Genomic DNA, 56,832 nt, shown 5'->3' on the forward strand with positions numbered 1-56,832 from the left:
AGCGTCGCCAGCTCGATGTTCTGCGCGGCGAAAGCGATACCATCGGCGCGCGGTTGCAACACGATCTGGCAGCGATGCGCCCATTCCCGGCCGCGCCTTTCGAGGCCTGTGATCAGGACAATGGGCGAGTCTCGTCCCAATCTCTGGTGCGCTACAAGACTAATGACTACTCGGTGCCGGTCGCCTTCGGACATCAGGATGTCTGGATCCGGGCCTATGTCGACACGGTGGTCATCGGTTGCCGTGGGGAAGTGATCGCCCGCCATCCCCGGTGCTGGGATCGTGACGAGATCGTCTTCGACCCGATCCATTACCTGCCGCTGCTGGAACAGAAGATCAATGCGCTTGAGCAGGCAGCGCCGCTTCAGGGCTGGGACCTTCCCGAAGAGTTCGCGACACTGCGCCGGCTGATGGAGGCCCGCATGAACCGGCATGGCCGCCGCGAATACGTCCAGGTTTTACGGCTGCTGGAAACCTTCGATCTGGCCGATCTCCAGGTCGCCGTGAAGCAGGCGCTCCACATGGGTGCAATCGGCTTCGACGCTGTGAAGCATCTCCTGTTGTGCCGGGTGGAACGCCGACCGCCCAGGCTGGACCTGGACTGTTATCCCTATCTGCCCAAGGCAACGGTCGAGAAGACCGAGGCGCGTTCCTATATGCGGCTGCTGGCGGGAGATATGGCATGAGCGACGCTCCGGAAATCCTGCTCGCCCATCATCTCAAGGCACTCAAGCTGCCCACGTTCCTGCGCGAGCATCAGAAGCTGGCCCAGCAATGTGCGGCGGAAGGCGTGGACCATGTCCGCTATCTGGCCCGGCTGGTCGAACTGGAACTCATCGACCGGGAAAGGCGGATGGTCGAGCGGCGCATCAAGGCCGCCAAATTCCCAGCGGTCAAAAGCTTGGACAGCTTCGACTTCGCCGCCATTCCCAAGCTCAACAAGATGCAGGTGCTGGAACTGGCACGCTGCGAATGGATCGGCAGGCGTGAAAACGTCATCGCCCTCGGACCATCGGGCACTGGGAAAACCCATGTTGCCCTCGGCATCGGGTTGGCCGCCTGCCAGAAGGGTCTTTCCGTCGGCTTCACCACCGCCGCAGCCCTGGTCAGTGAGATGATGGAAGCCCGTGATGAGCGCCGTTTGCTCCGCCTTCAGAAGCAGATGGCCGGAGACAAGCTTCTCATCATCGACGAACTCGGCTTCGTGCCCTTGTCGAAAACCGGCGCCGAGCTCCTGTTCGAGCTGATCTCGCAACGCTACGAGCGTGGATCGACCCTGATCACCAGCAATTTGCCTTTTGACGAATGGACCGAGACATTCGGCTCCGAACGCCTCACCGGCGCACTTCTCGACAGGCTGACCCACCACGTCAGCATTCTCGAAATGAATGGCCAGAGCTATCGTCTGGTCCAAAGCCGCGCCCGAAAGGCCGGCTGACCCCTTTCAAAAAATGCCAACGGCACAAGCACGGAACTCTGGTCGGGCTACGCCCTCCCGACGTTTCGTGCTTGTGCCGCCAACTGGCAGACTTTTGCGCCGCCGCGTGGCCGGGTTTTACTCCGCCGTTGACACTGGCGCGAAAAGCAGGTTATCGACGCCTTTATCTTGGAACTGGAGGCAAGACTTGCTTCCGATGGCGATCAAAGTATCGGCGAGAAAACAACATCTCAATGGCTGAGTTGGGCAAAGGAGCGCGCTGCCAAACTTGATCCGTTCGCGGAAGGACTGATTGGCTTGTTTCACCATGTCGGACAGCCCTGATGCTGAGCAATAGTTATGCCAACTAGCATGATCGCCGTTCTTCTTCGATCAATATCAATCGTTTACCTGCGGCTCTATTTAGGAGAGGGATGGAGGGCTATAGCGTAAACGTAGTGATCATCATTATCGGTTGCGGCCCGCCATTTCGGCTATTTTAACAAATAATATCGTGCAGTTAATATGGAATCCAGGTGGATATCCTTCATAGCATCCGCCCATGTGAAAAATGCCTGAAATGATGAACCTACCTGCTCCGATCTAAAAGCGGGCTAGGCCTGAGGTTGCAACGGGCGGTCATGCTGCCTGCCCCAGCTATCACCGGAACGATCACAGCGACGTGGCAGGTCTCGGCATCGATTCTTCGCAAACAAAGAGGGAACATTGATCCTCGGCGAATCTGTGTTGAGGCTGCAATGGTAAATTGGACATGCAAGCGCACGAATTTCGGTGATGGTCCAGTGACCGGAGTTCTCGTCCGCCTGCGACCTGACCTGTTCGGTCAGTTGGGCCCGACGCCTTCACGGCATGAGATGATCTGTATATTTCTTGCGGAGCGTCAGAGGAGGGTTATTGTCAGGGGCGAATGAAATAGCTTTCGCTATTTCTCTACAACGGTGATGGGTATGAGAAAATTGGTTGCAGTCTTGGCGTTTACTCTGATTGGCGTTGCTGCCGGTGCAGATACATCGTCTGACCTGAAGTCATGGGGCTTAAAAATCCGTGCATCACTCCGTGACGTGCTGTCAGAACAAGATAAAACAAAGCACAACACCAATGACGTTAACTCGTATAAAGCGGTTGTCGGAGTTAAACTGCGGCCGAATGGCGAAGTGCTGGATGTGGCGGTGTTCGACAGCTCAAGGAAAAAATATGATCATGAAGTGATCAGGCGTATCCGCGAAGCTTCCCCGCTTCCATCGGCGCCAGGGAAAATGAATAAAGACAGTTATGCGTTTAGCCTGCCAATAAATGCTGTGTGGAGAGGGCCCGTCGGGCCATTTGATTGACGTCGTTGACCGCATAAAAAAGCCCGCGCCAAATTTATAGCGCGGGCAGGTCCAACAGGGAGGTCGGTCCTATGGACCACCTTCAACCTGAAGGTTGCACCGGATGCTTTCAAGGGGGACTTGAGTGGCAGGATGGGCTCCACACAAGGTCCAGCCGATTTCGGAACGGGTAAGGTCGGCATGATTGAGCATGATTGGCTCGAAGCTTTAATTTCGTTGATTTATGCCATATGTTTCAATACCTTCTGCGTATGGATGTTCAAAAATCGAAAGCCGAACGTCAAAGGATTGGATGCTTATCTGGTTGCCTGGCACTACAGATATGACCTACATCGTTTCGGTTTTTCGTTGAAACACCCCAGCGATGTAAGTTTTTTTACGCATTTCCGGACGCAAAACCGGTATCCACTTTTGCTGGAAACGCTTTAACTTCGATACTGCTTTTCCTACCATTTTTCTTTGGCTGCGCAGTCCTCGTGATTGTCTTGGGGTAGAGATGGCAACGCGAGAGTCAGGCTGCGAAAGAACGGTTTAGGCAATGAGCATAATTAAGCAGGCAATGCGGTGGTTGGTTAGAGCTATCGATTTCGCGATTTTTGGCCTGCCAGGCGAGGGCATTGGTGGGACTATCGTTCTCGCGATGGTAGCGATCATGCTTTGGGCGGCATGGTATTTCGCATAGGTGGCTGTGCCGAAACCGGGTGCGTAGCCCGCTCTGCGCTGATTCGACCTATCGGACGGTCCCGGCAACGATGAAAGCATAAGCCCCCGCATTGCGCGGGACGATCACATGTTTACAGTGGAGGTAACGTGGAGACTTCTTCAGGCAGCTTTACTGATGACCCAATCGAGCAGCTAGGTCGCTTTCAGCACATTTCGCGAAAAGCGACTTGAACACATATTTATAGCATGGCTACTGTGGGGTGGCATTTCAGCTCGCCCTAGAAGCTTGAATATAGATAAAAGATTGCATGGGCACAAACGAGGGAAACATAATGAAACTGAAAACTGTCATAAGCATTCCAGTCATCGCGTTGCTTGCAGCCTGCGGCACTTCAGCATCCAATAATCCGAACAGCTTTAGGGTCGATCTCGACGACAATAAGCTGACGGGCAAGTACAATGCTTCTGGCTTTTCATCCAATGAGGTGAAAGAGGTTCTCGCCCTTGAATGTAAGGGCAGCAGCTTGTCCGGTTATGGTGAACAGGCAAGTGCGGATGGCTTGGTTGCTTTCACTGCTACCTGCGCGGGCGGTAACCTGCATAGCGCAGGTGGGATGACGGTAGAGCGCACAGAAAACAACGAGATACTTGTCGAAATAACAGGTGCCGACGAATCGGGAGACCTAGTGTACACCCGATACACAAACGGGGTTCGTGAAGTCGCACAGGGCCTCTAACGACATTGCGTGAAACCAACGGGATGGGTTAGCCTGTCCCGTTCGATTACAAGCGCAATTGCGATTGCTGCGGCACCTCGACCAAGCCACGGCCAAACGTTTCCCGGATGAACGTTCTGACGATCTGGTCTGCGGCAAACCGAAGGCTGCTATTGTGGCGTGTGGCCTCTCCGGATACATTGGCCACTGAGATATTCCTTATGTTCCCTGTCGCGGGCGCTTGGGATTGAGAGACCGGGGAGGACGCGCCCCGGCCTTTTGTCATCTTGCGGCTTCGATTGCATCAACCCATTTATCCGCGATCAAAACACCCCGCAGGTCATCGGAACCGATGGTTGCCTGTATAGCGATCTCGATCATTGCGCGGTTTGCCTCGATCCATTCGGTATCCTGACCGGGCATCAGGTGAAACGTTCGATATAGCTCACGATCATCAACTGTTCTGATGGCTGCGTTGATCCACGGCCTGTCTGGCTCATATTCCAGCCCTGTGCTTTCCATGTCATCGGCTTTCTTCAATTGCGGCCTGTGCATCTTCGTCGGCAGGATCAGGCCGCACATCAGGCTGAGGCATCAGCAGCAGGTCCAATGCTATTTCGAGCCTGTCCAGGCGGCCGTTGATGGCTCCAAAAACAACCTCGGGACCAGCGCCATTTCAGGCTGTGCCGGCCAGTTCCGTTTTTACGTCTCGGGGTTGTCGTCGATATCTTCTAGGAAACCAATCCGGTAGGGCTCCTGCTTGATCGGCCTGACCGCGACCAGCATGAAATTCAGCTGATCGATATGCTGGATCAGGGTGATCTTGTTACCCTTTGGATCCAACCCGTGGAACTCGATCAGATTGGGATTCTGATAGGATATCGCGCGGATATGCAGCTGTGCCGCAAGGCCGAAATTGGCCAGTTGCAGGCCGATCTCCTCGTCCTCGCCCAGCTCCGCCTCGAATTGCTCGATCCGCTTGCGCAGGTGATTGAAGATGAGGGCCGCCTCATGAAGCTCGAAATTATCCTCGGTGATTTCGGTCTGAGGAGCGGCCTGCGCCCGCTGCCTCCAAAGCTGCTGGCGCTGTTCAGCCACCATCTTTTGTACCACGATTTCCGAGAAATCCACATCGTCGGGCCGATCGTCGGTATCCGCCATTTTTTGCCTCGTTCTTTGGCCGCAATATGGCGGTCCTTCTGCGGAAAACTTATCAGCCTGTGGACCGGGAGCAATAGACCCCACCGGTCGGACGCGACATATCCCAAGGCGCGACCGGCAGCCGGGATGCCGGCAGCGCATGTAACAGATCCATCCTGATCGCATTGATGAGAGGTTTCAGCATATCAGTTTTGATATGCAAGTTACGCAAACTGTAATTTTACTAATATGCGAACGGATTGCTAGATCTTGCAGGAGTTGTTGGGGACCGGCGATCATGCGGACGCAGAGCGCAAAGCCGTTGCCGCTGACGAGGGAGGGGAGGATGAAGGTCGTAACTGTCGTCATCGGGAACGGCATCTTGGCGGCAGTCTTTTAGAACCGCAACAAGCGTTTTGCCTGCCGCAGGGGACGGCGGGAGTTTTGCCGGACATGCGAGATCCGCAACATTGTCCCGTCGGGTGATCGGAATCCGGCGGATAAGCTTATTTTCAGAAGGAAACGCGATGAGCTTTGCACCGCATGGCGAGCGTTTGATCGCAGGCGAATGGATCGGGGCGGAGCACTGTTTCCCCTCGGTGCCCGTGCATTGTCCGGCGTATGATTTCAGTTCCGGAACCGTCGATCCGGTGAACCGCACCGATGCGATCACGGGGATCAAGACACGGAAAACCGGCCTGCCCGAGACGTTGCCTCCGGAAAAGCAACGGGGCTGAAGGAAACGGTTTCGCGAGAATTTCAAAACCTGGAGGGAGGGAAAGATGAAGACCAGGACTTTACTAGGAACGACCGCTGCGCTGATGATTTCGACGACGGCGGCGATGGCCGAAGGAGAAACGGTGGGGTTCGCCCAGATCGGTTCGGAATCGGGCTGGCGGGCAGCGGAAACCGCGCTGACCAAGCAGCAGGCCGAAGAGCGCGGCATCGATCTGCGCTTCTCGGATGCGCAGCAAAAGCAAGAGAACCAGATCGCCGCGATCAGATCCTTTATCGCGCAGGGCATTGACGCGATCCTGTTGGCTCCGGTCGTGGCCACGGGCTGGGACTCGGTTCTGGAAGAGGCGCAGGAGGCCGAGATCCCGGTGGTCCTGTTGGACCGGCAGGTGGACAGCTCTGATGAACTGTATCTGACCGCCGTGGGTTCGAACCTTGTTCACGAGGGCGAAGTCGCCGGGGAATGGTTGGTGAACGCGGTTGGCGACCAGGAATGCCGTATCGTCGAGTTGCAGGGAACGACAGGATCGACCCCGGCCATCGACCGCAAGACCGGTTTCGAGAATGTCATCGCGGGCCATGACAATATGGAGATCGTCCGCAGCCAGACCGGCGATTTCACCCGCGCCCAGGGCAAGGAGGTGATGGAGAGCTTTCTGCAAGCCGAGAATGGCGGCAAGGATATCTGCGCGCTTTACGCCCATAACGACGATATGGCGGTGGGCGCCATCCAGGCGATCAGAGAGGCAGGGCTGGCGCCGGGCAAGGATATCCTGATCGTGTCGATCGACGGTGTGCCGGATATCTTCAAGGCCATGGCGGATGGCGAGGCCAATGCCACCGTCGAGTTGACGCCCAACATGGCGGGTCCGGCATTTGACGCGCTGGAGGCTTATTGGGCCGACGGCACCGCGCCCGAGAAATTCATCCAGACCGAATCCAGGCTGTTCACGCAGGACGACGATCCGATGGGCGAATACGAGACCCGCAAGGGGCTGGGTTATTGATGGCAATGGCCGGACCGCGCCTGTCGCGGCCCGGCCATTCCGGCAGGGAAAGACATCATGCTGCTCTCCATTCGCTCGCTGACCAAGACATTTCCAGGCACGCTTGCGCTCGACGGGGTTGATTTCGACCTGGCCACGGGCGAAGTCCATGCGCTGCTGGGCGAGAATGGCGCGGGCAAATCGACGCTGATCAAATGCCTGACCGGCGCATATCACCGCGATGGCGGGACGGTGGCGCTGGACGGGGCGGAGATCGCCCCCCGCTCTACCGTCGAGGCGCAGGAACTGGGCATCGGAACGGTCTACCAGGAAGTGAACCTGCTGCCCAATCTGACCGTGGCGCAGAACCTGATGTTCGGGCGCGAGCCGCGCCGTTTCGGCCTGATCAATACCCGCGCCATGCGGGCCGAGGCGCGCGAGATGCTGCGCCAATACGGGCTGGAACTCGATGTCGACCGCGACCTCGGCAATTATTCCGTCGCTATCCAGCAGATCATCGCCATCGCCCGCGCGGTTGCCTTGTCGGGCAAGGTGCTGATCCTGGACGAACCCACCGCCAGCCTCGATGCCCGCGAGGTCGAGATGGTTTTCGATGTCGTGCGCGGATTGCGCGAGCGTGGGCTGGGGATCGTTTTCGTGTCGCATTTCCTCGATCAGGTGTTCGAGCTGACCGACCGTGTCACCGTACTGCGCAACGGCCGCAAGATCGTGACCGAGCGTACCGCTGATCTGGACCGTATGAGCCTGATCGAGCATATGCTGGGCCGCGCGCTGGAGGAGGAGGTCGAGCAGCAAGGTGCCGGAAAGGCCGCAGCGACCCATCCGGACTTGCTGCATTTCGAGGGTGTCGGCCGCCATGGGGTGATCGAGCCTTTCGATCTGACCATCGGGCAGGGTGAGGTCGTGGGCCTCGCCGGACTGTTGGGCTCGGGCCGCACCGAAAGCGCGGAGCTGATCTTCGGTGTTCGCCCCGCCCAGACCGGCTCTGCGCGCGATGAAAAGGGCGCACTGGACCTGAAAAGCCCACGCGCCGCCATTGCAGCAGGGTTCGGCTTTGCTCCCGAGGATCGCAAGACCGACGGTATCGTTGCCGATCTGTCCATCCGCGAGAATATCGTCCTTGGCCTGCAGGCGCAGCGCGGATGGGCCCGGCCCATCCCCCGGGCCGAGCAGAACCGGCTGGCCGAGGATTATATCAGGCGCCTCGATATTCGCACTTCGGGACGTGAAAAACCGGTCGGAGATCTGTCCGGCGGCAATCAGCAAAAGGTCGTTCTGGCTCGCTGGCTGGCAATGAACCCGCGGTTCCTGATCCTGGACGAGCCGACGCGCGGCATCGATGTAGGCGCGCATGCCGAGATCCTGCGGCTGATACACGACCTGACCGGCGCGGGCATGTCGGTGCTGGTCATCAGCTCCGAGATAGAGGAACTGGTGGCCGTGTCCGATCGGGTCATCGTTCTGCGCGACCGCCGCCATGTCGCCGAGCTGAGGGGCGAGAGGGTTGCCCCCGATGCCATCATGCGGGCCATCGCCAGGGATGGCACCGGGGATGGGGAGACCGCCCGATGCTGCTGAAACGGATCGCTCCACAACTGATTGCGCTTGCTGCACTGGTGCTGCTGGTAACGCTGGTCTATCCCGGCTTTCTCGATATTTCCTTCAATGATGGCCGCCTTGTCGGGCCGGTGGTCGACGTGCTGAAACGCGGCGCGCCGGTGGCCCTGCTGGCAGTGGGCATGACGCTGGTGATCGCCACGCGCGGCATAGATCTGTCGGTCGGCACCACCATGGCGATCTGCGGTGCGGTGGCGGCATGGGCCATCGCCTCTGGCTGGGGACTCGCGCCGGCGCTGTTGCTTGCGCTCGCGGCAGGCGGGATAGCGGGATTGTGGAACGGTTTGCTGGTCGCGGTGGTCGGGATCCAGCCTTTCGTTGCCACGCTGATCCTGATGACCATGGGGCGTGGCATCGCCCAGCTGATCACCGAAGGGCGTATTCTGACCTTCAACCATCCGGGCTTTGCCTTCTTCGGATCGGGCACGATTCTTGGCCTGCCGGTTCCGGCATGGCTATGGCTGCTGACCGGGGCGGGCGTGGCGCTGCTGATGCGACGCAGCGCTCTTGGCATGCTGATCGAGGCCACGGGCATCAACCGGCGGGCCAGTGCCCTGGCTGGTGTCAACGCGACCGTGCTGCTGATAGCGGTTTACGTGGCATCGGGACTATGCGCGGCACTGGCCGGGATCGTCGTGACCGCCGATATTCGCGGGGCGGATGCCAATAATTCCGGTTTGTGGCTGGAACTGGACGCGATCCTCGCGGTGGTGATCGGCGGTAATTCCCTGCTGGGAGGGCGGTTTTCGATCCTCGCGGCGCTTTTGGGAGCGCTGATCATCCAGACCATCGACACAGGGATCCTGCTGGCCGGGTTCCCCTCGGAATACAATCTCGTCATCAAGGCGGCGCTGGTTCTGGTGATCCTCGTGCTGCAATCGCCCCGCATCGCCGCCGAATGGCGCATATGGCGCAAAAGCCAGCGCGCCAGCCGTGAAGCGCTGGCCGAAAGGAGCCGGACATGAATACCCGCGCCCTGCCGCTTTACGCCACCATCGTGATCTTCCTGCTGGCCTATGCGATCTGCTGGCTGCAGTTCCCGGCGATGCTGTCCACCCGTGTGATCGGCAACCTGCTAACCGACAATGCCTATCTGGGCATAGTCGCGGTCGGCATGACGCTGGTGATCCTGTCGGGCGGGATCGACCTGTCGGTGGGCTCGGTCATCGCCTTCTCGGGCGTGTTCATCGCGGTGCTGCTGCGCGACAGCTCGCTGCATCCGCTGGTGGTTTTCGCGATGCTCCTGGCGTTGACCACGGCTTTCGGCGCGGCGATGGGATTCCTGATCCACCGATTGGCGATGCCCGCCTTCATCGTCACGCTGGCCGGGATGTTCCTGGCGCGCGGGGCGGCCTATATGCTGTCCATCGACTCGGTCCCGATCACGCATCCGTTCTATGAGACGATACAGGACGCCTATTGGCTGATGCCCGGCAAGGGCCGGTTGCGGCTGATCGGCATACTGATGCTGCTGATCGTGCTGGCCGGCATGATCATCGCCCACAAGACCCGTTTCGGCGCCAGCGTCTACGCGCTTGGCGGAGGAGAGGCCACCGCGCGGCTGATGGGGGTGCGGCAGGGGCGCACGACGATCCTCGTCTATGCCTTTTCGGGATGCATGGCGGGCCTGTCGGGGATCGTCTTCTCGATCTATACCGGCTCGGGCTATTCATTGGCGACAGTGGGCACCGAACTGACCGCCATCGCCGCGGTGGTGATCGGGGGCACGCTGCTGACCGGAGGGGCGGGCTACATGTTCGGCACGCTGATCGGTGTGCTGACCATGGGGCTGATCCAGACCTATATCGTCTTCGACGGCACGCTTTCCAGCTGGTGGACCAGGATCGTGATCGGAATCCTGCTGCTGGTCTTTATCCTGTTGCAGAAGGGACTGTTGAAGCTGTCGCAATCCCGCCTGATCGAGGCGGCGGCGGACCGGTAAGAACCCGCAATCCTGCTTTGGCCGGTTCCGTTCGCTGTGCGAATTGCCTTCTTGGCCGAAACGGACCGGTTATCAAACTCCCCTGCCCCGTCCAACCAGCAAGGCCGCGCCCGTCACATAGCTTTCATTTGACCTTTCGCCTGATCGCGGTAGACCTTGTGGCGTCGTCAACACGGCGACTTACAATAGCAACAAAGGATCATGAACATGGCAGCCAATGAAGACAGAAAGCGCCTTCGCCAACTGAACCAGCGTATCAGGGTGAAAAAAGAGGATCTCGGACGTCTGCGCGAGGAACTGTCCGCGCTTAACGCTGAGCGCAAGACGATCAAGGAAAAACTGGCCGGTGAAGTTGCTGAGGCAGCTGCCTCGGAAAGTTAATCGAAGCACGCGCCTGCGCCTGAGTAACGGTGCGGGCGCGTCATCTGATGCCGTCGGTTGCCCGGATATACCCGAGTTGAATCTGCTTTGCAGATGCGTCCGGACAGGAACCCCGGATCGGTTCGGAAAGGGTGATATACCTTCTAGGCGTTCACCGCCTCCCCGGCCGGAATCCCTCCGCTTTCCTCGACCCGGTGGCAGGCAACGACGGCGCCGTCATCACAGCTTATCAGACCTGGTTTTTCCTGTTTGCACCGATCGTCGGCAAATGGGCAACGCGGATGAAAACTGCAGCCCGAAGGCGGGTTCAGCGGGCTTGGCACCTCGCCGCCGCGCAGGGGGCGGTCACGATGCGGATTGCGGACATCCGGGATCGTGTCCAGCAGCAGCTGCGTATAGGGATGCCGGGTTCTTGCGAACAGCACCTCGGTCGGCGCCTCCTCGACGATCCGGCCCAGATACATGACCGCGATCCGGTCGGACATGTGCCGCACCACCGACAGGTCATGGCTGATGAACAGGTAAGTCAGCCCCAACTCGTCCTGCAGGGAGCGCATAAGGTTCAGGATCTGCGCCTGGACCGACACGTCCAGCGCCGATGTCGGCTCGTCGCAGACCAGGAACTCCGGCTCCGAGGCCAATGCCCGCGCGATGGATATCCGCTGCCGTTGCCCGCCCGAGAATTCATGCGGGTATTTCGCCCCGTCCGCCGGGGAAAGCCCGACGACTTCCAGCAATTCGTTCACCCGGTCGCGGATCGCCTGCTTGCCGCTGCGCAGCTTCAATTCGCGCAGAGGTTCGGCGATGACGTCGAAAACCTTCCAGCGCGCATTCAGGCTCGCGTAAGGATCCTGAAAGATCATCTGCGCGGTCATCGGCTGGCCCGACTTTCCCGGCGCAAAGCGCATCTCGCCCCGCTCGGGCCGGTGCAGGCCGGTGACGATACGGGCGACCGTTGATTTCCCGCAGCCGGATTCGCCGACCAGCGACAGGCAGCCGCCGCGCGGCACATCGAAATCGATATCGTCCACGGCACGCAGGATCTGCCGCTCGCGCCGCTCGATCACGCGGTTCAGCCACGGGGCCGAGACATCGAAGCTCTTGCAAAGTCCCCGGACCTTGAGCGCGGGAGCCGCGGCCCTGTCCTTGATATCGGCGCTCATGCCGTGCCTCCTTCCAATAGCCAGCAGGCCGCCTTCTCGGCCCCTGCCGTGAAAAGTTCCGGCCTTTCGCGGCGGCATCTGGGCCCGGCCTGCGGGCAGCGCGGATTGAAGGCGCAGCCCGGCGGAATCGCGTTAAGCCGGGGCATGGAGCCGTCGATCTGTTCCAGCCGCGGCACCCTTGCCCCAAGCGCCGGGATCGAGCCCATCAGCCCCTGCGTATAGGGATGCTGCGGGTCACGGGTGACCTGCGCGACCTCGCCGATCTCGATCAGGCGCCCGGCATACATCACCGCCACCCGGTCCGCCGTTTCGGCGATGACGCCCATGTCATGGGTGACCAGCATCACCGCCGAGCCATGTTCCGCGCAAAGCCGCCGCAGCAGCGCCGTGATCTGCGCCTGGATCGACACGTCCAGTGCCGTGGTCGGCTCGTCGGCGATGATCAGGCTGGGGCGCGCCGCAAGAGCCAGCGCGATCACCACGCGCTGCCGCATCCCGCCCGAGAACTGGTGCGGATAATGATCGACACGTTCCGAGGGCGCGGGGATGCCGACCTCGGCCAGCAATTCGACGGCACGGGCACGGGCAGCCGATGCCGACATCGGCAGATGCTGACGGATGGTCTCGACCAGCTGCGCGCCCACGGTGAATAGTGGGTTCAGCGAGGTCAGCGGGTCCTGGAAGATCGCGCCGATCTCGCGGCCCCGGATACGCGTCATCTCGCGGTCGGACAGTGTGTCGATGCGCCTGCCGTTCAGCGTCACCGAGCCCGAGGCGATCCGGCCCGGAGGCTCCAGCAACCCTTGCACGGCCAACCCGGTCATGGATTTGCCGGCGCCGGATTCTCCTACGACGCCCAGGATTTCGCCGGGGCGGATCGACAGGCTGACATTGTCCAGCGCGGTCAGGACGCCGCGATGGGTCGGAAACTCTACCCGCAGATCGCGGACTTCCAGCACATTCATGACGACTCCAGCGGATAGGATGGTGGAAACAGATCCGACAGTGGCGGGTGCTGCCAGCTTCGTTCGGGATATTTGGCGACCAGACCGTCGAACTGCGCCTGTGCACGCGCCTGCGCATCAGGCAGGTCCAGCCCCGCCACCTCGGCCTGCCCGGCAATCCGGCGCATCGACAGGCGGCCATCGACAAAGACCGCGCGGGTGACCTTGCCCGAGCCTCCCGCGACAAGCGTGGTGATCGGGTCGATGGCGGGGGTCATGATCGCGTCATCCAGCGCGAACACCGCGATATCGGCGGGTCCGCCTGCCCGCAGCCGCCCCAGGTCAGGACGCCCGAGCGCATCGCCTCCGCCGATGGTGGCGGCATCCCACAGGTCGCGGGTCGGGGTCTGGTGCTGCGGCCCCTTCACATGCGCCCCGATCAACCCGACCAGAAGGTTCAGCAGCATGTCGGGCGGAGCGGTATCCGTGCCCATGGCGATATTGATCCCCATGCCGCGCAGCTCTCCAAAGCTGTTCAGCATCGCGCCGTGACGCCCCGAAACCAGCGGGCAATGCACGATGCTGACGCCGTTTTCTGCATAAAGCGCCAGATCCTCGGTTGTCGCGCAGGTGGCATGCGGAGCGATCAGGCGTGGCCCCAGCAGCCCCATCCCCGCCAGCCAATGCGGGGCAGTGCAGCCATGCAGGGCGCGGACGGTATCCAGTTCCATCTGGCCCTGCGCCATATGCAGGCGAACCGGGCAATCGAGTTCTTCTGCCGCAGCAAATGTCCTGCGCAGCAATTCCCCGGTGCAGGTCTCGACACGATCCGGCGCCAGCAAACCGCGCACCAGCCCGCCCTGGCTGCCGTCATGGCGGCGAATGAAGGCGACCGCATCCTCCAGCCCCTGCAGGCCCCGCGCCTCGTCAAAGACCGGGCGCATCTCGCCCGGGGCCTCCAGAACCATGCCGCCCGCCCTGTATGCCGGGCTCAGATAGATCCGCAGCCCAAGATCGGCGGCGGCATCCACGGCGGCATCGAATTCGGCGACACTCTCTCCCCATTGCCGATAGAACAGGCTGGCGATGGGGGCGGCGGTGGTGATCCCGCTTTGCAGCAATTGCGCGAATGCGAAACGCTTCTGGAAGGCGAGTTCCCCGGGCGAATACATCTCGTATGGGCCACGCTCGACATAGGAGCGCGGCCAGACCCGGCCCTTGGCCCAGCCCGGCTGATGGTCGATGCCGAGGATGGTGGTGTCCAGATCCGACAATGCGTCCAGGTCGATCAGGCCGGGCGAGATCAGGCTCATGCCCAGATCAACGCGACGGGCGACCTCGCCGGGATAATCGCGCCCGACGAAACTGACCTGCCCGTCGGTGATAACAACCTCGCCATGCTCGATCAGCCGGCGGCCCTGCGGGCTGTCATGGATCACCCAACGCGCGCTCAGCAGAAGCGGCCCATCCGCCCGCTGGCCAAGCGCCAGTTGCCCGAGTCCGGTTGCCTCGCCCGTCACGGCATGTCCTTTCCGATCACGGTCCCGTCGCGCGCCGTCACCCGCCCGGCCTTGACGACCAGCGGCCGTGGCAGGCGCTGCACCAGCGCATGCGACAATGTCTGCCCCTGCAGCAGGGTCAGATCGCCTGCCCCGCCGGTCTCGATCCGGTAGTCGTCGCGGCCCATCGCCTGCGCCGCCCCGCCCGAGCAGATATGCAGGGCGTGCTCCAGCTCGAAATCGCAGCGCAGCCCGTTGCGCATGCCGATCACCTCGGCGCGGTGCAGCATGTCGGGCAGCCCCCACGGCCCCCATGTGTCGCGGATCCCGTCGCAGCCGCCGCCCATGCGGATCCCGGCTTCTTTCAGTCGCATGATCGCAGGCACCTCGGCCGAGGGAGCCCCAGTGGTGAAGATCGGAATATCCAGCGCGGCGATCTCGTCGATCAGGGCCTGCGTGCGCAGCCAGTCGGGCGCACCAAGCGCGAATGCGTGGCTGATCCCCACTTTGCCCTGCATGCCGAGCGCGCGGGTGCGCTCGAAGATCAATTCCATGCTGAAGGCGCCAAGTTCGCCGCGCTCGTGCAGGTGGATATCGATGGGCTTGCCATGTTTCTGCGCAAGCCCGAAGATCGCGTCCAGCGCACCTTTCGGATCCCGCTCGAAGCCGCAGGGATCGATGCCCCCCACGACCTCCGCCCCCTGCGTCAGCGCCTCGTCCAGCAGCTCCACGGTGCCCTTGCGTTCCATCATTCCCGATTGCGGAAAAGCCACGATCTCGATTTCGACATGATCGCGCAACGCCTCGCGCGTGGCCGCCACGCCCTCGAACATCGCCAGGCCGTGACGCGTGTCGATATCGACATGGCTGCGGATCAGCGTCGCGCCATTGGCGATCAGGCCAAGGGCGTGGCGCATCGATTGCCGCGCCGGGTCGATGCCGATCTCCAGCCGCTGTTCGCGCTCGTAATCGATCCGGCCACGCAGGGTTTTTACCTGGTCATTCGCATGCCAGTCCATGTCCCATGTGGTCTTGTCCAGATGGGTATGGGCGTCGACCAGACCCGGAATGACCAGATGCCCCCTACCCTCCTCCACCGGAACGCCCTCGGCCTCCAGCCCAACGCCCATTTCGGCGATTCTTCCGTCGCGGATCAGGATATCGGCGGGCTCGCCTCCCATGGGGCGGATATTTCGGATCAGAAGATCGGCCATTGTCTTACCTCAGTTTCGGGTTGAGCGCATCGCGCAGCCAGTCACCGATCATGTTGACGGTCACGACCAGAAGCGACAACTGCATCACCGGAAAGACCACGATCCACCAGCTTCCCGAGAACAGGTAATCGTTGCCAAGGCGGATCAGCGTCCCAAGGCTGGGCTGGCCCGGAGGCATGCCGATACCCAGGAAGGACAGCGTCGCCTCGGTCAGGATCGCCATGCCGAAATTCAGAGTCGCGGCGACAAAGATCGGGGTAAGCGTGTTGGGCAGGATATGGCCCAGCATGATCCGGCGGCCCGGCACATGCAGCACGCGGGCGGCAAGGACATATTCCTTCTCGCGCTCGACCGAGGCCTGCGCGCGGACGGTGCGGGCATATTGCACCCATGACGACAGCACGATGGCCAGCACCAGCACTCCCGCCGCGCCGACATCGCGCAGCGAGGCGGGCAGTGCCTGCCGGACCAGCGAGCTGACGAGGATCGCGACCAGGATCGTCGGGATCGACAGAAGGACATCGCCAAGCCGCATCAGCAGCGTATCGATAACCCCCCCGTAGAACCCGGCCAGCAGGCCGAAGGTGATCCCGACGACCAGCGACAGCGCCACCGCAGCGATACCGATGACGATCGACACGCGCGAGCCGTAAAGGATCGCCGACAGCACGTCGCGCCCCTGTGAATCGGTGCCCAGGATGAAGGGCCATTGGCCATCCGCCTGCCAGATTGGCGGAATCTCGGCATTCAGCAGATCAAGCTGGGCCGGGTCATAGGGGTTCTGCGGCACGTAAAGTGGCGACAGGAAGGCCGTGACGACCAGAAACAGCAGCAGGACCGAGGCCGCGACCGTCGCGGGACGCCTGCGAAAGGATCGATAGATCTCGCTCTCGCGCCATTTCACGCGCCTGCCGGTTTCCTGCGAAGGGGTTCTGGCATCGGCGGCCGGGGTCATGGCTGGAGTCTGATATTGCCGGGACATGATAGCCTTACCTTGCGCTGCGCAGGCGCGGATCGATGATCGCATAGCTGATATCGACCATCGTGTTCAGCACTACGAAAATGAAGGATATGATGACCAGATAGGCGGCCATCACGGGGAAATCGAGGAAGGTCACCGCCTGGATGAACAGCATGCCCATGCCCGGCCACTGGAACACCGTCTCGGTGATCAGCGCAAAGGCGATCAGTGCCCCCACATTCATCGCCGTCATGGTGACGACCGGCATCAGGCAGTTGCGCAGCGCATGGCGGAACCAGATCCGGTGACGCGGTATCCCCCGCGCCCGCGCGAATTTGATGAAATCGGTGCGCAGCACCTCGAGCATCTCGGCCCGGACCAGGCGCATGATCAGCGTGATCTGGTAAAGCGACAGCGATATCGCCGGCAGCACCAGCGCGGCGCGTCCCGAGGGGGTCAGCAATCCGGTGCTCCACCATCCGAAATCGACCACCTCGCCACGCCCGAACGAGGGCGACCAGCCAAGGATGACCGAAAAGACGAGGATGAGCATGATGCCGACGACGAAGCTCGGCAGCGAAACCCCGATGATCGAAAGGAATTGCAGCCCCTCTGCATACCATCGCCCGCGCCCGATCGCCGTCAGGATCCCCAACGGGATACCCACCACAAGCGAAATCAGCGTGGCGACCAGCACCAGTTCCATGGTCGCCGGAAAGCGCTCTGCGATCAGTCCGATCACGTCCTGATTGTTGCGATAGGACATGCCGAAATCGCCCTGCATGGCATTGCCGACAAAGCGCATGAACTGCACCGGCATGGGATCATTGAGCCCCATTCGGTCGCGCAGGGCGTCGCGGTCGACCTGCGACATCTGTTCATTGGCCAGCATCTCGACCGGATCGCCCGCGACCTGAAAGATCGCGAAGGCCAGGAACGCCACGGCCATCATGACGAAAACCGCATTGACGAGACGCTTTAGGATGAAGACCAGCATCAGTGCCTACTCGTGTCCGGGATATTGCGGACCGGAGCATTCCGGTCCGACGGGTTTCGCGGCATGTGCCCCAAGGGATCATGCCGCCCGACAAGTCACTCGGCCAGCCTGGTCAGCCAGTGACGGGCCTTGTTGTCCGGCTTCTGCATCACCGACTCGACCTCTTCAGACATGGCCCAGGCCATGGGCTGCTGGTAAAGCGGCAGCATCACCAACTCGTCCTTGGCCATCTGCAGCGCCTCTGTCTCGAGCGCCAGCCGCTTGTCGCGGTCCATTTCCGTCGAAGCCTGTTCGATCAGCTTGTCGATCTCGGGATAGGACCACTCGCCCCAGTTGAACACCCCCCAGATCTCGCTCTTGGTATGGATGATCTGCTGCAGAAGGGAATAGGCATCCATCATCGGCAGGGTCGCCCAACCGATGATATAGACATCCGCCTTGCCACCGGCGCGCTTGGGGGTTTGCAGCGCCTGCGGCGCCGAATCCAGTGTCGGGTTGAAACCCGCACGGCTGAGCATCGACACCACAGCGCGGCACAATTCCTCGTCATTCACATAGGCGTCATTGGTGCAGACAAGGCTGAATTCCAGCCCCTCATGCCCAGCCTCGGCCAACAGGGCGCGGGCCTTTTCGGGATCGGCGGCGGGATAGGCGTCCAGCGCCTCGGCATAGCCCGGGATCTCGGGCGCGACCATCGAACCCGAGGCGCGCGACTTGCCACGGAACACGCGCTTGGCCAGCAGGTCCCGATCTATCGCGACATCGAAGGCTTGCCGCACGCGCAGGTCGTTGAATGGATTGTCACGGCCATCCTCGAGCTTCGGCTTGCGGTTGAAGCCGAACATGATCGTCCGCAGGCTTGGTGTTTCCATCAATGTCACGCCGGGTGCCGCTGCCAGGCGCTCCAGATCCTGGACCGGCGCTTCCTCGGTGAAATTGATCTCGCCCGACAGCAGCGCCGCCACGCGCGTCGGGGCCGAGGTGATGGGCGTGAACTCGATCCGGTCGATATTATGGCGCGGCTCGTCCCACCACCCATCGTTGCGCACCAGGACGGTCTTGGCGTCCGGCGTGCGGCTTTCGACACTGAAAGGTCCGGTTCCGTTGGCATTGTTGGTTGCGTAATTCTCGACACCGGCCGCAGCATCGCTCGGCTTCTCGGCATTGTTGTCCTTCAGCCAGCCCGCATCGAAGATCAGGATATTGGTCAGGTCGTTCAGCAACAGCGGATATGGGCCGGTCAATTCGATATCGACCGTGTAATCATCGACCTTGGTCGCGGATTTATAGGCCGGCAGATTGCCCTTCAGCGGCGAGGCCGGATCGCTGACACGGGTCAGCGAGGCGATGACGTCATCGGCGGTGAACTCGGCGCCATCCTGGAACTTGACCCCTTCGCGCAAATGGAAGCGCCAGACCGAGGGAGAAACGGTTTCCCATTCCGTCGCCAGCGCGCCCTCGATCTCCAGATTCTCGTCATAGCGGACCAGTGCCTCGTAGACATGGTTCATGAAGGCGATGGTATAGCTGTCGCCATAGGAATACGGGTCCAGCGAATATATGTCCCGCGCCGATCCCCAACGCAGTGTTTCCGCCTGCGCCGAGACGGCTGTCATCAACGCTGCCGTGGCCAGCAATCCGGCTTGTATCGGTTTCATCTGTCAACTCCCATGTTGAACTGTTTCAGGCGTCCTGCTTCTCCGGAAGGATCGCCCGGTCTCGTCTTTTCACCCGTCACTCGGCAAGGCGCGTCATCTGCCCACCCTCCGATTCAGCGTCTCCAGAATGAAGCGATCAGAGGTATTGTCAATCTTTTTGTTCACAATTTATGTTGGCAGTGAAGAGAATTGCATGCTCGGAACAACCCGGATCTTCGTGATTTCTATTTATATAATTGAATTTTAAAGAATAAAATTACAATCCGGAATTACGCGGAGATGACAGCCATCAAGGGTGATATGATTTTTCTTGATTGTTCACAATTATTGTTGTCAATGAAGTGACTCGAGGAGCCACGCATGAAACTGGTTGTCATTAATCCCAACTCCACCCAATCGATGACAGACAAGATCATCGCCTCGGCCAGGGCCGTGGCGGGACATGGCATCGAGATCGAGGGCCGCACGGCTCACGGCGCCCCAGCCAGTATCGAGGGGCATTTCGACGAGGTGATGTGTGCCGCCCATCTGCTGCGCGAGGTCCGGGAGGCCGAGACAGCCGGTGCGGACGCTATCGTGGTCGCCTGTTTCGACGACCCTGCCATCGGCGCCTGCCGCGAGATCGCGACCGGTCCGGTTCTGGGGATCTGCGAGGCGGGGATAAAGGCGGCCAGCATGATCGCCACCTCATTCTCCATCGTGACCACCCTGCCCCGCTCGGTGCCCATCATCGAGGCGCTGGTGCGTGAATACGGTCTTGCGCATCTTTGCCGCCGCGTGCGTTCGGCAGAGATCCCGGTGCTGGCCCTGGAAGAGCACGGCTCGAATACCCGCCGCCTCGTTCGCGACGAAATCCGCCGCGCCGTCGAGGAAGACGGCTGCGAGGCGGTGGTATTGGGCTGCGCAGGCATGTCCGACCTGACGGAATGGCTTAGCCGGGAAACCGGGGTTCCGGTCATCGACGGCGTCACCGTTGCCACGAAATTCGCCGAAGCGCTGGTGGGGTCCGGACTGGGCACCAGCAAGTTCGGCGCCTATGCGACGCCCAACCGGAAATAAGACCGCTTCAGCCGGACATATCCGGCCGCGAACCGCATATCAGGCATATCGCCCGCGCGACCGCGATCGCCCGGAATCCTAACGACCGACCTCCACCAGCCAGCCATTGCTGGCGGCAACAAGGCCCGCGCAGAAGCCGGGATCGTTGTAGGGAATGCGATCCAGCATCTGTTCGACCGCGGAATCCGCGCCCGCCTCTGCCGAAGCGATAAGCGCATATGCCTCGGGAGCGGCGCTGGCTTTCAGGGACCACCACAACTCATCGATCTTGGCATCCGCCGCGGGATTTGTCGCGACTCCATCGCATTTATAGGCAGCAGCCCGATAGACGCCGTGCTCCGCAAACGCCTCGGCTGCATTCTGCATGTCAAACCGCGAAGCAACGAACGCTGTGGCCGGGGGAACGGCCAGGGCGAGGGTAGCAGCGGTGGCAGCCAGGATTGTAGAATACATCATGGGACAGACCTCCACTTCATGTACCATTCTCATGGCTATCAGATGGGGGTCGGCAGGGCCTTGTTTAAGAAGGCAAGTTGACCCGAAGGTCAGGCACCCGCCGTGCGATCACCGGCCAGCATGGGTTATCCGCGCTCATTTCCAATGTTCGTAAATCGCCTTCAACCGCTCGATCTCTTCGTCCGACCAGCCCTTTGGCGCCGTTACCGCCACCCAGGCATCGATATAGTTCTCGGGCGCATAGCGGTGGCCGTAGCCAAGGGGAACCTTCACCGCCGCCGCCATATCGACAGTCAGTTGAAAGAGCGTCACGATCGGATACCAGCGCAACTCGTGCGAGACATCGGGACCGCGCGGATAATCCATCCATGCGGGCTCGCGGTAGAGCGCCTCGGGATCGAAGAAAGTCACGGGATCGCTGGCATATTGCAGGTAGACATAGCGAATAGGTCCCCAATGGGCATCCGGCAGATCCAGCGTATTCCACTGGTTCATGAAGCGTATGACGGAACCCTCCCTGAAAATCGGCAGCCATGCCGGAGAGGTCGGCTTGCGGTTCATGGTGATGTTTTGCCACCGCTCGCTGGCAAAAGGCGTCCCGGCCCACAAGGCGCCTTGGAACGGATCTCCGACGACGTCGTAGATATCCGCCGATAGCTGGGAGTTCAGCGCCCCGAGGCTCAGGCCATAGAGGTAAAGCTTCGGGCGGTCATCCTTGGGCAATTCAGTCCAGTAGGTATAGATCTTGTCGAACAGTATCTGGGCGGTTTCCTTGCCGTAATCGGGCTCCACCAGCAGCGACAGCCAACTTGCGAGATAGGAATACTGGACCGCGACCGTCGCGACATCGCCGCGGTGAAGATATTCGAGCGGATTGATCGCCGCCTCATCGACCATCCCGGTCCCGGTCGGCGTGGCGATGACGAGAACCGAACGCTCGAATGCCCCCACGCGCCTGAGTTCCTGCAGCGCCAGTTCCGCACGCTCCTCGACCGTGTCGGCGGAATTCAGTCCGACATAGACCCGTATCGGGTCAAGCGTCTCCTCGCCGCTGAAAAACGTGCTCAGATTCGCGCGTCTCGGCCCCCAGGAAACGAATTGCCGGCCGGCCCTTCCCAACTCGTCCCAATCGAGCAGGGATTCCGCGCTTCCGGTTCGGACCGGATTGACCGGTGCGCTTACATTGCTTTCCACCAATGCATCGAATTTCTGATAGGACGCGTTCGCCAGCCGCATCCCGTATTTGACCAGGACGCCATTGATCAGCGACCAGAAAATAGCAACGGCCAGCATCAGGCCGATCAGGTTCGAGATCCGTCTCGGGATACGGCGCTTGAGCCAGTTGGACGAAACATGGATCGTCAGCCGAAACAACACGCCAAACGCGTGCAGGATCATGAAAACCGCGATGGCGACCGCGCCGACCGCAAAGGGGCGCGCATTGTTGACCGGCTCCATCTCCATCATGATCCGGATGGAATCCTGCCATTCCGAGGCGCGCGCCAGAAAAACCAGGGCAATGATTGCACATATCACCGTGGCGACCAGTGTGATGACCGCCTCGACAAGCTGGCGGGGCTCGGGGAGTTCGAGATAGGCCCAGAGCCATTGCCCCAGGACCCCCGCCGCGTAGCCGACGGATAACGAGACACCCGAAAGAACCCCCTGCATCAGATATGTGCGGGGAATCAGGCTGGGGGTCAGCGAAGCCGCAAAGAAAAGCGTGGCCGTCAGGAGCCCTGGCGTCGAGAACAGCTTTTCCAGCCTGAGAAGCCAGGTCAGGGGGATCTTGCCATATCTGACCATATTCCCATGTGGATAATCATGTTTCATGACCGGACCTGCTCAAACAGGCAAATACCTCCTGCTATCTACCGTGGACCGTGCCGGATCATTGTCAACCCTTGCCGCATTTAATGGCGGATTGAGGATCTTTCCCGCCGGTCCCGGTCAGCGCCACCAGCGCCCGGTCAGCGCCAGCCACGCCAATGATGCACGGCGCTGAAATGGCGTTATTTCAATGTTATGGCTGAAACAATTAATCTTTCCATCCGCAGCCAGGGTCAGAAACATCGCCGCGCGGGGGCCAGGATAGAGTGCCGCCGCCGCCGATCTAGTGATGACACGGCGACTGCGTGCGGCCCGGCGCAACGCGTCGCGGCCCAGCCCGGCCAGTTCCCGCGCATCACTTTCTTGCGCCCCGGCGAGACCCAGCCCCAACGATTGCAATTGCGGCAGCGCCCGCAGCCATGCGGCCAATCCCGCCCCGAGCGCCTGATCCGCCACGACCTCGCGCGCGCTTTCCGGGACCCCGAGTCTCAAGGCCGCTTGCCACATCAATGCCCCCGCCGTCTCTTGGACATAGCTGACGACCTGCGCCGGCGACGAGAATGCCTGCCGCTCGCAATCCCGCCGCCGCGCCTCGGCCAATGCTGCCAGATCACCGGCCCGCGCGCCCCACGCATCCCAAAGCGGTGTCAACACGTCATGCAGGGGCGGAGCGGTGCCGTCCCCCATCTCGGCCAGCCGGTCGATCCACCATTGCAGGCGCATCTCCGCCAGCATGGGCTCGGCGGATTGGAACGGCGTCCGGGCAATTTCGAGATTCAGCGCATAAAGCGTGATCAGCGCCGGACGATCTTCCGGAGCGGCCGTCAGCACCGCCCCGAAACGGTCGGGATCGTGCTCGCGCAGGGCCTCGGTGCAGGCTTGCAGTGTCACGCGCCGACCGAGCGGGCAAGCTCGGACAGTTTCGCCGCGTCATAACCCGCCGTCAGCGACCATTCCGCGCCCTGCGCCGTATCCTTGACCTCGACTCCCGCCGCCTTGAAGCCGTCGCGGATCGCATCGGCCCGCCCGAAATCGCGCGCCTTGCGGGCCTCGGCCCGCGCGGCCAGCAGCGCCTCGATCAGCATGGCCGCATCCTCGCCCGCCTCGGCCCATGCCCCCATCTGCGGCAGCAACAGCCCCAACATATAGGCCGAGGCCAACAGGGCAGACGCATCTCCCTGCCCGGCCAACTCGTGCAGCACCGCGATGGCGCCTGCCGTGTTCAGATCGTCGGCAAGCGCATCGATAACGGCGGGCGCGGGGCTTGATGCGGGCTCGATACCCGCGACAAGCCCGCGCCAGCGCCGAAGCACCGCTTCGGCCTCTTGCGCCTTGGTTTCCGTCCAGTCCATCGGCTTGCGGTAATGGGTCGAGAGCATGACGAAGCGGATCACCTCGCCCGGCACGCCGCGATCCAGCAGATCGCGCACGGTAAAGAAATTGCCCAGGGATTTGGACATCTTCTTGCCCTCGACCTGCAGCATCTCGTTATGCAGCCAGACACGCGCGAAATCGCCATCGGGATGGGCGCAGCAGCTTTGCGCGACCTCGTTTTCGTGATGCGGGAATTGCAGGTCGATGCCGCCGCCATGGATGTCGAATGACGGCCCCAGCAGCGCCGCCGACATGGCCGAGCACTCGATATGCCAGCCCGGACGCCCGCGACCCCAGGGACTGTCCCAACCCGGCGTATCGGCATCCGACGGTTTCCACAGCACGAAATCCATCGAGTCGCGTTTGAACGGCGCCACCTCGACCCGCGCACCAGCGATCATGTCATCGACAGAGCGCCCGGACAGCCGCCCGTATTCCGGAAAGGAGCGCACGTCGAACAGCACATGCCCCTCGGCCACATAGGCGTGGCGGCGCGCGATCAGGGTTTCGATCATCGCCACCATCTGCGTGATGTAATCGGTCGCGCGGGGCTCGTGATCCGGACGGTCAGCGCCAAGCGCATCCATGTCGTCGTGATACCACTGAATCGTCTCTTCGGTGATGTCGCGGATCGTCCGGCCGGTTTCCGCGGCACGGTCGTTGATCTTGTCCTCGACATCGGTGAAGTTGCGCACATAGGTCACATGGCCTGCGCCATAGACATGCCGCAGCAGCCGCACCAGCACGTCGAACACCAGCACCGGCCGCGCATTGCCCAGATGCGCCCGGTCATAAACCGTCGGCCCACAGAGATAGAGGCGGATATTCCGGTCATCCAGCGGCGTGAAGATTTCCTTCTTCCGCGTGCGGGTATTCGTCAACCTGATCTCGACCATGATTTGCCTCATCTGCCAGCCGGCAGGGTTTAGCGCATCGGATCAAAGCTTTCCACCCACTCGATTTGCCGGGGCAAGCTTTGAAGCTGCAGATCATAGCCATCGCGGATGGTCTGCCGGGCCGCGCGGCGCAGGGCTTCGCCCTCCGGATCGCCCTCCAGACCGCGGACCAGGGCCGAAGACAGCGCCGGCACGTCAAAGAACGGCACCAGCCGCCCGTTCTCGCCGTCGCGGATCAGTTCGCGCACCGGGTCGGTATCCGAGGCGACGATATAGGCCCCGGCGGACATCGCCTCGGTCAGCGACCAGGACAGGACGAACGGATAGGTCAGATAGCAATGCACGCGGGCAAGCTGGATCAGCGACATATATTGCCCGTAAGGCAGCCGCCCGACAAAATGCACCCGGTCAGGGTCGAGCCGGTCGCCCAGTTCGGCCAGCATGACCTCTTTCCAGCTTCGTCCGTCACCCGGTGCCTTGCCATAGCTGACCCCGTCGCCGCCCACCAGCACCACCTGCGCCTCAGGGCGGGCGGCCAGCACGTCGGGCAATGCGCGCATGAAGACGTGAAAACCGCGATAGGGTTCCAGCGAGCGCGAGACAAAGCTGAGCACCTCGTCCCCGGCCTTCAGTTCCCTGCCATTGGGCAATGTCAGGCTTGCGTCAGGATCGGGGCGGGCACGCTGCGTGTTGATGCCGTCATGGATCACGGTGATCTTCTGCCGCAATTCGGGCGGAAAGCTGTCGGCCTGGTAATGCGTGGGCGCAATGGCCGCATCCGCCTGCACGATCCCCTGGATCAGATGCGCCGAACGCGCCACGGTCATGAAGCGGGCCTCCAGACTGTCCGGCGCGAATTCGGGATCGAAACCGACATCCGCCCCTTCGGTGCGATACATCAGTTCGGCATAGATGAGCAGTTTCGCCTCGGGCCAGATCTCGCGCAGGAACAGCGTCTCGCCCCAGCCCGAATGCCCGATGATGACATCCGGCGTGAAGCCATGATCGTCGCGCAGTGCCCGCGCCCCGCGCGCGGCCATCAGCCCGCGTTCGGCATGGGTCGAATAGCTGCGCCCGAGGATGCCATCGCTCTCGATCTTCTTCGGCTTCCTGTAGCGGACCGTGTTGACCGGTGAAGGATTCTTGTTGTCCGCATCGGTCAGCGCCAGGACCTCATGTCCGCGACTGGCCAGCGCGGGGGCAAGGTGGGGGAACTGACCGGGAAAATTCTGGTGTATGAAGAGTATCTTCATCAATCGCGATCCGGGAAGGCGGCTTTCAGCAAGGTCCGGGTATAGTCGCTTTTCGGGCGCTCGAAAATATCGCTGGCGGCACCTTGTTCGACCACCTCTCCGGCGCGCATCACCATGATCTGGTGCGACATGGCGCGAACCACGCGCAGGTCGTGGCTGATGAACAGGAAGGCAAGCCCGTATTTCCGCTGCAACTCACGCAGCAGATCCACGATCTGAACCTGCACCGTCATGTCCAGCGCCGATGTCGGCTCGTCCAGAACGACCACCTTGGGCCGCAGGATCATGGCCCGGGCGATGGCAATGCGTTGCCGCTGCCCACCGCTGAACTCATGGGGATACCGGTGCATCATGTCAGGGTTCAACCCCACCTCGACCATGATTTCGGCGACCATTTCGCGGCGGTCCCGGCCCGGCTCCACCCCGTGCACGCCCAATCCCTCGGCGATGATCTGCTCGATCGTCATCCGCGGCGAGAGGCTGCCATAGGGATCCTGGAAGACGATCTGCATGTCGCGCCGCAAAGGCCGGAGGCGCCTGCCGTCCCAAGCCGCGATATCCTGCCCCATGAACAGGATCGGGCCATCGCTTTCGATCAGCCGCATGATGGCCAGCGCCAGCGTTGTCTTGCCGCTGCCCGATTCTCCGACCACGCCCAGGGTCTCGCCCGAGCGGACCGTCAGCGTCGCGCCGTTCACGGCCTTTACATGCCCCACCGTGCGGCGCAGCAGCCCGCGCTGGATCGGGAACCAGACCTTCAGGTCCTTTGCCTCGACCATCACTTGCGCATCGCTTGCGACCGGACCGGCGACACCGGCGGGCTCGGCTGCCAGCAGCTTTCTGGTATAGTCATGCTGCGGATCGGCAAAGATCGACTCGACCGGTCCCTGCTCGACGATCTCGCCATCCTTCATGACGCAGACCCGGTCGGCGATACGGCGCACGATGCCAAGGTCATGGCTGATGAAAAGCAGGCTCAACCCCTCGGCCTGTTTCAGCTCCGCCAGCAGGTCGAGGATCTGCGCCTGGATCGTCACGTCCAGCGCCGTCGTCGGCTCGTCAGCGATAAGCAGTTCCGGTCCGTTGGCCAGTGCCATGGCGATCATCACCCGCTGCCGCTGCCCGCCCGAAAGCTGGTGCGGGTAATCGGCCAGGCGCGACTCGGGGTCACGGATGCCGACGCGGTTAAGCAGCTCCACCACCCGCGCCCGCGCCTTGGCTCCGGTCAGTCCCTGGTGCAGCCTGACGCTTTCGGAAAGCTGTTTTTCCAGCGTGTGCAACGGGTTCAGCGAGGTCATCGGCTCCTGGAAGATGAAGCTGATATCGTTGCCCCGGATATCTCGCAGAACCTTGTCCGGAGCATTGATCAACTCGCGCCCCTCATAGTGAACCGAGCCACCGACCTCTGCGGCATCCCCCAGAAGCCGCACCGTGGACAGCGCCGTCACCGACTTGCCCGAACCGGATTCGCCGACCAGAGCCACGGTTTCGCCCCGCTTGATGTGAAAGCTGACGCCCTTCACGGCGGGCACAAGTTGCCCCTCCTGCCGAAAGCCGATGCGCAGATCACGCACGCTCAGCACCGCGTCGGACGGATGCGCCGTGGATTGCGCAGGGGACATGAGGGTTTCCGTGGCAGCACTCATTTGAAGGTCTTCCGGGGGTCGAACGCATCCCGCACGCCCTCGAAGATGAAGACGAGGAGCGACAGCATGACGGTAAAGGTGAAAAAGGCGGTAAAGGCCAGCCATGGTGCCTGCAGGTTCTGCTTGGCCTGCAGAGCCAGTTCCCCGAGCGAGGGGGCCGAGGCGGGCAGCCCGTAGCCGAGATAGTCCAGCGCGGCAAGGCCGCTGATCGTGCCGGTCACGACGAAGGGCAGCATGGTCAGCGTGGCGACCATGGCATTGGGCAGGATATGGCGGAACATGATCTTGCGGTCGGAAACGCCAAGCGCGCGCGCCGCGCGGACATATTCGAAGTTCCGCGCCCGCAGGAATTCTGCCCGCACAACACCGACCAGCGCGGGCCAGCCGAAGATGATGGTGACAAAGACCAGCAGCCAGAAACTTCGCCCGAGGATCGCGAACAGGATGATGATGACGTAAAGCCCCGGCGTCGAGGCCCATATCTCCAGCAACCGTTGAAAGATCAGGTCGGTGCGGCCGCCGAAATAGCCCTGTATGGCTCCGGCCGCGATGCCGAGGCTTGAAGCGATCACCGTCACGATCAGCGTGAACAGGATCGAGGTCCGGAAGCCATAGATCACCCGCGCCAGAACATCACGGGAAGTGTCATCGGTTCCCAGCAGATGGTTGCCGTCCGGCGCGCTCGGCACGGTGCCGACATCGTTGATCGTCCTGTAGTGATAGGGAATCGGCGGCCAGATCATCCAGCCCTGCTCGGCCTCGGGAATATCGCTGCTACCCGATTTCACCGCCGCGATCATGCCTTCGGGATCGTCCCAGCAGGCCTCGCGCCCACCGGTCACGATCAGGCATTGCACCGCCGGATCGCTATAGATCGCCTCGGTCTGGAAATCGCTGCCGAAGGTGCTTTCGGGATAGAATTGCGTCACCGGCCAATACAGTTCGCCCCGGTAGCTCACCACGATGGGCCGGTCATTGGCAACGAACTCGGCGCACATCGCCACGACGAACAGCACCGAAAAGATCACCAGTGACCAGAAGGCCCGGCCATTGCGGCGGAAATTGCGCAGCCGGCGGCGGTTCAGTTCCGACAATGCCATCAGCCATCCCTCGATTCGAAGTCGATCCGAGGATCGACCAGGACATAGGTCAGGTCGGACAGGATGCCGACGATCAGGCTAAGCAGGCCGAACACGTAAAGCGTGCCGAATATGAGCGGGTAGTCGCGTTTGACCGCCGCCTCGAAACCAAGCAGCCCGAGCCCGTCCAGCGTGAAGATATTCTCGATCAGGATCGAGGAACCGAAAAACGCCCCCAGGAAAGTCGCCGGAAATCCGGCGATCACGATCAACATCGCGTTGCGAAAGACGTGCCCGTAAAGCACCCGCCGCTCGGTCAGGCCCTTGGCACGGGCGGTCATGGCATATTGCTTGTTGATCTCGTCCAGAAAGCTGTTCTTGGTCAGGAGCGTCAGTGTCGCGAAGGCCGAGATCGAGGTCGCGATCACCGGCAAGGCCGCATGCCATGCATAGTCCTTGATCTTGCCCCAGGTGGACAGATCGGCGAAATTCTCGCTGGTCAGAAAGCGCAGTGGGAAGATCTTCCAGTAACTGCCGCCGGCGAACAGCACGATCAGCAGGACCGCAAACAGGAAAGCCGGGATCGCATAGCCCATGATGATCACGCCCGAGGTCCAGCTGTCGAAACGTGATCCGTCCCTGATCGCCTTGCGTATCCCGAGTGGAATCGAGATCAGATAACCCAGCAATGTGGACCAAAGGCCAAGCGTGATTGAAACCGGCAATTTGTCCAGGACAAGATCGATCACGCTGGTGCCGTAGAACCAGCTTTCCCCGAAATCGAAGCGCAGGTAATTGCCCATCATCATCAGGAAGCGCTCGACTGGAGGCCTGTCGAAACCGAATTCCTTTTCAAGCTGTTCTATGAACTCGGGAGGCAGGCCATAAGCCCCCTTGTAGAGTTCCTCGGAACCGCCACCGGCCTCGGAGCCACCGCCGGAGATATTGGCAAAAACATCGCCCTCGCCCTGCACCTGTGCCGCAATCTGTTCAATCGGGCCGCCGGGCACGAATTGCGTCAGCGTGAAATTGACCAGCATGATGCCGATCAGCGTGGGGATGATCAGCAGCAAACGCCGCAGGATATAGGCACCCATCAGCCTGTCCTTCTGCCCGCCCCTTGGGACATTGCGGACCTTGGCGGTCCTGTTCGGTTGTCACGTCTTCTGGGCAATCCCGCGCCGGAAATCAAGCGATTTGCCCGTCAGCGCAGCACGCCCGCCTTACGCAGTTTCTCGGCCTTCTCCTTGTCGTACCACCAGAAATCCAGCTCTCCCAGATCATATGGCGGCAAGGTTTCGGGACGCCCATACTGGTCGTAATAGGCGACCAGGTGGCTGGCGTTATACCATTGCGGGATCCAGAAATGGAGGCTGCGAAGCGCCCGGTCCAGAGCATGGGTGCGCGTGGTAAGTACGTCTTGCGTATCGGCACGCTCGACCTGCTTGATCAAAGCATCAATGGCCGGGTTGGCCAGCCCCATCACGTTAAACACATCTCCGACATTGGCAGAGCCGAAATATTGTTGCAGGCCAGCGCCGGGTATCGCACTTTGCCCCAGATGGTCCGAGATCATGTCGAAATCATGGCTGCGCTTACGGTTCTCGTATTGGGCATTGTCCACCCGGACATTGCGCGCATCGATCCCCAAGGCACGCAGATTCTGCACGAAAGGATTGATGACGCGGTCGAAAGTCTGGCTGTCGTTCAATATTTCCAGCGTCAGGGGCTCGCCCTCGCTGTTGCGCCGGATCCCGTCTTCGCCGACCGTCCAGCCCGCCTCGTTCAGCAATGCCGCAGCTTCGCGCATGTTGCGACGGTCAAGCTGACGCTCGCCGCTGACCGATGGCATTGCCACCTCATCGGTCAGGATCCCTTGCGGTAGATCCTTGACCAGCGGCTCCAGCAGTTCCAACTCGCCTTCCGAAGGCGTTCCCGTCGCAGCTAGATCGCTGTTCTCCCAGAAACTGTTAATGCGGCTGTACAACCCGTAAAACAAAGCGTCATTCGACCACTCGAAGTTGAACATCAACCCGATCGCCTTGCGCACGCGAATATCCTGCCAGTTCTTGCGGCGTAGGTTCAGTACCCATGTCTGCCCATTGGCGATATTCCCGTCTGGCAGTGTTTCCTTGACGACCGAGCCATTCTCCAGCGTCGGGAAATTATAGCGCGTAGCCCAGATGATGCTGCTTACCTCGCGCCGGAAGGTATATTCGCCAGCCTTGAATGCCTCGAACGCTGCATCGTAATCCGAGAAATACTCAAAGCGGATACGGTCGAAATTATGGCGCCCTATGTTGATTGGCAGGTCTTTGCCCCAGTAATCGGGATTGCGGCGGTAGGTGACATTGCGGCCAAGATTGGCACTGTCGAACATGTAGGGACCCGACCCGATGAAAGCTTTGCTCATCGGCTGCTCCAGATCACGCTTGTTATCGGAGAAATCCTTACGGCTGAACACCGGCAGCCCGCCAACCGACTGGATGACGTCGCGGCGCGGATAGTCCGGGGTGAAGATGAACTTGATCCGGTGGTCATCCAACACTTCGGCCTTCGCGACCTGCTGCTTTATGACAACCCGAAAGGATGACAGTCCCTTGTCGCGCAATGTCTCATAGCTGAACAGCACGTCATGCGCGGTCAGCGGGGTGCCGTCGCTGAACTTTACCTCGGGCCGCAGGTTGAAGATCACCCAATCGCGACTTTCGGGATATTCAAGGCTTTCGCAAAGCAGGCAATAGGCAGCACCGACCTCATCCGCAGTGCCGGTCAGGATCGGTTCCAGCATTACGGAGGACAAAACCGCCCCACGTCCCCGAAAGGTGAACGGATTATAGTTGTCGAATCCCGAGGCATTCGGGATTGCTTCAGAGATCTCCCCGCCTTTCGGCGCGTCGGGGCTTACATATGGCAGATGCTTGAAATCCGCAGGCAGATTCAATTCGTCGAAAACTCCGATCCCATGCGACCTGATGATCTTTTCGTCGCCCTTGCCCGACTCCTGCGCCAAAACCGGGGATGTCACGTTTCCCAATGCAAGGGCGGCGATCAGGACGAAATGGCGCATCGGCGGACTCCAGCAGTGAATGGTTGAGCGTCACGCTAGGCGAGTAGCCGCCCGGGGATCAAGCCGCGTTTTCGTGAACACACCCTGCGGGCGCAACAAAAAAGGCGCGGGCAATGCCGCGCCTTGAACAGTAAAAGCGTGATGATCCTACTGAACGCTTTGCAGATAGGCGATCAGATCGGCCCGGTCCTCGGGCTTTTTCAGGCCGGCAAAGGACATCTTGGTGCCGCTGACAACGCCTTTCGGATCGGCCAGGAATTCCTGCAGCGCCTCGGGCGTCCATTGCGGCGCCTCTCCGGCATGGGCGATCATCGCGTCCGAATAGGCAAAGCCGCCGACCGAGGCCACATCGCGCCCCACCACGCCGTTCAGATGCGGGCCGACGCCGTCGCTGCCGTCAAGCTTGTGGCAGGCCTTGCACTTGCCGAATGCCTTTTCCCCGGCGGCGGGATCGGCAGCCTCCATCAATGCGGCAAAATCGATCTGCTCTTCCTCGCCGCCGCCTTCGCCACCCTCTTCGCTTTCGGGCACGGGGATGGAATAGGCCTGCGCGTGTTCTTCCCCTTCCCCGCCGTGACCGGCGGAGCCGACGTGATAAAGGCTGCTAGCCGCCCAGTTTGCCAGAAGCAGAAACAGAAGTGCGCCGATCAGCGCGCCGGCTGCCTTCGTCACGGTCATGGTATCGAACATCGCGTGCGGTCCCCGATTGGTAAGCTCGTCAATTCCGGCTTTGTCTATCCGCTTTCGCTTTCCGGGATCAAGGTATAGTTACCCCGCCAATAGCTAAAATTCGAATATCGGAGCGCCGACATGACGACCAACCGCATCGCATTCCAGGGCGAACCCGGCGCCTACAGCCACGAGGCCTGCCGCAAGGCCCGCCCTGATATGGAGCCCCTGCCCTGCCGGACCTTCGAGGACGTGATCGAGGCGGTGCGCGCCGGAGAGGCCGAGCTGGCCATGCTCCCGGTCGAGAATTCGACCTATGGCCGGGTCGCGGACATCCATCATTTGCTACCCGAATCCGGCCTGCATATCATCGACGAGGCATTCGTGCGGGTTCATATCAGCCTGCTCGCCCTGCCCGGCACGCCGCTATCCGAGATCCGCGAGGCGATGAGCCACACCGTCTTGCTGGGGCAGTGCCGTGGTTTTCTGCGCGAGCACGGGATTCGCGGGATCACCGGCGCGGACACCGCCGGATCGGCAAAGGAAGTGGCCGCCCGCGACAATCGGTCGCTGGCAGCGCTTGCCGCCCCGCTGGCCGGTGAAATCTACGGGCTGGATCGGCTGGCCGATCAAATCGAGGACCGGCAGAACAACACCACCCGCTTTCTGCTCATGTCGCGCGAACCCGATCACAGCCGCCGCGCCGAGGAAATGCTGACCAGCTTCGTTTTCCGGGTCCGCAACATCCCCGCCGCGCTCTACAAGGCGATGGGGGGATTTGCTACAAATGGCGTCAACATGACCAAGCTGGAAAGCTACATGGTCGATGGCGTCTTCACCGCGACGCAGTTCTATGCCGATATCCAGGGACATCCCGACGATCCGGGCGTCCAGCGCGCCTTGGATGAGCTGCGCTATTTCACCTCGATGCTGAATATCCTGGGCGTCTATCCTGCCGATCCGTTGAGGAAAACACAGGAATCATGAGCCGGGAACGGGAATTTCCCCCAACTCGCCCACAAGTTCCCTGATCCTCTTGTCAAAGCGCCGGTCCAGCCGCGCCTTGCCCAGCTTGGCCGTTTGCAGCATCAGCCGCGCGCGCATGTTGCGCGGGCGGATATCGGCTTCGTAGACCAGCCGCGAGCGTGTCTGGCTCAGCGCGATGACGGTGGTATCGATCGTCAGTTCCAGCGCCTCGGATTCGCCCGACATGGTGACACGCTCCGGACGGTCGAACCGCAGCACTTCCAAACGCAGTGCCCGTTCTTTCCCGCGCCAGTCGAACGCGATGTCCCAGCCTATCCCGGTGCCGGGTTCCTTGGCGGGATCGATCCGCGATACGCTGGCGCCGCGCTGGATCAGAGACTGTTCGAGCCGATTGAAGTCACTAACCCTGTCAAACAATTGCGGAGCCGGCATGTCCGCATCAATTCGTGTTGAAAATTTCATAAAGGACCGTCCAGATCGTCTACCGGAATGCAGGAGCCTATGTGCCACCTCCGGCTGCTGATAGTCCATCCCCGGCGAACTGTTCAACCATGTCGTCAGCATTGCCGTCATCCATCATGTGTCAATATTGTGTTTATAATCCGTTTTTGATCTGTTGAGAGCCTCTCCATTATCACAAGTTTTAGTATAATCCGTCGTAATCGCGGGTTCTTGCTCGGCTGCTTTCCGCCGATGCCGCGTAAATGGACATGTCTGACCATCCGCAGCCCCATGACCGGGCAGGGTTGCATCATCGGCCGTTGATGCTTAGACAGGTGGTGAGAGGTTGGCGCGGGCAGGCGCCTCGCCAACCCGGTCAGGTCCGGAAGGAAGCAGCCGTAACGAGTCCCGCTTGGGTCGTTGTCCAGCCTCTCACTTTCACCTCACTTGAACCTTTTACTCCGTAAAATCCCTTTTCGCAGGGATTCCGGCTGCCGCGGCCTTCGCGGAGTTCAACTTATCGGTGCTTGATCTGCCTGCAATTCCCGCCTAGGCAACCCCTGCCGAAACATGGGGGCAACATGTCCGACAAGGATTTCGAAGCGCGCCATCTCGAGACGCTCGACCGCGATCTCGGCAGGTTCTCGAATCTCGAACGGGCTGCGGCCTATACCGGCCGACCGCTGGTCGGTCCCGGTATCGCGCTTGTCTTCATCGTGCTGGCCGGCCTGGCCGCGTCGCTGTTTCTGGGACAGGGCAACAATGCGCTCATCGTCACCATGGCGGCGGGATTCGGCGCCTATATGGCGCTGAATATCGGCGCCAATGACGTCGCCAACAACATGGGCCCGGCGGTGGGTGCCAATGCCCTGACCATGGGTGGCGCCATCGCCATAGCGGCCATCTTCGAAAGCGCCGGGGCACTGATCGCCGGAGGCGACGTCGTCTCGACCATCTCCAAGGGGATCATCGCGCCCGCGAGCATGGCCGACAGCGCTGTGTTCATCTGGGCAATGATGGCGGCGCTGTTATCCTCGGCTCTCTGGGTCAACCTGGCGACCTGGATCGGCGCGCCGGTCTCGACCACCCATTCGGTCGTCGGCGGTGTCATGGGCGCGGGCATCACGGCAGCAGGACTTGGCGCTGTCAGTTGGGGCACGATGGGTGCCATCGCCGCAAGCTGGGTGATCTCGCCCGCGCTTGGCGGTCTCTGCGCCGCAGGGTTCCTGTGGTTCATCAAGGCGCGGATCATCTACCGCGACGACAAGATCGCCGCCGCACGGATCTGGGTGCCGGTGCTGGTGGGGATCATGGCAGGGGCCTTTGCCGCCTATCTCGCGCTCAAGGGGCTCAAGCACGTGATCTCGGTCTCGATGGGGCTGGCATTGCTCATCGGGCTGGTGCTGGGCGTGGCGACATGGCTGACGATGATCCCGGTCATCCGCCATCAGTCACAAGGACTGGAGAACCGCAACAAGTCGCTCAAGGTGCTGTTCGGCATTCCGCTCGTCGTCTCCGCCGCGCTGCTCAGCTTTGCCCATGGCGCGAATGACGTTGCAAACGCGGTCGGCCCGCTGGCCGCAATCGTCGCGGCCTCGCAGACCGGCAGCTTTGCCGAGGCCGTCACCATCCCCTTCTGGGTGATGCTGATCGGCGCCTTCGGGATCTCCTTCGGGCTGTTCCTGTTCGGGCCAAAGCTGATCCGCATGGTCGGCAGCCAGATCACCAAGCTGAACCCGATGCGCGCCTATTGCGTGGCGCTGTCGGCGGCGATCACGGTCATTGTCGCAAGCTGGCTTGGCCTGCCGGTCAGTTCCACCCATATCGCGGTCGGCGCGGTTTTCGGCGTCGGCTTCTTCCGCGAATGGGATTCCGAGCGCCGTTTGCGCCGCGCCCATATGGCCATCCCCGACCGCCCCCGCATCGGCCCCGAGGAGCGCCGCCGCCGCAAGCTGGTGCGCCGTTCGCATGTGCTGACCATCGTGGCCGCATGGATCGTCACCGTTCCCGCCGCCGCGATCCTGTCCGCCGCGATCTTTACCGGTATCCGTATTCTGGCGATGTGACCCCGGTTGCCGCCATCGAAACAAGAGAGCCTCGGCAAATGCAGCGCGTGATGATCCTGGGTCAACCCGGAGCGGGAAAATCGACACTCGCGCTGGCAATGGGTGAAATCACCGGACTTCCGGTTGTTCACATCGACCATATACATTGGGAATCAGGCTGGAAGGAAAGATCGAGATCGGAAAAAACCCGTCTTTGCGCGGAAGTTCATGCCCGGGATCGCTGGATCTTCGAGGGCGGCCATTCCGTGACCTGGCCCGAGCGGCTGGACCGATGCGACAGCCTCATATGGCTGGATATACCGTTCACCCTGAGAATCCGGCGCGTAATGCTCAGGTCGTTTCGATATTGGGGAAGGACGCGCCCGGACTTGCCCACGGGCTGCCCGGAACAGTTTTCATGGGAGTTCTACCGCTGGATCTGGAATACCCGCAAATCCGGCAGGTCCAATATCGAGGCTTTCGTCGATACGGCCCCGGGGACAAAGGCCATTTATATATTGCGGACCCTGGCCGAGACAGATGTGTTCCTGGCAAAGCTGCGGCGCGAACATCCGGCCCCTGCCCGGTTGCCGCCGCCCGACCCCAAGGCTAGAGTGGCAGGACCGCCGAGGTGAGGATGAGCGAAGACAAACCCGCATATCAGGTGCTGGCCCGCAAATACCGGCCCGAGACATTCGCCGATCTTGTCGGGCAGGATGCGATGGTGCGCACGCTGAAGAACGCCTTCGCCGCCGACCGGATCGCGCAGGCCTTCATCATGACCGGCATCCGCGGCACCGGGAAAACCACCACCGCGCGGATCATCTCCAAGGGCATGAACTGCGTCGGTCCCGATGGCCAGGGCGGCCCCACGACCGAGCCCTGCGGACAATGCGAGCATTGCGTGGCGATCAGCGAGGGCCGCCATGTCGATGTGCTGGAAATGGACGCGGCCTCGCGCACCGGTGTCGGCGATATCCGCGAGATCATCGAATCGGTGCATTACCGGGCAGCCTCGGCCCGCTACAAGATCTATATCATCGACGAGGTGCACATGCTCTCGACCAGCGCCTTCAACGCGCTGCTCAAGACGCTGGAGGAACCGCCTCCGCATGTGAAGTTCATCTTCGCCACGACCGAGATCCGCAAGGTCCCCGTCACAGTCCTGTCGCGCTGCCAGCGCTTTGATTTGCGCCGGATCGAGCCCGAGGTGATGATCGCGCTCCTGCGCCGCATCGCCGACGCGGAGGGGGCGCAGATCACCGATGAGGCGCTGGCCCTGATCACCCGCGCCGCCGAGGGCTCGGCCCGCGACGCGACCAGCCTGCTGGATCAGGCGATCAGCCATGGCGCCGGCGAAACCGGAGCCGAGCAGATCCGGGCCATGCTGGGGCTGGCCGATCGGGGCCGGGTGATCGACCTGTTCGAGATGATCCTGCGCGGCGACGCCACCAGCGCCCTGACCGAACTGCAATCGCAATATGCCGATGGCGCCGATCCGATGGCGGTGCTGCGCGACCTGGCCGAGATCACGCATTGGATCTCGGTGGTCAAGATCACGCCCGAGGCGATGGAAGACCCCACCATCTCGCCCGACGAACGCAGGCGCGGGCAGGATCTGGCCGGACGTCTGGCAATGCGGGTGCTGACCCGGATGTGGCAGATGCTGCTCAAGGCGCTGGAAGAGGTCTCGGCCGCGCCCAACGCGATGATGGCGGCGGAAATGGCTGTGATCCGGCTGACCCATGTCGCCGACCTGCCCGACCCCGAGGCGCTGATCCGCAAGGTGCAGCAGGCGCAGGCGGCGGGCGATTTCACGCGCGGACCCGCCGCGCCCGCCGCCCCGAACGGGCAGGCCCCGCGCGCCGCCCGCCCCGCGCCGCCGGTCGCGATGCAATCCGGCACCGTGCAACCCTCGGGCGCGGCCACGGCGCTGGCCGTCTTGCCCGACGCTTTCGCGGCCTATCCCGATTTCGCCTCGGTCATGGAGCTGATCCGGCGCATGGGCGACATGCTTTTGCTGGTGCAGGTCGAGCGCCATGTCGCGCTGGTCCGCTACAGCCCCGGCCGGATCGAGTTCGAACCCCGCGCCAACCCGCCCGCCGACCTGGCGCAGCGGCTGGCCGAACGGCTGCGCGGCTGGTGCGGCGGGCAGCGTTGGGTGGTGACCGTCTCGAATGGCGGCGGCGCCCCCACTATCGCCGAGACCCGCGAGGCCGATATGAAGGCGGCGCGCGAACGGGCCCTGCAACTGCCCATCGTGCAGCAGGTGCTGGCCACCTTCCCGGGGGCGGAGCTGAAAAACGTCTCCCGGATCGCGCCGGAACCGCTACAGACCGACGAGACCGCCGCCGAGGGCGCGGCGAACCCGCATGACATGACACAGGGTCCCGTTGCCGAAGTCGAGGAATGGGATCCGTTCGAGGATGAGGATTAGGGAATGTTCAAGGGATTGGGCGGCATTGGCGACATGTCGAAGATGATGAAGGCCGCCAAGGACATGCAGGACCGCATGCAGCAGATGCAGGCGGATATGGACAAGATCACCGTCACCGGCGAATCCGGCGCCGGGCTGGTCAAGGCCACCGCCACCGCCAAGGGAGAGTTGACGGCGCTGGATATCGACCCGTCGATCTTCCAGCCAAGCGAGAAGGAGGTGGTCGAGGACCTGATCCTCGCCGCCATCAAGGACGCGCAGCGCAAGGCGCAGGACAGGATGCAGTCCGAGATGTCCCGCATCACCCAGGAACTCGGCCTGCCCACTGACATGAAACTGCCGTTCTGACGCGATGGCCGAGGGCAGCGACGACATCCAGGCGCTGATCGCCCTGATGGCCCGGTTGCCCGGCCTCGGCCCCCGCTCGGCCCGGCGTATCGTGCTGCACCTGATCCGCAAGCGCAACGGGCAGATGACCCAGCTTGCCCAGCTTATGGACAATGTCGCCCGGAATTCGCGCGAATGCCTGACCTGCGGCAATATCACCGACCGCGAGCAATGCGCGATCTGCACCGATCCGGCCCGCGCCAATGGCGAGATCTGCGTGGTCGAGGATGTCGCCGATCTCTGGGCGCTTGAACGCGGCCGCGCCTTTCGCGGCCGCTACCATGTGCTTGGCGGCACGCTTTCGGCGCTGGACGAGATCGGCCCCGAGGATCTGGGCATCCCGGCCCTGATCGACCGCATCGGGAAAGAGGGCGTCCGCGAGGTCATTCTCGCCCTCAACGCAACCGTGGAAGGCCAGACCACCGCCCATTACATCGCCGACGCGCTGGCGGATAGCGATGTCTCGATCACCGGCCTCGCGCAGGGCGTGCCCATCGGCGGCGAACTGGACTATCTCGATGACGGCACCATCAGCGCGGCCCTGCGGGCGCGGCGCAGCTTCTAGCGCGGTTTGCGCTTATTCGAATCCACCTCGCCCCCCTTTTTCCTAATGCAAATATCCCCGGGAGCCGCCGGATGATGCGCCACCGGTTCGAGAGACCTACCGGCGACGGGCAGCGCCCCCGGCCATCGCAGGATGCAGGCGCCGCCTAAGGCTTGTATTGGCACGAAATCACAACGCGGATACATTTGCGGCCGAACGGATTCAGAAGGGTCATGAGCCGGAAGCACGCTCCAGATCCCGGTGGTCCAGCAGCAGCATATGGCCCTTGGTTCGCGCCACGACGATCCGGTCCCGCGGGATCCCGAGCGCCTGCGCCACTTCACCGGTCAGCGCATCGCCCCCCACATGCCCTGCCCATATCAGCAACGGGCATGTTCCGATCGAAACCAGCGGCATCCATGCCGTCGCCAGCCCGAAAGCCCCCTGTTCCAGCGTGACGCTGTTCAGATGCGGACGGTCCGCGGGTGGCAGGTAATAGGCATAGAACTCCTCGGGCCAGCGATAGACCGGCAGGATCGCCTGCCCGCAGCCCGGCAATCCGGTGACCTGCGCCGCCGCCTCGCGCCACTGATCCTTGACCTCGGCAGAGAGCCGTTGGGCCGAGGCGCCAAGCCCGATCACCGGCACCGCGATCCCCACCACGACCGCAAGAAAGCGCAGCCCGCCCGGCAATACCATCCGCAGCCGGTCGATCAGCGTCACCGCAAGCAGGAAGAACGGCGGCAGCAGGATCAGGAGATTGCGGTCGGTGATTACCGGTGTATGCAAAGAGATCAGCAGGGCCCCGCCAAGCATCAATGCCAGCGCGACCACCGGCACGAACCCATCCGCCCGGCAGAGCCGCCCGGGCCGGGCAGCAAAGGCCAACATGATCGCAGCCGCCATCACGGCACAAAGAAGCGGCAACCCTACGGCCAGCCTTGCCGCTTGGGAAAGGCTCCGCTCCCAGTTATTGGTGATCCAGAAACTGCCGCTGAGCTGGTCCGTGATATGCGCGGCATGAAAGATCAGCCATGGCAGGAAGAGCAACAGCGCCATCGATCCCGAAACGAGTATCGTCCCAAGCCGCGACCGATCCCTGATCACCGCGAATCCGGTCAGCGCCGCGAAACATCCAAACCCGACCAGGGCGCCGAAATAATGGCTGTATTCCGCCACGAGGATCACGGCGCTCAGCGCGAGGCATGGCCGCAGGATAGGCTGCCCCGCCTCTATCCGGCGGGCGATCGCCACGGAAAGCAGCACCGCAGCCGCGCTCAGCATCAGAAGCAGGGCGTAGACCCGGGCCTCCTGCGCATAGATGACGGCGGCAGGCGTGCAGGCGAACCATCCGGCAAGCAGCCAGCGGCGGAAAGGCGAGGATGTCCAGCCGGGGATCAACGCCGCCGTCCCGATGAACCCGAGGCTAAAAAGCACGCTTGGCAGGCGCAGGCTGATCTCTCCCGCGCCGAAAAACTGCTGCCATTGCCGCATCAGGTATATGTATAGCGGCGGGTGCACATCCCCGAGTATCCATTCCTCCAGCCATTGCCCGAATGCCAAGCCGGGATCGGATTGCGCCGCCGTCCAGAGTTCGTCAAGCCACAGGCTCTGGCCGCCTATATTCCAGAATCGCAAAATGGCGGCCAGAGCGATCAGGCAGCCCAGGACAAGGATCGCGGCCCCCTCGCCCCCAAGCCCGCGCGGGCGTGGGGGAGCAAGCGGAGTCACAACTTGATCGCCTTGAAGATCCGCCGCGGGATCGAGCGGATCACCAGCATGATCAGCCGCCAGAAAGCCGGCACATAGATCACGTCGCCGCCCTTGGTGATGGCGCGATGGATGCGCTGTGCGACCGCGTCGGGCTTGGCCCAGAGCAACCCCTTGTCGAAGGCCGCCGTCATCGGCGTGTCCACGAAGCCGGGCTTGATCGTCACCACCCGCACGCCGGATTTGTGAAGGCGCTGCCGCATCCCTTCCAGGTAACTGTCCACGGCCGCCTTGGCGGCGCCGTAGACGTAATTGCTCTCGCGTCCCCGGTCGCCGGCCACCGAAGTGATGACCGCGATGGTCCCGGTCCGGCGCCGTTCGAAATCATTGGCCAGACGGGTGAGCAGCGCGATCGTGCTGAGCGCGTTGGTGCGGAATTCCTGCAAGGTCAGGTCAACGTCATCCTGGCAGGCCTTTTGATCGGGCAAGGTTCCGTGGGCGATATAGGCGATGTCTATCGGACCGATGGAGTTCTCGGCCGCAGCCAGCATCGCCTCGTGCCCTTCGAAATCATTCATGTCCAGTTCATGGCTGGCGGTTTGCTCGGCCCCGCGGCTCTTGAGATCGTCGCACAGGACGGCCAGCCGCTCCGCCCGCCGGCCCACCAGGAAAAGCCGGCACCCCTCTTCTGCAAACAGCCGGGCCGTGGCCTCGGCAATCGCCGAAGCGGCGCCCACGATCAACACATTCGTCATAGATTTTCCTCCATCACGCGCCGCCAGAATCCCGATGAGAACCCCGGGTCGCGATAGGTTTCGAATTCCTGCCAGCGCGGAAATCCCTGCCGGAAGACTGCCGGATCCATCCGCGCGTCCTTGGCCGGATAGATCGCCCCGCCCGCCTCCATTACCACGCGGTCGAGATCGGCCATCAGTTCAAGGCTGCGCGCCCCGCGATCGGGAATATCGAGGGCAAGCGTCACTCCCGGCCGGGGGAAGGACAGCAGGCCACGCGGCGTGGCGTCTCCAAAGACCTTCAGCACCGACAGGGTCGAGCCACTGTTCGTTCCGGCCACCTTGCCGATAAGCGCTCCGACCGCCTCGCGCGCGACGGCGCGGGGAACCACGCTCTGATGCTGGAAAAAGCCCCGGCGCCCGAACAGCCGGTTCCAGTTCGCCACCCGGTCGAGCGGATAGAAGAACGGCTCGTAATGCGCGATCCCGCGTGGCGCGCGCGGTTTGGCATAGGTGAGAAAATTGAACGGGCGGACCACCAGCGACGGAACCATCGAGAATGGCGGAGTAAAGGGCGGCCCGGGCAGCGGGCGGGGCGCCGCCGGAGCCGGAGTTCCCGCAGGCGCATGGTTGCCGCGAAAGAACAGGCCCCGCATGTCGCCGGGATCGGGCCGGGTGCTGTCGATCCAGGCCGCCGTATACTCGAAATCGTCATGCGCGGCATCGCTGAGTTCCAGGAACCTGTCGAGATCGGTGAACTGCTCCACCTCGGTCTCGATTGCCGGTCCGTGAACGGGCTTCAGCGCGATCTCGGCCCAGGTGATCAACCCGGTCAACCCCAGCCCGCCGATCGTCGCGGCGAACCAGTCGGCATTCTCGTCCGCAGAACATATCCGCCGTGTCCCGTCCGAACGCAAAAGCTCGAAGCGGCGCAGATGGTGGCCGAAGCTGCCGGCAAGGTGATGGTTCTTGCCATGCACGTCATTGGCGATCGCTCCGCCCAGGGTAACGAAACGGGTGCCGGGCGTGACCGGCAGGAACCAGCCGCGCGGCACGATCACCCTCAGGATCTCGTCCAGCAGCACGCCCGCCTCGCAGGCGAGCACGCCCGTCTCGGTATCGAAGGAAATGAACCGGTCCAGCCCCCTCATGTCGATGACGCTGCCGCCGGGATTCAGGCAACTGTCGCCATAGCTCCGGCCATTACCAAAGGGCAAAACCCGTCCCTCATCGCCGGGAAGCTCGAAATCCCGCCATCGCGGACGAAAGGCCCTGGACAACGCCGCATCGGGCCGCCCCCAGGAGCGATACTGCCTTGTTCCTTCGGTCATGCGGCCACCACCATGACGACGCAGGACAGTGCCGCGAGCGCAAGGCTGATCCTGTCGCGGGCGGCAAAAACCACGGGATCGTCATGCATCTCTCCGCGATGCGTCAAAAGCCAGACCCGGGTGATCCAGAACAGCACGATGGGAACCAGCGCCCACAGGATTTGCGGATGATCGTAAACGAGGCCGACATCCCGGCTGTTGATATAAAGGCCAAGAACGAAAGCCGAGATATAGCCCGCACCGGTGCCCATGCTGTCAAGCAATGGCAGGTCGCTGACCAGATAGCCGCGGCCCCGGCTGCTCTCCTTGTTCTGGTTGCGCATTACCGCCAGCTCGGCGCAACGCTTCACGAAGGCGAGGCTGAGAAACAGGAAGAACGCGAATGACAGCAGCCAGAACGACAGGGTGATCCCTGCCGCCGCGCCGCCCGCAACCACCCGCGTGGTGTAAAGCAGTGCCAGCGTCTGCACGTCCAGCCCCGGGATCTGCTTGATCTTGAAGCTGTAGGCGAGCGTCATCGCGTAATAAGCCGCCAGCGTGAGCGCGAATTGCCATGGCAGGAACAGCGTCAACAGGATGCTTCCCGCAAGCAGGATGGGGACCAGCTTCAACCCGGTCTGGATGCTGAGTTCACCCGAGGCGAATGGCCGTTTGCATTTGCGCGGATGCAGGCGGTCATCCGCCACGTCGATGATATCGTTGAGCAGATAGACGCTTGAAGCGCAAAGCCCGAATGCCAGAAAGCCCATCACGATCTGGCCAAAGGCCAGCATGTCGGCGGTCTGGAACGCCGCGATCAGCGGTGCGAACAGCAACAGATTCTTCAGCCACTGGTGAATGCGCATTGCCCGAAGATAGGTTCTCGGTCCGGCCTCGGAGCGCGGAAAGACATGCTCGACCGACGCGTTGTCCTGTGCCCAACGCGTGACGCGTGCAGAGGCATTCACCACGATTGCGTGACGCGCCGCCTGCCAGATCGGATAGTCCACGCTGGCATTGCCGGCATAGTCAAAGCCCTTGGGGCCGAAACGCTCATGCAATACCGACAGTTTTTCCAGACCGGTCCGGTTATGGATGCCGTCGCTGGCGAAAACCTCGTCGAAAAGCCCCGTTTCATCGGCGACTTCCCGCACCCAGGTCTCGTGACTGCCGCTGGCAAGATAAAGCTGCCTGCCCCGGGCCTTCTCGGATTGCAGCCAGGCCATGAAGGGGCGGTTGAATCCCAATGTCGGTATCTCGATCTCGGCATGCTCGGCGACCTTTGCCTTCAGCGCGGCACGCCCGCCAAGCGCCCATACCGGCAAAAGCAGAAGATAGAACAGCGAGCGCTTGAGCAGCGCGATCACCCCCTCGATCAGCAGATCACCCTTGATCAGCGTGCCGTCAAGATCGACGACGAGAGGTGGTGTCCCGTCCAGGGACTGCGTCGAATCCGCATCGCCGGAATTGGGCGATATCGTCTCCAGCTTGGTCATGAATTCATCCTTGCTCGCTTTCGAGATCAGCCACCGGCACGGGCCGGGGCCACGCCGCAAGCCCCAGCCAGGCCGCACCGCCCAATGCGATGGCGAACCAGAGGGTCGCGAGACGTACGAGAATGGTAACCGCCACCGCGGCAGGCATCGGCGCCCCCGCGAATATTAGCAGGGCGGTCATGGTGGCGTCGGCGCTGCCAAGGCCGCCGGGCAGGAATGTCAGCGCACCGGCCAGCATCGCGGTCGCATAGATACCGATCGCGGCGCCCAGACCGATCTGAAGCCCGAGCGCGTCGGTCACCAGGTAAAGCCCTATCCCCTCTGCCAGCCAGGCGATCAGGCCTATCGCCAGTCCTCCGGCCAGCAGTCTTCCGCGGATCAGCGTGGTCAGGTCACGCCGAAAGCCCGGCAAGCGGGCGCCAAGAGAGCGCAGGCGCTCTGACGGCAGGGTTTGCGAGAACCGCTCCAGCCAGGTCAGGGCTACGGGATGCATGGCAGCCAGAAGCAGCAGGGTGATGCCTCCGCCGATCAGGGGCAGCCAGCGTGCCTCGGGCATCGGCGCCAGAAGCAGCAGGATCGCCAGCAGGCTGATCGCCATCAGGTCAAGAAGCCGTTCGGCCATAAGGATCGACAGCGACCGTTCGATTCTTGCGCCGAAAGGCCGCAGCAGGATGGCCCTGACTCCCTCGCCGACCTTGCCGGGGGTCGCGGTCAGCGCGAAACCCGCCACATAGATCGCGAGATGCCGTATCAATGGAACCGAATGCCCGAGATCCCTCAGATAAATGTGCCAGCGCCCGAAACGCAGCACGTAATTGACCAGTGACAGGGCCAGAACCAGTATCCAGGTCGCCATGTCCAACTGCCGCGCCGAGGCCACGACCTCATCGAGATCGACCCAATAGGCCAGCGCCAGATAGACCAGCAGGCCGCCGATTATGAATGACAAAGTGCTAAGACGCACGAATGTTCCTTTCCTGCCTTGTCCGACTCGCCGGACCCGCCGAGCGGTCGCCGCTGCAGTGCGGCATACCGGACGAGATGGCCGGCGGATGGTTGCAGTTGGAAACGGGACAGTCCATTCACAGGTTCCCCAAATCCGGATTCACCCGCAAGATTCCGCCGAACACGGGTATGAGAGCCAATTGCTATGGAACAACTATGCTGCTCATGAGATGAGCTTCTGTACCGCCCGAAAATATCGGTTCATGTTAAATTCACTACGCTCTCTGACGGTTCAGCGAATGCCATGAAACAGAAAACCACCCTTGTTCTCGCCGTCACCGCCGTTGCGGTGACCGGGATCGTTGCGAGTCAGGCGCTTGCCGTCATGTCCGGCAATTTCTCGATGCGCCGGGCCGGAAACGAACTGGTCGAAAGCGTAAGCGAACGGCTTGGCGTCTCGGTCACGTTTCAGGACGACCCCGAGGTGACGAGTTTTCCGATACCCCGGATCATCGCGCGGGATGTCACGGTAACCGAAAACGGCGAACCCGGCTCTGCTTCGTCGGTCACGGTCCCGGAGCTCGAGGTGTCGCTGAAGGTCCTCCCCCTGCTCATCGGGCAGGTGGAAGTGGAGCGGCTGACCATGATCGAACCCGAGATCCGGATCGTCAGCTCGAAACAGGGTGACGGCAAAGCGCCGTCCGGAACCGCCGCGCATGACCTTCTGCAAGTCATGGCGCTGGCAGAGGAACTGAGCGCCGAACTGGGTGCGTTCGAACTTCGTGATGCCAGCCTGAGTTTTGAAAATCCCCGGACAGGGGATGTCGAGAAGGTTCGCAACGCCGATCTGTCGGCCGCCTGGTCAAAGACAGCACAATCCATCAGCCTGGGTGGAACGGCCGAATGGCGTGGCGTGGAGCTTGATCTCAACGCCGCGCTTACCGAACCATCCGCCGCGCTGTCGGACAAGGGCAGCCCGATCAGCCTGTCGCTTTCGACGCAACAGGCCGAGACGTCCGATACCGGTGACGGAACATCCGCCTGGTCGTCCTGCCTGCTTCCCCTTGCATCCCGCCAGCCCATCGGCCCTATCGACATCGAGGGCATGCTGCGGGTAGACGGCAGGCGGGTTTCGCTTTCAGACGCGGATTTCAGCTTTAACGGTGGCGAGGCCGCGGGAGAGATTTCCGTCACGCAGTCGAAAGGCCGATCCCGGATCGAGGGCTCGGTGGCGTTCGAGACGCTGGATCTCGTCACCCTGGGCCGGGCCTATCAATCGGAAGATCACGACCTTGGCGCGATCATGTCGGTCAAGTCGGCCTGCATGGAGGCGGGCGACACCGCCTTGTCGCTTGAAGCCGACGAACTTCGCCTCGGGCAATTCAGCGTGACCGATGCCGCGCTTGACCTCGAAACACGGGAAAACCGCGTGGATTTCGACCTGCGCCGGGCCACGCTGGCCAATGGCTCGATTGCCGGGGAGGGTAATATCGAGGCGGATGACCGCGGGCTGGCCGTGGATCTGGATGCAAGAATCACGGATCTGTCGGTGACCGAACTCGGCCAGGCATTCTGGTCGATCCATCGCAGCCGCCATCCGATCGGGATCGACAGCCCCCCGCGCGGAACCGCATCGGCCGAGTTCCGGGTTTCGGCTCGCGGGGAAACCCCCGCCGCGCTCTGGCAAGGACTCGAAGGCCATGGGCGGATACAGGTGCGGGACGGCAGCATCGATGGTGCGAATATCGTCGCGACCCTCGACCGCCTCAGGGATGGCAACGAGATCATCGCCAAGGGCGAGGCCCCCTTCGTTCCGGTGCCCGGCCGCACGCATTTCACCGAACTGAACGCGGCCCTTGTCGCCGAGGGCGGCACGGCGCGGACCGAACAGGTGCATATGGCGGGCGAGAATTTCGAGATCGAGCTTGCAGGCAAGCTGGGGCTCGATGGCGGCCTGATGGTGGCCGTGGGAACCGCCTCGCTGTTTTCCGGGGATGACGAAAAGGAATCCCGCCGGGACGACCCGATCGTGGAACTTCCCTTTGGCGTGGGCGGTTCGGTCAAGCATCCGGGCATAGCCCCGGGCATCCCCCGGATCGGACCGCGCGCCGAAGCGGCACCCGCCTCGGAAAACTGCACCTTCCTGGAGCGGCCCGACCGCTGCTCGCGGCGTCTCTAGTTCACTTCCGACGAATGCCGCCACGAAGCAACGATATGCGCCCTCGGCGCGAGAACCGCACGAGGCGGTCGGGCAAGGAAAAAGACATGACCACAAAAGGCGAGAATCCTCCGTTCAGGCACCCGCTTCCCGACGCTCCGGGACGTGACGTGATCGCGGATTGGTTTTGCCTGCACCGGGTAGCCATCACCGCGCTATGCGTATTCGCCGCCGCGCTCACATTCTTCGGCAGCCTGCTGTATCCCGGCCTGGGCGGTGTTTTGAACAGCGGCGATTCCGCCAAGTTCCAGGTTCTCGGACATACCTCGATCCTTGTGCATGGTCCCGGCTATCCGCTGGTCCTGATGCTTGGAACAGTGGTTCGTTTCCTGTCCCTGCCGGTGCCGGACTGGTGGGCGATGACTTTCGCGCTTTCCGCCATCCCGGGCTCCATCGCGATCACCTTCGCCTTCCTGATCGTCGAGCGCCTGACCCAGAGCATCGCATTCGGGCTGGCCGGAGCGATATGGCTGGCCAGCGCCAGCCTGATGGCGGTTCAGGCCACCGAGGCCGAGGTCTATGCACTGACCCTCGCCTTCATCCTCGGCACCAGTTTCCTGCTGATCCTGTTCGTGCAGACCCGCCGCCTGAATTTCTTCCTTGCCGCCTGCGCAGTCTATTCCCTGTCCTTCGGCAATCACCTGATGATGATCATGCTGGTGCCGATGTTCCTGATCGTCACCCTGATCCATTACCGGATCGTTCTGCGGTGGCGGCCCGTGGCGATCGTGCTGGGCTTCATCCTGCTTGGAGCGAGCCAGTATCTCTACCTGGCCTATATCGCATACAGCCCGGATACCGCCTATTCGGAATATATGCCGCTGCCGCCAGCGACGGTGATGGAGTTGATCCATTATATTCTCGGCACCTATTTCAGCGATCTCTACGGCTCCGGAATGCAGTCGACGCTGACGCTAGAGGCGCTCTTGACGACGTTCCGTTCTGCTTATCCCGGGCTTTCGCTGCCTCTGGTCATTGTGGGGGTGCTGCTGTTTTTCGCCGGATGGACGCGGCGCGATATCGCCTGGCGCGGGCTCGCGGTGATCTATGGGACGGGCCTTTCCTTCGTCCCTTTCGCGCTCTGGTATGGCGCTTACGATATCCAGGCGTTTCATCTTCCGGTGCTGGGGCCGTTCCTGGTGGCATCAGTGGCCACGATCGGCTGGTGGCTTCGCGACCGCAAGCTGGCCTTCACGGTTCTGACAGCCGCGGCGCTGGTGGCAGGCCTAGTGCGTGCCGGGCAAACCGCCATGATCCTGAGCGAGCGCGAGCCGGCTTTCGCCGGGGTGCGTTCCGCCGTCGAGGAACTGGTCAGACAATCGCCGGTGGAAAACCCGATCATCGCCATGTCCTACGGGGTGCGTATGGCGACACTTTATTACGAACTTCGCGGCGAGGTTCCCACCACGCCGACCTACCGCGTGCATTGGCGCGCCATCGCGCTGGTGGAGGATCAGCCCTCGGTCGGCGGCATCGTCGTTCCGGCAGAGGGCTATCAGTTCGTCCGCTGGATCGAGGAAAAGCGCCCCGACATGACCTGCCGGACGCAGGAGCTTCGGCAATCCGAAGACGCGGCATGGCCCGCCTATTCCTTCGAATGTCACAGCCAGGCCACGTCCCCATCCGCTCCGGGAAACAGCCCCGGCTGACGGCTCACCCCCATTGGCAGGCTTTCATGCCTTGCAGCATTACCTGCCTGCGCCGTGGTTCACTTCAGTCTTTCGACGTAACCTGCAAGCTGATCGATCGTGGTGCCCCAGCCCTCGTGAAAGCCCAGCTCTTCATGCTTGCGGCTGTCGGCAGGATTCTTGTGCAGGACGCGGGCAGAATAACATGTTCCCTGCCCCTCCGCCTCAAAGCCGATGATCGCCGTCAGCGACAGCCACGGCTCCGTCGGCCGCCAGCCTTCGGCAAGGGAAGTCGTGAAAACCAGGCGTTTCTCGGGCAGTATATCCAGGAAACATCCCTCGACATGCGGCTTGAAATCGCCGCCGCCCTCTCGCATCCGGGTTTCGAAACCTCCGCCCGGACGCAGGTCGAGCTTGATCACCTTGCATTCGATGGGGGCGGGAATCCACCATTTCTCAAGATGTTCGGCCTTGCTCCACGCTTTCCAGACAGTGGCTGGCGAAGCATCTATAAAGCGTGAAATCCTCAATTCAGCATCTTCAGCCGTCATTTTCATCATCCCTTGTCATCCGCGTTTCGACATAATCCACAAGCCGGTCCGTTCGCGCCTGCCAAAGCCTGCGCTGCTCGGAAAGCCATGACTCGGCCTGTTCCAACGCCTCGATCCTCACCCGGCAGATGCGGACACGGCCGCTCTTTTCGGTTGCGATCAGCCCGCTGCTCTCAAGCACCCGCAGATGCTTCAGGAATGCCGGGAGTCCCATGTCGAAAGGCTCGGCCAGTTCCTTGACCGGTGCGGGGCCGGCGATCAGGCGGTTGACGACCGCTCTTCTCGTCGGATCCGACAGGGCGTGAAACGCGTCATCGAGCGGCATGCAATAGCTTTCCATGTGGTAAACCATACATAATAGTTAACCAGATGGCAAACTGTTTGTCCGGATGGAATGGCGCTCCGGAGTCCCCGGACCCGGCTCAGCCCGCTTGCCTGCGGAATGTCACGTAATGCGGCGTCCGGCCTTCGCGCAGCGCCTTTTGCTCGTAACGGGTGCTGATCCAATCCTCCCACGGCTCTGCCGTTTCGCGGATCAGGTCGAATCCGGCCAATGGCACCTCTTCGAGCGTCTGGCGGACATAATCGGGAATGTCGGTTGCCACGCGGAACTCGCCTCCCGGACGCATCACCCGCGCGAGCGGCAACAGATGTTCGGGCGTGACGAAGCGGCGGCGATGATGGCGGGCCTTTGGCCAGGGATCGGGATACATCAGGAAGGCCCGGTCGATACTGGCGTCGAGAAGCACGTCCATCAGGTCGCGTGCGTCGCCCGGATGAACCGAGACATTGCCGACCCCCGCCGCGCGAATCTTGCCCAGCAGCATGGCCACGCCATTGATGAAGGGTTCGCAACCGATGATCCCGATATCGGGATAGGTCGCGGCCATATGCACCATATGCTCGCCCCCGCCAAAGCCGACCTCCATCCAGACCGGACGGTCATCTCCGAAAATCGCCGCAGGATCGATGGGGTGGCGCTCGGGGTTCTCCTGAACGGAAATCCCGCGCGGGCGCAACTCGCCCAGATCCTCGCTCAGATATCCCTTCTGGCTCTGGCGCAGGGTCTTTCCATGACGCCGCCCATAGAAATTGCGGCGCGGCGGGTTCGGGTCAAAGGCGGATTTGGTGGACATGACGCTCATGCTTCGATGGTTTTCCTGCTTTCATGGGCAATATAACCCCGGCGCACCCGGATTGTCCCGCGCCGGACGGCGATCCTGCCGACGCTGGCCTTGCCCGACACCCGCAACACGCTCAGCCGCGCCCGCGATAACCCGGCACCCCCTGATCGGGCAGCCACAGCCCGGCGGGCGCAGCCCCGGTCTGCCAGAACACGTCGATCGGCATGCCGCCACGGGGATACCAATAGCCGCCGATCCGCAGCCATTGCGGCGCCAGCGTCTCGGCCAGACGTTTGCCGATGCCCACGATGCAGTCCTCGTGAAAGGCGCCGTGATTGCGGAAACTGCCCAGGTAGAGTTTCAGCGATTTCGATTCGACCAGCCAGTCACCCGGCACATAGTCGATCACCAGATACGCGAAGTCGGGCTGACCTGTAATCGGGCAGAGACTGGTGAACTCGGGTTGCGTGAAGCGCACCGCATAGGCTTCGCCCGGCTGCGGGTTCGGCACCCGCTCCAGCACCGCTTCATCGGGGTTTCGCGGCAATTCGGTATTGGCGCCAAGCTGGGTCAGCGCGTCAGTATAATGGCTCATCTCAAGCTCCTGTTTTGACCGGGTGGGCTGCGACCGGGAGCGCTCCGATAGCAGCCAAGAGCGATCCGCGTCAATCCGCACCCTTGCACCCGGCCGCATCGCGGGCCACCAATGCGCCATGAGACTGGACATCGCCATAGTCGGGCTGGCCCCCGCTCGCGAAAGAGGTCATCCCCTGACCATCGCCGCGCCGACCGGGACGGGCCCATGATCCCTCCGCGCTTCGACCTGACCGAGCAGCAGGTAGAGCAGGTCGTCCGGGCCTTCTACGCCGATATCCGCCGTCACGAGATCCTGGGCCCGGTCTTTGCCCGCCATGTCATCGACTGGCCTGCGCATGAGGCCAGGGTCAGCCGTTTCTGGAAGAAGGCGATCCTTTACCGGCCGGGCTATGACGGCAACCCGATGCAGGTGCATCTTGCAGCGGGTGATGTGCGGGCCGAACATTTTTCCCTCTGGCTGGCGCTGTTCGACCAGACCCTTCACCGTATCCTGCCGCCCGGTTCCGCCGCCGCGTGGTCGGCATTGGCCCACCGGATCGGGCGCGGGTTGCGAATGGGGGTCGAGGATTTGCACGGCAGGACAGCCGGGCCGCCCAACCTGCGGTAAGGCCGCAGAATTATTCCCAAGGGCCGGAAATGACCCGAGCCTAACACCCCTCTTCTTCATGCAAATATCCCCGGGGATTGCCGGCAGGTCGCGCCACTGGTTCGAGAGACCTGCCGGCAACGGGGGCAGGCAGCCCCCGGCCATCGCGGGACGCAATGAACCGCCGCCCTCGAAAACCGGCCCCTGCCTAACGCTTGCGCTCCCACCGCCCCGATTCCTCGGACCAGTATTCGGCCGTCACGCCCGCGCCGGTCAGCGCCTTCCACTGGTCGCGGGCATGCGCGACCGCAGCGCCATCGCCGCCGTCGAAGATCACGCAGGCGCGCTCCAGCCCGCCGCATTCGTCGCCCGCGATCTCTGCCCCGTCCAGCGCCATCAGGCAGGCCGGATCATTCGCCGCCGCCTGCCCCGCCACGGTCAGAAGCACGGGCTGGCGCACATCATGCGGACCGCCCGCCAGCCCGTGCGGCAGGAAACCGTCGCCCTGCCAAAGCTGCCGGTCCAGCCAGTCCATCCGGTCCGGATCGGTTCCGCGCAGTTCCACCCGCCAGCCCGCCGCCAGCGACTTGCCGATCAGCACCGGCAAGAGATGCTCGGCCGGCGAGCGGGTCAGGTGATAGAACAGCACATTGCCCATCGGGCGGTCACTCGGTCTCGTATTTGTCGCGCACCAGCCGGTTCAGCGTCATCACACCCCAACCGCTCGCCCCCTTTGGCGCCATGTCGGGGGCCGAGGCGGGCAAGGTCACGCCCGCGATATCGATATGCGCCCAGGGCTGATCCTTGCGGATGAAGCGTTGCAGGAACTGCGCCGCCGTGATCGAGCCCGCCGCGCGCCCGCCGGAATTCTTCATGTCGGCGAGCCGCGACTTGATAAGCTTGTCATAGCCGGGGCCGAGCGGCAGGCGCCAGGCCCCCTCGCCCTCGCCCTTCGCCGATGCGAGGATACTGTTGGCCAGCGCGTCGTTGTTCGAGAAAACGCCCGCATTGTCATGCCCCAGGGCGACAATGACGGCCCCGGTCAGGGTGGCCAGATCGATCACAGCCTTCGGCTCGAACCGGGTCTGCGCGTACCAAAGCACATCCGCCAGCACCAGGCGCCCCTCGGCATCGGTATTGATGATCTCGATCGTGTCGCCCTTCATCGATTTGACGATATCTCCCGGGCGCTGAGCGCGCCCATCGGGCATGTTCTCGACCAGACCGACAAGCCCGACGACATTGGCCCTGGCCTGCCGCAGCGCCAATGTCCGCATGACACCCGCGACGACGCCCGCGCCGCCCATATCCATGGTCATCTCCTCCATGCCCGCGGCGGGCTTGATCGAGATCCCGCCGGTGTCGAACACGACACCTTTGCCGACCAGTGCCAGCGGCGCTTCGTCCCCGCCGCCATTCCAGCGCATGACGACTACCTTCGAGGGACTTTCGCTGCCCTGCCCGACGCCCAGCAATGCGCGCATGCCCAGCTTGGCCAGCTCCTTCTCTTCCAGAACCTCGACCGTCAGGCCGATCTCCTCCATAGCCTTCAGACGGTCGGCGAAATCGCTGGTGGTCAGGACATTGGCCGGCTCGTTCACGAGATCGCGGGTAAAGAACACTCCCTCGGCCACGGCCGCCGCGTCCTTCGCGGTCCTGGCCAGCGCCTCGGGGTCCTTGACCATGAAGGTCACGCGCGGCTTGCCGGTATCCGCCGGATCATCCGCCTTGCCGTCACCGTCATCCTCACCGGCTTCCGTCTGGTAGACGGAGAAGTCATAACCGCGCAGAGCAATCCCCAGGGCGATCTCGTTCGCATGCCTGTGACCGCCTGCAAGAACCAGCACATGCGCCTTGCCCAGTTTTGCGCCGATCCCGGCCCCGGCCTTGCGTGCATCCGCCTTTGACGCCCGGGGCGGCAGGGCCACCAGTTGCAGCGCGTCGGCGGCCATGCCCGCGGGAAAGGCCAGTTCCAGCGAGGCGCCGGGTTTCAGCGCCTTCCCGGCCTTGGAGTCCAGAGCGCGCCTTGCCGCCTGACGGGCCGCCCGCGGCAGGCCGGCGGGCAACCGCCCCTCCGGCGAGACGATCACGGCAACCCGGCCCGCATGCGTAGCCAGCTTTTCCGTGGCGATTTCAGAGAAGATGATTTCGACGGGGTGAGTCATGAGGCCTCCTGAGGATCTGTCGGTCGTGAACCTAGACGCGTAACTGGGCCTTGGCCAGAGCCGTCCTTCCGGCTAATCAGGGCAGAACGCGTCAGGATCAGAAAGCCCCGCCCCCATATGCCCCGGATCGACCGCTATATCCTCAGCCAGCTGTTGACCCTGTTCGGCTTTTTCGCGCTGGTGCTGGTGTCGGTCTACTGGATCAACCGCGCCGTCAGCCTGTTCGACGACCTGCTGAGCGACGGGCAGACCGCGCTTGTCGTGCTGGAATTCACGGCGCTGACACTGCCGATCGTGATCTCGGTGGTCTTGCCGGTCGCCGCCTTTGTCGCCTCGGCCTACGGCACGAACCGGCTGACGAACGAGTCCGAACTGGTGGCGATGCAGGCCATGGGGTTGTCGCCGTGGCGGCTGGCGCGCCCGGTGCTGGTCTTCGGCGTCTTCGTCGGTATTCTGGTCGCGGTGCTGGTTCATGGTCTCGTGCCGATGGCGCGGACGCGGCTGGCCGAGCGCCAGACCGAGATCGCCGAGAACGTGACCGCGCAGTTCCTGCGCCCCGGTGAGTTCCAGTATCCGGCCGAGGGCGTTACCCTGTTCATCCGCGAAACGGCCAGTGACGGGCGGCTTCTGGACCTGTTCATCGAGGATGCGCGCGATCCCGACGACCAGACCGTTTATACCTCGGAAGAGGCGCTGGTGGTGCGGACCGAGACCGGACCCGTCTTGGTCCTGCTGCGCGGCATGTCGCAGAACCTGGAGTGGCGGAACGGAAAAAGGCGGCTTTCGGTCACCCGCTTTTCAGAGTTCAGCTATGATATCGGCGCCATGTTCGCAGCGAGCGACAGGCGCGGGCGCGACCTGCGCGAATATTCGACATGGCGGCTACTGGCCCCCGATCGGGAACTGCTGAACGCGACGGAAGTGACGGCGGGCGAGGCACGGCGCGAGGCGCATGAGCGGCTCGCCCAGCCATTACTGTCGCCGATTGCGGCGATGATCGGCTTCGCGGCGCTGCTTATCGGCGGTTTCTCGCGCTTCGGTGTCTGGCGGCAGGTCATCGGAGCAATCCTGCTGCTGATCCTTGTCCAGTTCATGGCCAATGCGGCTGCCAATCAGGTCGGGAGCAATCCCGAGTTATGGCCGCTGCTTTACTTTCCGGCAATGGTCGGGGCGCTGATCTGCCTGGCGTTGCTGTGGCTGGCCGCGCGCCCCCGCCCGTTACGCCGGAATCGGCACGGAGGGGAAGCGGCATGATCCTGGCCCGCTATGTCGCCCGGCGCTTCCTGCGCAGTTTTCTGCTGGTCGCGGGCGTGTTCCTGCTGATCCTGTTCCTGATCGACATGATCGAACTGATCCGCCGTTTCTCCGGCCATGACATCGGATTGCCCGGCGCGGCGCGGTTGGCGGCACTCAATATCGCGGGCAGTTTCTATTCGATCCTTCCGCTCATCACCGTGTTGGGCGGAATCGCCATGTTCATCGGCCTTGCCCGCAGCTCCGAAATGGTCGCCATCCGGGCGTCGGGACGTTCAGGCATAAAGGTCGTCACCGCGCCCGCCGTCACCGCCATCCTGATCGGTGTCCTGACCGTCGGGCTGTTCAATCCCCTGGTCGCTGTGACGGGCAAGCTGTTCGACAATGCCGTGGCGGTGATCGAGCGCGACGGCAGGCAGACCGTCTCGGTCGGCGACCGGGCGGTCTGGCTGCGGCAATCGCTGATCGAGGACGGGGAAGAGGCCGGGCAGATCGTCATCCGGGCAAGACGGGCCAGCCCCGACGCCACCACGCTTTACGATGCCAGCTTCATGATCTTCGACCAGAACAGCGGGCCGGTCCGCCGGATCGAGGCGCATCAGGCGCGGCTCGCTCCCGGCGAGTGGCGGCTGAGCGATGTCAAGGATTACGTGCTGACCGAGCCGAATCCCGAAGCCGCCGCCAGCACCAGCGAAGCGCTCTCGCTGGCATCCGACCTGACTGCCCAACGCATCAGGGACGGCTTCGGCAGGCCAGAAGCGGTCCCGGTCTGGCAGTTGCCGGGCTTCATCGCCGGCCTCGAACGCGCGGGGTTTTCCGCCGCCCGGCACCGCGTCTGGTTCCAGATGGAACTGGCCCGCCCCTTTGTCATGGCTGCCATGGTGATGATCGCCGCCGCCTTCACCATGCAGCATCTGCGTGGCCGAAATACCGGG

Annotated in this window: 53 protein-coding genes and 1 other RNA gene (1 of these 54 only partly in view); 23 read left to right on the top strand and 31 right to left on the bottom strand. The window is 62.4% G+C overall.

The features are described 5' to 3' along the window. From C9E81_RS14985 to C9E81_RS15005, 4 genes are all read left to right on the top strand, one after another. Positions 1–686, top strand: a 686-nt coding sequence (locus C9E81_RS14985) for a Mu transposase domain-containing protein (protein WP_425010651.1), incomplete at its 5' end; no start/stop codon positions are given. Beyond that, positions 683–1,438: an IS21-like element helper ATPase IstB gene (istB, locus tag C9E81_RS14990; protein ID WP_122113178.1), complete on the top strand. Its 756-nt coding sequence runs from the start codon at positions 683–685 to the stop codon at positions 1,436–1,438. The genes C9E81_RS14985 and istB, both read left to right, overlap by 4 nt. 947 nt (positions 1,439–2,385) lie before the next feature. Beyond that, a complete protein-coding gene (locus C9E81_RS14995; protein WP_166461934.1) occupies positions 2,386–2,769 on the top strand; it encodes a TonB C-terminal domain-containing protein in 384 nt (127 codons plus the stop codon). 995 nt (positions 2,770–3,764) lie between these two features. Then, positions 3,765–4,169 (top strand): hypothetical protein, encoded by a 405-nt coding sequence (locus C9E81_RS15005; RefSeq protein ID WP_122113181.1) that lies wholly within the window; start codon positions 3,765–3,767, stop codon positions 4,167–4,169. Between the two features lie 261 nt (positions 4,170–4,430). On the opposite strand, the gene C9E81_RS15010 is transcribed toward C9E81_RS15005, so the two are convergent. Next, positions 4,431–4,730, bottom strand: coding sequence for a hypothetical protein (locus C9E81_RS15010; RefSeq protein WP_122113182.1), 300 nt, complete (start codon positions 4,728–4,730; stop codon positions 4,431–4,433). Between the two features lie 120 nt (positions 4,731–4,850). Next, on the bottom strand, positions 4,851–5,309 hold the full coding sequence (locus C9E81_RS15015; protein ID WP_122113183.1) for a DUF6173 family protein: 459 nt from the start codon (positions 5,307–5,309) through the stop codon (positions 4,851–4,853). Positions 5,310–5,815: 506 nt separating this feature from the next. Here C9E81_RS15015 and C9E81_RS15020 point away from each other — a divergent pair. The 6 genes from C9E81_RS15020 (at position 5,816) to C9E81_RS22935 (ending at position 10,970) form a co-directional block, all read left to right on the top strand. Then, positions 5,816–6,025, top strand: coding sequence for a hypothetical protein (locus tag C9E81_RS15020; RefSeq protein ID WP_122113184.1), 210 nt, complete (start codon positions 5,816–5,818; stop codon positions 6,023–6,025). A 45-nt stretch (positions 6,026–6,070) separates the two neighbouring features. Then, on the top strand, positions 6,071–7,030 hold the full coding sequence (gene ytfQ, locus C9E81_RS15025; RefSeq protein WP_122113185.1) for a galactofuranose ABC transporter, galactofuranose-binding protein YtfQ: 960 nt from the start codon (positions 6,071–6,073) through the stop codon (positions 7,028–7,030). 57 nt (positions 7,031–7,087) lie between these two features. Further along, the gene (locus C9E81_RS15030; protein WP_122113186.1) at positions 7,088–8,608 is read left to right on the top strand and encodes a sugar ABC transporter ATP-binding protein; all 1,521 of its coding nucleotides are present in this window, start codon (positions 7,088–7,090) and stop codon (positions 8,606–8,608) included. After that, positions 8,599–9,612 carry an ABC transporter permease gene (locus C9E81_RS15035; protein WP_122113187.1) on the top strand — a complete coding sequence of 338 codons (1,014 nt, stop codon included), beginning with the start codon at positions 8,599–8,601 and terminating at the stop codon, positions 9,610–9,612. Before C9E81_RS15030 ends, C9E81_RS15035 begins: the two co-directional genes overlap by 10 nt. Continuing rightward, a complete protein-coding gene (yjfF, locus tag C9E81_RS15040) occupies positions 9,609–10,589 on the top strand; it encodes a galactofuranose ABC transporter, permease protein YjfF (RefSeq protein ID WP_122113188.1) in 981 nt (326 codons plus the stop codon). The genes C9E81_RS15035 and yjfF overlap by 4 nt, the downstream gene beginning before the upstream one ends. 207 nt (positions 10,590–10,796) lie before the next feature. Then, entirely contained in the window at positions 10,797–10,970 is a 174-nt protein-coding gene (locus tag C9E81_RS22935) for a hypothetical protein (RefSeq protein WP_166461935.1), read from the top strand. Positions 10,971–11,113: 143 nt separating this feature from the next. Here the strand turns inward: C9E81_RS22935 and C9E81_RS15045 are convergent, their stop codons facing one another. The 7 genes from C9E81_RS15045 to C9E81_RS15075 form a co-directional block, all read right to left on the bottom strand. After that, on the bottom strand, positions 11,114–12,133 hold the full coding sequence (locus tag C9E81_RS15045) for an ABC transporter ATP-binding protein (protein ID WP_122113189.1): 1,020 nt from the start codon (positions 12,131–12,133) through the stop codon (positions 11,114–11,116). After that, positions 12,130–13,098 (bottom strand): ABC transporter ATP-binding protein, encoded by a 969-nt coding sequence (locus C9E81_RS15050; RefSeq protein ID WP_122113190.1) that lies wholly within the window; start codon positions 13,096–13,098, stop codon positions 12,130–12,132. The genes C9E81_RS15045 and C9E81_RS15050 overlap by 4 nt, the downstream gene beginning before the upstream one ends. Further along, positions 13,095–14,597: an amidohydrolase family protein gene (locus tag C9E81_RS15055; protein WP_122113191.1), complete on the bottom strand. Its 1,503-nt coding sequence runs from the start codon at positions 14,595–14,597 to the stop codon at positions 13,095–13,097. Before C9E81_RS15055 ends, C9E81_RS15050 begins: the two co-directional genes overlap by 4 nt. Further along, positions 14,594–15,790, bottom strand: coding sequence for an amidohydrolase family protein (locus tag C9E81_RS15060; protein ID WP_122113192.1), 1,197 nt, complete (start codon positions 15,788–15,790; stop codon positions 14,594–14,596). Before C9E81_RS15060 ends, C9E81_RS15055 begins: the two co-directional genes overlap by 4 nt. 4 nt (positions 15,791–15,794) lie before the next feature. Continuing rightward, the gene (locus C9E81_RS15065; RefSeq protein ID WP_166461936.1) at positions 15,795–16,772 is read right to left on the bottom strand and encodes an ABC transporter permease; all 978 of its coding nucleotides are present in this window, start codon (positions 16,770–16,772) and stop codon (positions 15,795–15,797) included. Between the two features lie 7 nt (positions 16,773–16,779). Then, positions 16,780–17,748, bottom strand: coding sequence for an ABC transporter permease (locus C9E81_RS15070; RefSeq protein ID WP_122113194.1), 969 nt, complete (start codon positions 17,746–17,748; stop codon positions 16,780–16,782). A 95-nt stretch (positions 17,749–17,843) separates the two neighbouring features. After that, positions 17,844–19,406 (bottom strand): ABC transporter substrate-binding protein, encoded by a 1,563-nt coding sequence (locus C9E81_RS15075; RefSeq protein ID WP_122113195.1) that lies wholly within the window; start codon positions 19,404–19,406, stop codon positions 17,844–17,846. Positions 19,407–19,766: 360 nt separating this feature from the next. Between C9E81_RS15075 and C9E81_RS15080 the strand changes: the two genes are divergently transcribed. Further along, positions 19,767–20,465 (top strand): aspartate/glutamate racemase family protein, encoded by a 699-nt coding sequence (locus C9E81_RS15080; RefSeq protein ID WP_122113196.1) that lies wholly within the window; start codon positions 19,767–19,769, stop codon positions 20,463–20,465. 78 nt (positions 20,466–20,543) lie between these two features. Here the strand turns inward: C9E81_RS15080 and C9E81_RS15085 are convergent, their stop codons facing one another. The 10 genes from C9E81_RS15085 to C9E81_RS15130 form a co-directional block, all read right to left on the bottom strand. Then, positions 20,544–20,921 carry a hypothetical protein gene (locus C9E81_RS15085; protein ID WP_147457605.1) on the bottom strand — a complete coding sequence of 126 codons (378 nt, stop codon included), beginning with the start codon at positions 20,919–20,921 and terminating at the stop codon, positions 20,544–20,546. Between the two features lie 135 nt (positions 20,922–21,056). Beyond that, positions 21,057–22,754 carry an alpha/beta hydrolase gene (locus C9E81_RS15090; protein ID WP_208021194.1) on the bottom strand — a complete coding sequence of 566 codons (1,698 nt, stop codon included), beginning with the start codon at positions 22,752–22,754 and terminating at the stop codon, positions 21,057–21,059. 117 nt (positions 22,755–22,871) lie between these two features. Further along, positions 22,872–23,642, bottom strand: a complete 771-nt coding sequence (locus C9E81_RS15095; protein WP_122113198.1) for a squalene/phytoene synthase family protein — start codon at positions 23,640–23,642, stop codon at positions 22,872–22,874. After that, positions 23,639–25,021 carry a cysteine--tRNA ligase gene (gene cysS / locus C9E81_RS15100; protein WP_122113199.1) on the bottom strand — a complete coding sequence of 461 codons (1,383 nt, stop codon included), beginning with the start codon at positions 25,019–25,021 and terminating at the stop codon, positions 23,639–23,641. The genes C9E81_RS15095 and cysS overlap by 4 nt, the downstream gene beginning before the upstream one ends. Before the next feature lie 29 nt (positions 25,022–25,050). Continuing rightward, the gene (locus C9E81_RS15105; protein WP_122113200.1) at positions 25,051–26,274 is read right to left on the bottom strand and encodes a glycosyltransferase; all 1,224 of its coding nucleotides are present in this window, start codon (positions 26,272–26,274) and stop codon (positions 25,051–25,053) included. After that, positions 26,274–27,896, bottom strand: coding sequence for an ABC transporter ATP-binding protein (locus C9E81_RS15110; protein WP_122113201.1), 1,623 nt, complete (start codon positions 27,894–27,896; stop codon positions 26,274–26,276). The genes C9E81_RS15105 and C9E81_RS15110 overlap by 1 nt, the downstream gene beginning before the upstream one ends. Positions 27,897–27,916: 20 nt before the next feature. Next, on the bottom strand, positions 27,917–29,020 hold the full coding sequence (locus C9E81_RS15115) for an ABC transporter permease (RefSeq protein ID WP_122113202.1): 1,104 nt from the start codon (positions 29,018–29,020) through the stop codon (positions 27,917–27,919). Continuing rightward, positions 29,020–30,096 (bottom strand): microcin C ABC transporter permease YejB, encoded by a 1,077-nt coding sequence (locus C9E81_RS15120; protein WP_122113203.1) that lies wholly within the window; start codon positions 30,094–30,096, stop codon positions 29,020–29,022. The genes C9E81_RS15115 and C9E81_RS15120 overlap by 1 nt, the downstream gene beginning before the upstream one ends. A gap of 107 nt (positions 30,097–30,203) precedes the next feature. Then, complete coding sequence (locus C9E81_RS15125) at positions 30,204–32,069, bottom strand: extracellular solute-binding protein (protein WP_122113204.1); 1,866 nt, start codon at positions 32,067–32,069, stop codon at positions 30,204–30,206. 147 nt (positions 32,070–32,216) lie between these two features. After that, a complete protein-coding gene (locus C9E81_RS15130; RefSeq protein WP_122113205.1) occupies positions 32,217–32,759 on the bottom strand; it encodes a c-type cytochrome in 543 nt (180 codons plus the stop codon). Positions 32,760–32,879: 120 nt separating this feature from the next. Between C9E81_RS15130 and C9E81_RS15135 the strand changes: the two genes are divergently transcribed. Beyond that, positions 32,880–33,725 carry a prephenate dehydratase gene (locus C9E81_RS15135; protein WP_122113206.1) on the top strand — a complete coding sequence of 282 codons (846 nt, stop codon included), beginning with the start codon at positions 32,880–32,882 and terminating at the stop codon, positions 33,723–33,725. On the opposite strand, the gene C9E81_RS15140 is transcribed toward C9E81_RS15135, so the two are convergent. Then, positions 33,720–34,157 carry a hypothetical protein gene (locus C9E81_RS15140; protein ID WP_243698679.1) on the bottom strand — a complete coding sequence of 146 codons (438 nt, stop codon included), beginning with the start codon at positions 34,155–34,157 and terminating at the stop codon, positions 33,720–33,722. The two genes, C9E81_RS15135 and C9E81_RS15140, sit on opposite strands and share 6 nt — an antisense overlap. A gap of 348 nt (positions 34,158–34,505) precedes the next feature. Here C9E81_RS15140 and ffs point away from each other — a divergent pair. The 6 genes from ffs to recR all read left to right on the top strand — a co-directional run bounded on the left by ffs (position 34,506) and on the right by recR (position 39,600). Further along, positions 34,506–34,604: signal recognition particle sRNA small type (gene ffs / locus C9E81_RS15145), an RNA gene on the top strand. Positions 34,605–34,747: 143 nt separating this feature from the next. Next, a complete protein-coding gene (locus C9E81_RS15150; RefSeq protein WP_122113208.1) occupies positions 34,748–36,232 on the top strand; it encodes an inorganic phosphate transporter in 1,485 nt (494 codons plus the stop codon). Between the two features lie 38 nt (positions 36,233–36,270). Next, positions 36,271–36,846, top strand: a complete 576-nt coding sequence (locus tag C9E81_RS15155; RefSeq protein ID WP_243698680.1) for a P-loop NTPase family protein — start codon at positions 36,271–36,273, stop codon at positions 36,844–36,846. Positions 36,847–36,848: 2 nt separating this feature from the next. Beyond that, positions 36,849–38,648: a DNA polymerase III subunit gamma/tau gene (locus C9E81_RS15160; protein WP_122113209.1), complete on the top strand. Its 1,800-nt coding sequence runs from the start codon at positions 36,849–36,851 to the stop codon at positions 38,646–38,648. A gap of 3 nt (positions 38,649–38,651) precedes the next feature. Beyond that, positions 38,652–38,996, top strand: a complete 345-nt coding sequence (locus C9E81_RS15165) for a YbaB/EbfC family nucleoid-associated protein (protein ID WP_122113210.1) — start codon at positions 38,652–38,654, stop codon at positions 38,994–38,996. Between the two features lie 4 nt (positions 38,997–39,000). Then, positions 39,001–39,600 (top strand): recombination mediator RecR, encoded by a 600-nt coding sequence (gene recR / locus C9E81_RS15170; protein ID WP_122113211.1) that lies wholly within the window; start codon positions 39,001–39,003, stop codon positions 39,598–39,600. 210 nt (positions 39,601–39,810) lie between these two features. On the opposite strand, the gene C9E81_RS15175 is transcribed toward recR, so the two are convergent. Genes C9E81_RS15175 through C9E81_RS15195 form a run of 5 tightly spaced genes read right to left on the bottom strand, consistent with a single transcriptional unit; the run spans position 39,811 to position 45,793 of the window. Continuing rightward, positions 39,811–41,310 carry a glycosyltransferase family 39 protein gene (locus tag C9E81_RS15175; protein ID WP_122113212.1) on the bottom strand — a complete coding sequence of 500 codons (1,500 nt, stop codon included), beginning with the start codon at positions 41,308–41,310 and terminating at the stop codon, positions 39,811–39,813. Then, entirely contained in the window at positions 41,307–42,044 is a 738-nt protein-coding gene (locus C9E81_RS15180; RefSeq protein ID WP_122113213.1) for an SDR family oxidoreductase, read from the bottom strand. The genes C9E81_RS15175 and C9E81_RS15180 overlap by 4 nt, the downstream gene beginning before the upstream one ends. After that, on the bottom strand, positions 42,041–43,354 hold the full coding sequence (locus C9E81_RS15185; protein WP_122113214.1) for an FAD-binding oxidoreductase: 1,314 nt from the start codon (positions 43,352–43,354) through the stop codon (positions 42,041–42,043). The genes C9E81_RS15180 and C9E81_RS15185 overlap by 4 nt, the downstream gene beginning before the upstream one ends. Next, on the bottom strand, positions 43,351–44,829 hold the full coding sequence (locus tag C9E81_RS15190) for a UbiA family prenyltransferase (RefSeq protein ID WP_122113215.1): 1,479 nt from the start codon (positions 44,827–44,829) through the stop codon (positions 43,351–43,353). Before C9E81_RS15190 ends, C9E81_RS15185 begins: the two co-directional genes overlap by 4 nt. A gap of 4 nt (positions 44,830–44,833) precedes the next feature. Beyond that, a complete protein-coding gene (locus C9E81_RS15195) occupies positions 44,834–45,793 on the bottom strand; it encodes a lysylphosphatidylglycerol synthase transmembrane domain-containing protein (RefSeq protein ID WP_166461937.1) in 960 nt (319 codons plus the stop codon). 285 nt (positions 45,794–46,078) lie between these two features. Here C9E81_RS15195 and C9E81_RS15200 point away from each other — a divergent pair, with 285 nt between their 5' ends. Continuing rightward, positions 46,079–47,953, top strand: coding sequence for an AsmA family protein (locus C9E81_RS15200; RefSeq protein ID WP_122113217.1), 1,875 nt, complete (start codon positions 46,079–46,081; stop codon positions 47,951–47,953). An 86-nt stretch (positions 47,954–48,039) separates the two neighbouring features. Next, positions 48,040–49,641 carry a protein O-mannosyl-transferase family gene (locus C9E81_RS15205; RefSeq protein WP_166461938.1) on the top strand — a complete coding sequence of 534 codons (1,602 nt, stop codon included), beginning with the start codon at positions 48,040–48,042 and terminating at the stop codon, positions 49,639–49,641. Positions 49,642–49,700: 59 nt separating this feature from the next. On the opposite strand, the gene C9E81_RS15210 is transcribed toward C9E81_RS15205, so the two are convergent. The 4 genes from C9E81_RS15210 to queF form a co-directional block, all read right to left on the bottom strand. Then, positions 49,701–50,171, bottom strand: coding sequence for an SRPBCC family protein (locus C9E81_RS15210; RefSeq protein WP_208021195.1), 471 nt, complete (start codon positions 50,169–50,171; stop codon positions 49,701–49,703). Further along, on the bottom strand, positions 50,161–50,496 hold the full coding sequence (locus C9E81_RS15215) for an ArsR/SmtB family transcription factor (protein ID WP_243698681.1): 336 nt from the start codon (positions 50,494–50,496) through the stop codon (positions 50,161–50,163). The genes C9E81_RS15210 and C9E81_RS15215 overlap by 11 nt, the downstream gene beginning before the upstream one ends. Before the next feature lie 97 nt (positions 50,497–50,593). Next, complete coding sequence (trmB, locus tag C9E81_RS15220; protein WP_208021196.1) at positions 50,594–51,307, bottom strand: tRNA (guanine(46)-N(7))-methyltransferase TrmB; 714 nt, start codon at positions 51,305–51,307, stop codon at positions 50,594–50,596. A gap of 121 nt (positions 51,308–51,428) precedes the next feature. After that, positions 51,429–51,890 carry a preQ(1) synthase gene (gene queF / locus C9E81_RS15225; protein WP_122113220.1) on the bottom strand — a complete coding sequence of 154 codons (462 nt, stop codon included), beginning with the start codon at positions 51,888–51,890 and terminating at the stop codon, positions 51,429–51,431. Between the two features lie 207 nt (positions 51,891–52,097). On the opposite strand from queF, the gene C9E81_RS15230 reads away from it, so the two are divergent. Then, positions 52,098–52,499: a group III truncated hemoglobin gene (locus C9E81_RS15230; protein ID WP_122113221.1), complete on the top strand. Its 402-nt coding sequence runs from the start codon at positions 52,098–52,100 to the stop codon at positions 52,497–52,499. A 187-nt stretch (positions 52,500–52,686) separates the two neighbouring features. Here C9E81_RS15230 and C9E81_RS15235 read toward each other — a convergent pair whose 3' ends face one another. Together C9E81_RS15235 and C9E81_RS15240 are read right to left on the bottom strand one after the other, a co-directional pair. Further along, entirely contained in the window at positions 52,687–53,136 is a 450-nt protein-coding gene (locus C9E81_RS15235) for a DNA polymerase III subunit chi (protein WP_122113222.1), read from the bottom strand. A 7-nt stretch (positions 53,137–53,143) separates the two neighbouring features. Further along, on the bottom strand, positions 53,144–54,643 hold the full coding sequence (locus tag C9E81_RS15240) for a leucyl aminopeptidase (protein WP_122113223.1): 1,500 nt from the start codon (positions 54,641–54,643) through the stop codon (positions 53,144–53,146). 117 nt (positions 54,644–54,760) lie between these two features. Here C9E81_RS15240 and lptF point away from each other — a divergent pair, with 117 nt between their 5' ends. Next, positions 54,761–55,897, top strand: coding sequence for an LPS export ABC transporter permease LptF (lptF, locus tag C9E81_RS15245; protein ID WP_122113224.1), 1,137 nt, complete (start codon positions 54,761–54,763; stop codon positions 55,895–55,897). Further along, a protein-coding gene (gene lptG / locus C9E81_RS15250) for an LPS export ABC transporter permease LptG (protein ID WP_122113225.1) crosses the window boundary here: on the top strand, positions 55,894–56,832 show its 5' portion. It continues 171 nt past the right edge of the window; the window shows 939 of its 1,110 coding nt (coding positions 1–939); it begins with the start codon at positions 55,894–55,896; the stop codon falls past the right edge of the window. Before lptF ends, lptG begins: the two co-directional genes overlap by 4 nt.

The organism is Paracoccus alkanivorans (genome assembly GCF_003697785.1).
Classification (GTDB): domain Bacteria; phylum Pseudomonadota; class Alphaproteobacteria; order Rhodobacterales; family Rhodobacteraceae; genus Paracoccus; species Paracoccus alkanivorans.

Excerpts from the sequence above, each read along its gene's own strand:
- istB (WP_122113178.1), top strand. The coding sequence starts at position 683 with ATGAGCGACGCTCCGGAAATCCTGCTCGCCCATCATCTCAAGGCACTC.
- C9E81_RS14995 (WP_166461934.1), top strand. The coding sequence starts at position 2,386 with ATGAGAAAATTGGTTGCAGTCTTGGCGTTTACTCTGATTGGCGTTGCT.
- C9E81_RS15005 (WP_122113181.1), top strand. The coding sequence starts at position 3,765 with ATGAAACTGAAAACTGTCATAAGCATTCCAGTCATCGCGTTGCTTGCA.
- C9E81_RS15010 (WP_122113182.1), bottom strand. The coding sequence starts at position 4,730 with ATGTGCGGCCTGATCCTGCCGACGAAGATGCACAGGCCGCAATTGAAG.
- C9E81_RS15015 (WP_122113183.1), bottom strand. The coding sequence starts at position 5,309 with ATGGCGGATACCGACGATCGGCCCGACGATGTGGATTTCTCGGAAATC.
- C9E81_RS15020 (WP_122113184.1), top strand. The coding sequence starts at position 5,816 with ATGAGCTTTGCACCGCATGGCGAGCGTTTGATCGCAGGCGAATGGATC.
- ytfQ (WP_122113185.1), top strand. The coding sequence starts at position 6,071 with ATGAAGACCAGGACTTTACTAGGAACGACCGCTGCGCTGATGATTTCG.
- C9E81_RS15030 (WP_122113186.1), top strand. The coding sequence starts at position 7,088 with ATGCTGCTCTCCATTCGCTCGCTGACCAAGACATTTCCAGGCACGCTT.
- C9E81_RS15035 (WP_122113187.1), top strand. The coding sequence starts at position 8,599 with ATGCTGCTGAAACGGATCGCTCCACAACTGATTGCGCTTGCTGCACTG.
- yjfF (WP_122113188.1), top strand. The coding sequence starts at position 9,609 with ATGAATACCCGCGCCCTGCCGCTTTACGCCACCATCGTGATCTTCCTG.
- C9E81_RS22935 (WP_166461935.1), top strand. The coding sequence starts at position 10,797 with ATGGCAGCCAATGAAGACAGAAAGCGCCTTCGCCAACTGAACCAGCGT.
- C9E81_RS15045 (WP_122113189.1), bottom strand. The coding sequence starts at position 12,133 with ATGAGCGCCGATATCAAGGACAGGGCCGCGGCTCCCGCGCTCAAGGTC.
- C9E81_RS15050 (WP_122113190.1), bottom strand. The coding sequence starts at position 13,098 with ATGAATGTGCTGGAAGTCCGCGATCTGCGGGTAGAGTTTCCGACCCAT.
- C9E81_RS15060 (WP_122113192.1), bottom strand. The coding sequence starts at position 15,790 with ATGGCCGATCTTCTGATCCGAAATATCCGCCCCATGGGAGGCGAGCCC.
- C9E81_RS15065 (WP_166461936.1), bottom strand. The coding sequence starts at position 16,772 with ATGTCCCGGCAATATCAGACTCCAGCCATGACCCCGGCCGCCGATGCC.
- C9E81_RS15070 (WP_122113194.1), bottom strand. The coding sequence starts at position 17,748 with ATGCTGGTCTTCATCCTAAAGCGTCTCGTCAATGCGGTTTTCGTCATG.
- C9E81_RS15075 (WP_122113195.1), bottom strand. The coding sequence starts at position 19,406 with ATGAAACCGATACAAGCCGGATTGCTGGCCACGGCAGCGTTGATGACA.
- C9E81_RS15080 (WP_122113196.1), top strand. The coding sequence starts at position 19,767 with ATGAAACTGGTTGTCATTAATCCCAACTCCACCCAATCGATGACAGAC.
- C9E81_RS15085 (WP_147457605.1), bottom strand. The coding sequence starts at position 20,921 with ATGATGTATTCTACAATCCTGGCTGCCACCGCTGCTACCCTCGCCCTG.
- C9E81_RS15090 (WP_208021194.1), bottom strand. The coding sequence starts at position 22,754 with ATGAAACATGATTATCCACATGGGAATATGGTCAGATATGGCAAGATC.
- cysS (WP_122113199.1), bottom strand. The coding sequence starts at position 25,021 with ATGGTCGAGATCAGGTTGACGAATACCCGCACGCGGAAGAAGGAAATC.
- C9E81_RS15105 (WP_122113200.1), bottom strand. The coding sequence starts at position 26,274 with ATGAAGATACTCTTCATACACCAGAATTTTCCCGGTCAGTTCCCCCAC.
- C9E81_RS15110 (WP_122113201.1), bottom strand. The coding sequence starts at position 27,896 with ATGTCCCCTGCGCAATCCACGGCGCATCCGTCCGACGCGGTGCTGAGC.
- C9E81_RS15115 (WP_122113202.1), bottom strand. The coding sequence starts at position 29,020 with ATGGCATTGTCGGAACTGAACCGCCGCCGGCTGCGCAATTTCCGCCGC.
- C9E81_RS15120 (WP_122113203.1), bottom strand. The coding sequence starts at position 30,096 with ATGGGTGCCTATATCCTGCGGCGTTTGCTGCTGATCATCCCCACGCTG.
- C9E81_RS15125 (WP_122113204.1), bottom strand. The coding sequence starts at position 32,069 with ATGCGCCATTTCGTCCTGATCGCCGCCCTTGCATTGGGAAACGTGACA.
- C9E81_RS15130 (WP_122113205.1), bottom strand. The coding sequence starts at position 32,759 with ATGTTCGATACCATGACCGTGACGAAGGCAGCCGGCGCGCTGATCGGC.
- C9E81_RS15135 (WP_122113206.1), top strand. The coding sequence starts at position 32,880 with ATGACGACCAACCGCATCGCATTCCAGGGCGAACCCGGCGCCTACAGC.
- C9E81_RS15140 (WP_243698679.1), bottom strand. The coding sequence starts at position 34,157 with ATGCCGGCTCCGCAATTGTTTGACAGGGTTAGTGACTTCAATCGGCTC.
- C9E81_RS15150 (WP_122113208.1), top strand. The coding sequence starts at position 34,748 with ATGTCCGACAAGGATTTCGAAGCGCGCCATCTCGAGACGCTCGACCGC.
- C9E81_RS15155 (WP_243698680.1), top strand. The coding sequence starts at position 36,271 with ATGCAGCGCGTGATGATCCTGGGTCAACCCGGAGCGGGAAAATCGACA.
- C9E81_RS15160 (WP_122113209.1), top strand. The coding sequence starts at position 36,849 with ATGAGCGAAGACAAACCCGCATATCAGGTGCTGGCCCGCAAATACCGG.
- C9E81_RS15165 (WP_122113210.1), top strand. The coding sequence starts at position 38,652 with ATGTTCAAGGGATTGGGCGGCATTGGCGACATGTCGAAGATGATGAAG.
- recR (WP_122113211.1), top strand. The coding sequence starts at position 39,001 with ATGGCCGAGGGCAGCGACGACATCCAGGCGCTGATCGCCCTGATGGCC.
- C9E81_RS15180 (WP_122113213.1), bottom strand. The coding sequence starts at position 42,044 with ATGACGAATGTGTTGATCGTGGGCGCCGCTTCGGCGATTGCCGAGGCC.
- C9E81_RS15185 (WP_122113214.1), bottom strand. The coding sequence starts at position 43,354 with ATGACCGAAGGAACAAGGCAGTATCGCTCCTGGGGGCGGCCCGATGCG.
- C9E81_RS15190 (WP_122113215.1), bottom strand. The coding sequence starts at position 44,829 with ATGACCAAGCTGGAGACGATATCGCCCAATTCCGGCGATGCGGATTCG.
- C9E81_RS15200 (WP_122113217.1), top strand. The coding sequence starts at position 46,079 with ATGAAACAGAAAACCACCCTTGTTCTCGCCGTCACCGCCGTTGCGGTG.
- C9E81_RS15205 (WP_166461938.1), top strand. The coding sequence starts at position 48,040 with ATGACCACAAAAGGCGAGAATCCTCCGTTCAGGCACCCGCTTCCCGAC.
- C9E81_RS15210 (WP_208021195.1), bottom strand. The coding sequence starts at position 50,171 with ATGACGGCTGAAGATGCTGAATTGAGGATTTCACGCTTTATAGATGCT.
- C9E81_RS15215 (WP_243698681.1), bottom strand. The coding sequence starts at position 50,496 with ATGCCGCTCGATGACGCGTTTCACGCCCTGTCGGATCCGACGAGAAGA.
- trmB (WP_208021196.1), bottom strand. The coding sequence starts at position 51,307 with ATGTCCACCAAATCCGCCTTTGACCCGAACCCGCCGCGCCGCAATTTC.
- queF (WP_122113220.1), bottom strand. The coding sequence starts at position 51,890 with ATGAGCCATTATACTGACGCGCTGACCCAGCTTGGCGCCAATACCGAA.
- C9E81_RS15230 (WP_122113221.1), top strand. The coding sequence starts at position 52,098 with ATGATCCCTCCGCGCTTCGACCTGACCGAGCAGCAGGTAGAGCAGGTC.
- C9E81_RS15235 (WP_122113222.1), bottom strand. The coding sequence starts at position 53,136 with ATGGGCAATGTGCTGTTCTATCACCTGACCCGCTCGCCGGCCGAGCAT.
- C9E81_RS15240 (WP_122113223.1), bottom strand. The coding sequence starts at position 54,643 with ATGACTCACCCCGTCGAAATCATCTTCTCTGAAATCGCCACGGAAAAG.
- lptF (WP_122113224.1), top strand. The coding sequence starts at position 54,761 with ATGCCCCGGATCGACCGCTATATCCTCAGCCAGCTGTTGACCCTGTTC.